We start from the raw sequence: 56,647 nt of genomic DNA, 5'->3' as shown, positions 1-56,647 counted from the left end.
AGCTGCACGCGCTGGACTCGCCGGACGAGGCCGTCTTCTACACCTCCGGGCGCACGAGCAACGAGGCCGCCTTCCTCTTCCAGCTCTTCGCCCGCGAATTCGGCACCAACAACCTCCCGGACTGCTCCAACATGTGCCACGAGTCGTCCGGCTCGGCCCTGACCGAGACGCTCGGCGTCGGCAAGGGCAGCGTGCTGCTCGACGACCTGCACCGCGCCGGGCTGATCATCGTCGCGGGCCAGAACCCGGGCACGAACCACCCGCGGATGCTGTCGGCCCTGGAGAAGGCCAAGCGCGGCGGCGCGAAGATCGTCACCGTCAACCCGCTGCCCGAAGCCGGCATGGAGCGCTTCCGCAACCCGCAGACCGCCGGCGGCCTCGCCGGGCCCGGCACCAGGCTCACCGACCTCTTCCTGCCCGTGCGGCTGGGCGGCGACCAGGCGCTCTTCCGGGCCCTGGGACGGCTGCTGATCGAGGCGGACGCGCTGGACCGCGCCTTCATCGCCGAGCACACCCACGGCTTCGCCGACTACGAGGCGGCGGCCCTCGCCGCGGACTGGGCGGAGGTCGAGCGCGCCACCGGGCTCGGGCGGGACGAGATCGAGAAGCTGCACGCGATGGTGCTCGACGCGTCGAGTGTCGTGGTGTGCTGGGCGATGGGCCTGACCCAGCACCGGCACGCGGTGCCGACCATCCGCGAGGTGGTCAACTTCCTGCTGCTGCGCGGCAACGTGGGCCGCCCCGGCGCCGGGGTGTGCCCGGTGCGCGGGCACAGCAACGTGCAGGGCGACCGCACGATGGGCATCTTCGAGCGGCCCGCCCCGGCCTTCCTGGACGCCCTGGAGAAGGAGTTCGGCTTCGCGCCGCCGCGCGAGCACGGCCTCGACGTGGTGCGGGCGATCCGCGCGCTGCGTGACGGGCAGGCGAAGGTGTTCTTCGCCATGGGCGGCAACTTCGTCGCGGCCTCCCCCGACACCGACGTCACGGAGGCGGCGATGCGCCGTGCCCGGCTGACGGTGCACGTCTCCACGAAGCTCAACCGCTCGCACGTGGTGACCGGCGCCCGCGCCCTGATCCTGCCGACGCTGGGCCGCACGGAGAAGGACGTGCAGGCGGCCGGGCCGCAGTTCGTGAGCGTCGAGGACTCCATGGGCATGGTGCACGCCTCGCACGGCGGGCTGCCGCCGGCCTCCCCGCACCTGCTGTCGGAGCCCGCGATCGTCTCGCGGCTGGCCCGCGCGGTGTTCGGCGACCGCAGCCGCGTGCCGTGGGCGGATTTCGAGCGCGACTACGACCTGATCCGCGACCGCGTGGCCCGCGTGGTGCCGGGCTTCGACGACTTCAACGCCAGGGTGCGCCGCCCCGGCGGCTTCACGCTGCCGCACGGGCCGCGCGACTCGCGCACCTTCCCCACCGCCACCGGCAGGGCCAACTTCACGGCCGCGCCGCTGGAGTACCCCGAGGTGCCCGAGGGCCGGCTGCTGCTCCAGACGCTGCGCTCGCACGACCAGTACAACACCACCGTCTACGGCCTCGACGACCGCTACCGCGGTATCAGGGGCGGGCGCCGGGTCGTGCTGGTGCACGCCGACGACGCGGCGGCCGCGGGGCTGGCCGACGGGGAGTACGCCGACCTGGTGAGCGAGTGGAAGGACGGCTCCGAGCGGCGGGCGGAGGGCTTCCGGATCGTCCACTACCCGACGCCGCGCGGCTGCGCCGCCGCCTACTTCCCGGAGACCAACGTGCTGATCCCGCTGGACCACACGGCCGAGACCAGCAACACGCCCGCCGCCAAGTCCGTCGTCATCCGGCTGGAGAAAGCGCGGGGCGGCGCCCCGGCCGACCCGGCGCGCCCGTGACCGCGCCCGTGCGGTAGAAAACGGTGGAAGGCTGTCCGGTACACCCACCACGACAGCGAGGCAGAGGCCGATCGGAGCCGAGCGCATGGGCGAGCAGACCGTCACCCGTTTCCCCCAGGAGATCCTGGAGCAGTACGCCGGGCTCGGCATCGACCTGCAGGCGCTCTTCTCGGCCGGCCACCTCGGCGAGCGGATGAACATCCGGATCCTGGAGGCGTCGCCGGAGCAGGTGGTCGGCACGATGCCGGTGGAGGGCAACACCCAGCCGTACGGGCTGCTGCACGGCGGCGCCTCCGCGGTGCTGGCGGAGACGCTGGGATCGGTCGGCGCGATGCTGCACGGCGGCCCCAGCAAGATCGCGGTGGGCGTCGACCTCAACGCGACCCACCACCGCGGTATGCGGCAGGGCCAGGTCACGGGCACCGCGACCCCGGTCCACCGGGGGCGCTCCTCGGCCACCTACGAGATCGTGATCACCGACGACGACTCCGGCAAGCGGGTCTGCACCGCCCGGCTCACGTGCATGCTGCGCCCGGCCGCTCCGGCGGCGACGGCGTGACGGGGGCCTGACGGCCGGTACAGCAGGGGCCCGCGCGGTGCTCCGCGGCGGGCCCGACGTACCCCGGGTGGGATTCGAACCCACGCTGGATGCTGTTTGAGAGCACTGCCTCTTCCGCTGGGCTACCGGGGCGCCGTGCGAAACGCAGGGCCCTCGGCGGTCCTGCGTGGTCCTACCTTAGCGGAGCTGGGTAGGCTCTAGTAGCAGCACCCCGCCTGAACCGAGGAGCACCGTGAGCGCCCCCGACGAGCCCGCCGCGCAGTCCGGCGAGCAGACCGACCAGCCCGCCGACCAGCCTGCGGCGCAGTCGCACGTCCCGCCGCAGACCACCCGCGTGGTGATCGCGGAGGACGAGGCGCTGATCCGGCTGGACCTCAAGGAGATGCTGGAGGAGGAGGGCTACGCGGTCGTCGGGGAGGCGGGCGACGGGGAGGCGGCGGTCAAGCTCGCCGAGGAGCACCGGCCCGACCTGGTGATCCTGGACGTGAAGATGCCGGTGCTGGACGGGATCTCGGCGGCCGAGCGCATCGCGGGCGAGAAGCTCGCGCCGGTGCTGATGCTCACCGCCTTCTCGCAGCGCGAGCTGGTGGAGCGCGCGCGGGACGCGGGCGCGATGGCGTACCTGGTCAAGCCGTTCAGCAAGAGCGACCTGGTGCCGGCGATCGAGATGGCGGTCAGCCGCTTCCAGGAGCTGCGGGCGCTGGAGTCGGAGGTCGCCGACCTCGCGCAGCGGCTGGAGACGCGCAAGCTGGTGGACCGCGCCAAGAGCGTGCTGCAGACGAAGTACGGCCTGACGGAGCCGGCGGCCTTCCGCTGGATCCAGAAGACGTCGATGGACCGCCGGATGTCGATGCAGGCGGTCGCGCAGGCCGTGATCGAGGAGGTCGCGGGCGAGTAGCCGGCGGCGACGGTACGTACGCGGTGGGGCCGCACCCGGCAATCCGGGTGCGGCCCCACCGCGTACGGGCGCCGGCTCAGTCCTCGCCGAGGTAGGTCTTGCGGACACCGTCGTCGTTCAGCAGCTCCGCGCCGGTGCCGGAGAGCTTGATGGTGCCGACCTCCATGACGTGCGCCTGGTCGGCGAGCGACAGCGCGGCCTGCGCGTTCTGCTCGACGAGCAGGATGGTGGTGCCCTGCTCCCTGAGTTCCTTGATGGTCGCCATGATCTTCTGCATCATGATCGGCGACAGGCCCATCGACGGCTCGTCCAGCATCAGCAGCTTCGGCCGGCACATCAGCGCCCTGCCCATGGCGAGCATCTGCTGCTCGCCGCCGGACAGGGTGCCCGCGGCCTGCCGGCGGCGCTCGCCGAGGATCGGGAAGAGCGTGTAGGCGCGCTCGATGTCCTGGGCGATCCCCGCCTGGTCCTTGCGGAGGTAGGCGCCGAGCTGGAGGTTCTGCTCGATGGTCAGGTTGGGGAAGATGTGCCGGCCCTCGGGCGAGTGGGCCAGGCCCAGTGCCACGATCCGGTGGGCCGGTTCCCGGTGCAGCGGCCGCCCGTCGAAGACGATCCGTCCGCCGACCGGGCGGAGCAGCCCGCTCAGCGTGCGCAGGGTGGTGGTCTTGCCGGCGCCGTTGGTGCCGATGAGCGTGACGACCTGGCCGGCCTCGACGGAGAACGAGATGCCCTTGACGGCCTCGATCTTGCCGTACGCGACGCGCAGGTTGTCCACTTCGAGCAGTGCGGTCATTTGTCGTTCTCCTGCTGCTCGTCCTGCCCCGGTTCCGGTTCCGGCGCGGGCTCCGGCTGCTCCTGCTCCCCGGCCGCCTCGAAGGGCTCGCCGAGGTACGCGGCGATGACCCGCTCGTCCTGCTGGACGACCTCGGAGGTGCCCTCCACCAGCTTCTCGCCCTGGACGAGCACGGCGACGCGGTCGCACAGGTTGAAGATGAAGCGCATGTCGTGCTCGATGACGAGCACGGCGGTGCCCTGGTCGCGGACGGCGAAGACCAGTTCCTCGGTGGCCCGGGTCTCCTGCGGGTTCATGCCCGCGGTCGGCTCGTCGAGCAGCAGCAGGCCGGGCTCGCTGGCGAGCGCCCGGGCGATCTCCAGCTTGCGCTGCTCGCCGTAGGGCAGGTTGCGGGCGAGGTGGTCGGCCTTGGCGGCCAGCCCGGTGAACTCCAGCAGCTCCATCGCGCGGGCCCGCGAGGCGGCCTCCGCACGGTGGTAGCCGGGGCCGCGGACGATCGCCGAGAGCAGCCCCTCCTTGGTCCTGGTGTGCCGCCCGACGAGGACGTTCTCCAGCACCGTCATGTTGGCGAAGAGCCGGATGTTCTGGAAGGTGCGGGCGACACCGGCCTTGGTGACCAGGTGCGGCTTGGGCGGCAGCACCGTCCCGCGGTAGCTGACGGTGCCCTCGGTCGGCACGTACAGCCCGGTCAGGCAGTTGAAGAAGGTGGTCTTGCCCGCGCCGTTGGGGCCGATGAGGCCGACGATCTCCCCGGGGTTGACGGTGAGGTCGACGTTGCGGACGGCGGTCAGGCCGCCGAACCGCATGACGACGCCGCTGGCCTGGAGCAGCGGCCCGCCGGCCGGTTCGTCGCGCGGGGCGGACTGGTGCGGAATGGTGGTGGTCATGGTGTCCTCACACCCCCGCCGGGCCGACGGCCACGGTGTCGTCGCCGAGCGGGCGCTTGCCCGGCGTGGTGGTCTCGTCCTCGTGGAACTCCAGCTGCCGGCGCCGGTTGGCGATGATGCCCTCCGGCCGCAGCCGCATGATCAGGACCAGTGCGAGACCGAAGGCGAACAGCTCGTACTTGGCGAGGAAGTCCAGCTTCTCGGGGATCAGGTAGAGCAGTGCCGCGCCCAGGATCGGGCCGCTGACCGTTCCCATGCCGCCGAGGACGACGGCGGCGAGCAGGAAGGCGGAGTTCGGCGGCGTCGAGCCGGAGAAGACGTACGGCGTGGGCACGACGGAGTTGGTGACGTGCGCGCTGACGGTGCCGGCCAGGCCCGCGAGGCAGGCGCCGAGGGCGAAGGCGATGAGCTTGACCCGGAAGCCGTTGATGCCCATCGCGGTGGCCGCGGTCTCGTCCTCGCGGATGGCGATCCAGGAGCGGCCGATACGGGAGTCGGCGGCGCGGGTGAAGACCAGCACGACGATGACGGTGATGACCAGCATCAGCAGGTAGTAGTTGGCGAACCTGCCGAGCTGGACGCCGCCGACGTCGTGGGTGTTGCCCAGGTTGTAGCCGAAGATCGACAGGTCGGGGATCTGCGCGATGCCGTTCGGGCCGTTGGTGATCTTCGGACCGCTCACGCCGTCGAGGTTGTTGACGACGATGCGGAAGATCTCTCCGAAGCCGAGCGTGACGATCGCCAGGTAGTCGCCGCGCAGCCGCAGCGTCGGGGCGCCGATCAGCACGCCGAACACCAGGGCCGCGGCGGCTCCGGCGAGGGCGGCGGCCCAGAACGGGAAGGTGGTCCCGGACCAGATCGAGTACGGGGAGCCGGAGACCAGGGCGGCGGTGTAGGCGCCGACACCGAGGAAGGCGACGTATCCGAGGTCGAGCAGGCCGGTGAGGCCGACGACGATGTTCAGGCCGAGGGCGACGGTGCCGACGATCAGGATGTTCACGCCGAGGTTGGCCCAGTGCTCGTCGTTCTGGACGAACGGGTAGGCGATGGCGGCCAGGATGCAGGCGCTGGAGGAGAAGATCTTGTTCTCCCGCACGATCTGCTGGAACTGCCGCAGCAGGCCCGAGCCGGACAGGCCCCAGAAGGTGAAGCAGACGACGATCAGGAAGCCGATGAAGATGTCGCTGTAGCTGGTGGCCAGGCCGTAGGTGAGGATCTTGACGCCGGTCGCGTAGACCACGACGATCGCCAGCCGCTGGAGCCAGACGTTCAGCCGCCGCGGGTCGGGGACCTTCAGGTCGGCGTTGGTGACCCTCAGGCTGCGCAGGAGGTGGTACAGGCGGACGACGCCCGCCGAGGCGAACAGGCCGGGCTCGGCGTAGTCGTCCCCCTGGTCCAGCGGCGGGCGGTGGGCCGGCAGCCCGAGCGCGCCGATCAGGAGGACCGCGCTGCCGACGGCGGCGACCCAGCCGCCGGGGTCGAGGTTGGCCAGGCCGTGCAGCTTGGCCGCGATGTCGATGACGGTGTACCAGGTGGTGCCGAACGTTCCGGCGGCCAGCAGCAGCACCGAGTTGTACGAGCGGCTGGGGTTGAGCCACCCCATTCCGGGCACCCGGAAGGCGCCCAGCGAGACGACGGCGGTCAGGATGCCGGCGACCAGCGTCATGACCTGCAGGCCGCCGGGGTAGCCGCTGACGGTCAGGTCACCGGGGAAGTCGGTCGTGTAGGTCCACGACATGAACGTCGAGGCGATCGACACCGCGGCGCCGAGCAGCACCAGCAGCCGCGCCGCGCTGAAGGGCAGCGGCAGGTAGCTCAGGACGCGGCCGCCGCCCGGGTCGGTGACGGGCAGCACCTGTGCGGTGGTGGGGAGGTCGGTCATACGATCACGCCCTGTCCGCTACGCGTTCGCCGAGCAGGCCCTGCGGCCGGACCAGCAGCACCACGATGAGCAGGACGAAGGCCCAGACGTTGGCCCACTCGCTGCCGCCGAGCTGCTGCATGCCGGGGATGTTGGAGATGTAGGCGGAGGCGCAGGACTCGGCGATGCCGAGGACGAGGCCGCCGAGCATGGCTCCGTAGATGTTGCCGATGCCGCCGAGGACGGCGGCGGTGAACGCCTTCAGACCCGCCTGGAAGCCGATGTCGTACTTGATCTGGCCGTACTTCAGGCCGGACGCGAGGCCGGCGACGGCGGCGAAGAAGCCGCCGATGGCGAACGCGATCACGATGATGCGGTTGGTGTCGATGCCCATCAGCTTCGCGGTGTCCGGGTCCTGCGCGGTGGCCTGCATGGCCCGGCCGGTGCGCGAGGTGCGGACGAAGGCGGCCAGCGCGGTCATGCAGATCGCCGCGGCGGCGACCAGGAAGATGTCACCGGTCTGGATGTCGACGGAACCCACGTGGTACGGGCCGCCGGGCAGCGACGGGAAGTGCTTGCCCGCGGTGGCGTTCGGGTACCACAGGAAGACCGCCTGCTGCAGCGCGAGGGAGAGGCCGATGGCGGTGATCAGCGGCGCCAGCCGTGGGGCGTTCCGCAGCGGGCGGTACGCGAGGCGTTCCGCTCCGACCGCGATCAGGACGGACACGACGGCACCGCCGGCGAGCATGAGCGGCAGCGCCGCCCATATGGACATGCCGTCGGGAAGGTTCGTGTAGACCGCGAGCGCGCCGAAGGCGCCGGTCATGTAGATCTCGCCGTGGGCGAAGTTGATGAGCTGGACGATGCCGTACACCATCGTGTAGCCGATGGCGATGAGCCCGTACATCGAGCCGATGAACAGCCCGTTGGCCAGCTGTTGCGGCAGGGTGTGCACCGCATGGCCTCCATGTCGCTGGGTGGACGGGGACGGGTGACAGGTGGGACCGGGGCGGACCCGGCGGGGCCGCCGGGGACCGGATGTGCTGCGGGCCGCGCGGGGGGGGGGGCCCCCCCCCCCGCCCCGGGGGGGGGGGGGGGGGGGGGCCCGGGTTAAACCCCGGCGTTTAACCCCCCCCCAAGGCCCACTTTTACATGGAGTACCGGGGGGGGGGCGGCGGGGGGGCGGGGCGGCCCCCCCCGCCGCCGCCCGGGGGGGGGGGGGGGGGGGGGGGGGGGGGGGGGGCGGGGGGGGGGCCCCCCCCCCCCCCCCCCGGCCCTGGGGGTGTCTGGGACGGTCAGCCGGTGTACACGCCGGTCTTTACCGCCACCCACTTGCCGCTCTTGACCTGGTAGACCGTGAGCTGCTTGTTGGTGGTGTCACCGAACTCGTCGAAGGACAGGTGCCCGGAGACGCCTTCGAGGTCGGTCTTCTGGACGGCGTCGACGAGCTTGGCGCGCGCGTCGTCCGGCAGCTTGCCGCCGTTGGCGTCCATCACCGTCTTGACGGCGTTGATGACGGCCGTGGCGGCGTCGTAGGAGTAGCCGCCGTAGGTGCTGTAGTCACCGGGGTAGCCGCGGGACTTGTACGTGCTGATGAAGTTCTTGGCCTCGGGCAGGGAGTCCACGGGGACACCGACGGAGGTGACCAGGTCGCCCTCGGCCGCGGCACCGGCGGTCTTGATGTAGGTGTCGGAGTACATGCCGTCGCCGCCCATGAGCGGGATCTTCACGCCGGCCGCCTTGAGCTGCTTGGTGATCAGCTCCGACTCGTCGTACTGGCCGCCGTAGTAGACCATGTCGGCGTGCGAGTTCTTGATCTTGGTGACGAGCGTGGAGAAGTCGGTGTCACCGGTGTTGATGTGGTCGGTGCCGACGACCTTGCCGCCCAGGGCGGCGAACTTGTCCTTGAAGATGGCCGACAGGCCGGCGCCGTACGTCTGCTTGTCGTCGACCACGAAGGCGCTCTTCTTGTTCAGGGTCTTGGCCGCGTAGTCGGCGGCGAAGTTGCCCTGGTTGGCGTCCGTGGTGGCGGTGCGGAAGTAGGTCTTGAAGGGGCGCTCCTTCTTGCCGGAGGCCCAGTCCTTGCCCTGCGAGAGCGCCGGGTTGGTGTTGGACGGCGAGATCTCGACCATGTTGGCCTGGGAGAAGACCTGCTGCATCGACTGCGCCACACCGGAGTTCAGCGGGCCGATGGTGGCGATGACGTTCTTGTCGGCGACCAGGGCGGTGGCGTTCTGCTGGCCGATGCCCGGCTGGGCCTTGTCGTCCAGCGCCTTGACCTTGAAGGTGACGCCGGGGACGAGCTTCTTGGTGTTGGCGTCGTCCACCGCTATCTGCACGCCGTACTGGATGCCCAGGCCGGTCGCGGAGTTCTGGCCGGTCAGCGGGGTGTCGACGCCGATCACCACGGTGATGTTGTCGCCGGACGCGGCACTGCTGCTGCCGCTGCCGCCGTCCCCGCCCTTTTTGTCATCGTCGCTGCGTGAGCCGCACGCGGAGAGCGTGAGGGCACCGGTGGCGATCACGGAGGTGAGAATCAGCAAGGAACGCTGTCGCACGGTCAGTCCTTTCCCCTACACGGCCTTCTCTCATGAGAAGCCGAAGCCGCGCGCGGAACCCGAACTGACAAATCCGGTGGCGCGGTGACTGGCCGTGACTCTAGGCCCGGTTCGGGTCGTACGGCATAGGTGCAGCCAAGAGTGTGACTGTCTTGTTATGCCGATCCAAAACTCTTGAGCTTCTCTTGAGATTCGGCGGGACTTTTCGTACATAGCCCATTTGCCACCGAGGCGCGTAGAGAGTGAAAACCGCACTTCCCGTGCGGGGCGGCACCTCCCGGGGCGCCGCCGGTCAGCGGCGGGACCTCCGCGGCGCGGCGCCGCGGCTCCCGCGGGGCGCCCGGACGCGCCCGGGAATGTTTATTGCGCGCGCGTTACGCAGCGTTAATTGCAGTCGACGGGCAAATATCCGGCCGGGGCGGCACCGGCCGTAAAACCGCGCCCCCACCGGGTGCCGGCGGTGGGGGCGCGGAAGAAGTCAGGAGCTATTTCGAGTTCACCCATTACGCGGCGGTAGCTCATCGACACCGATGTGGTGGACCCGGACCATATTGGTGGTGCCGGGCATCCCGGGCGGCGAGCCCGCCGTGATGATCACGACGTCGCCCTTCTTGCACCGGCCGATCCGCAGCAGCTCCTCGTCGACCTGCCGCACCATCTCGTCGGTCGTCTGCACCATCGGGCCGAGGAAGGTCTCCACGCCCCACGTCAGGGTGAGCTGCGAGCGGGTGGACTGCTCCGGGGTGAAGGCCAGCACCGGGATCGGCGAGCGGTAGCGGGACAGCCGGCGCACCGTGTCGCCGGACTGCGTGAAGGCGACCAGGAAGCGGGCGTCCAGGAAGTCGCCCATCTCGGCGGCGGCCCTGGCCACCGCGCCGCCCTGGGTGCGCGGCTTGGAGGAGTCGGCGAGCGGTGCGAGCCCGGCCGTGAGCATGTCCTCCTCGGCCGCCCGGACGATCCGCGCCATCGTCTTGACGGTCGCGATCGGGTACTTGCCGACACTGGTCTCGCCGGACAGCATGACGGCGTCGGTGCCGTCCATCACCGCGTTGGCCACGTCGCTGGCCTCGGCGCGCGTCGGGCGCGAGTTGTCGATCATCGAGTCCAGCATCTGGGTGGCGACGATGACCGGCTTGGCGTTCCGGCGGGCGAGCGCGACCGCGCGCTTCTGCACCAGCGGCACCGCCTCCAGCGGCATCTCGACCCCCAGGTCGCCGCGGGCGACCATGATGCCGTCGAAGGCGTCCACGATCTCTTCGAGGTTGTCGACCGCCTGCGGCTTCTCGATCTTGGCGATCACCGGGACCCGGCGGCCCTCCTCGGCCATCACCCGCAGGACGTCGTCGACGTCCCGGCCGCTGCGCACGAAGGACAGCGCGACGACGTCCGCGCCGGTGCGCAGCGCCCACCGCAGGTCGCGGACGTCCTTGTCGGACAGGGCGGGCACGGACACCGCGACGCCCGGCAGGTTGAGGCCCTTGTTGTCGGAGACGAGACCGCCCTCGATGCACATGGTGTGCACCCGCGGCCCCTCGACGTCCGTCACCTCCAGGGTGACCCGGCCGTCGTCGACGAGGATCCGCTCGCCGCGCGCCACGTCGGCCGGCAGGCCCTTGTACGTGGTGCCGCAGATCTGCTGGTCGCCCTCGATGTCGTCGGCGGTGATGGTGAACATGTCGCCGCGTTCAAGCAGTACGGGACCCTCCGCGAAACGGCCGAGCCTGATCTTCGGGCCCTGAAGGTCCACCAGGATGCCGACGCTGCGGCCGATCTCGTCGGACGCCTTGCGCACCCGGCGGTAGCGGTCCTCGTGCTCGGCGTAGCTTCCATGGCTCAGGTTGAGACGTGCCACGTCCATTCCGGCCTCGACCAGTGCCTTGATCTGGTCGTAGGAGTCAGTGGCAGGTCCCAGGGTGCAGACAATTTTGGCTCGGCGCATGTGTCGAGCGTATGACTTACCGGTTGGTAGTCGCTGCCTCTACGGGCAACTGCCCAACGACGCCTGGATTAACGGCCGTTGACAACTCCCGAAGTGTGCACGTGTCCGCTCGGATGAGCACCCCGGCACGGTCGACGGCAGTAGTTAACCTGCAAGGCCTGTTGCTCCGGCCTGTCGCTGGTCCACAATCTACGCGCGTCGTGCCTCAGCACCCGCGTACCGTCAAGGAGAACGAGATGCCGCTCAACCGCAGGGACTTCATCAACCGCTCGGCCGCCACGGGTGCCGGTGTCGCGCTCGCGGGCGCCGTCGCCGCCGCCCCCGCGCAGGCGGCGGAGGCCGGCGAGGGCGACGGCAAGGGCCGGCAGAAGACCTTCGCCCTGCGGGTCCTCGGCACCACCGACCTGCACGGCCACGCCCTGAACTGGGACTACTTCACCGACGCCGAGTACGACGACGCCGCCCACAACGACGTCGGCCTCGCCAAGATCGCCACCCTCGTCGAGCAGGCCCGCGCCGAGAAGGGCCACGACCGCACGCTGCTGATCGACGCGGGCGACATCATCCAGGGCACCCAGCTGTCGTACTACTACGCCCGCGTCGAGCCCATCACCGGCGCGAGCACGGGCCCGCAGCACCCGATGGCGCTGGCCATGAACCACATGAAGTACGACGCCGCGGCGCTCGGCAACCACGAGTTCAACTACGGCATCCCGCTGCTGCGCGCCTTCCAGGAGCAGTGCGACTTCCCGCTGCTGGCCGCCAACGCCGTGGACGCCACGACGCTCAGGCCCGCCTTCCCGCCCTACCTGGTCAAGGAGCTGAAGGTGCCCGGCCTGCCGCCGGTCAAGGTCGGCGTCCTCGGTCTGACCAACCCCGGCATCGCGGTGTGGGACAAGGCCAACGTGCAGGGCCGGATGGCCTTCCCCGGCCTGGTGGAGCAGGCGAAGGTGTACGTCCCCAGGCTGCGCGCCCTCGGCTGCGACGTGGTGATCTGCACCGACCACTCGGGCCTGGACGGCGGCACCACGTACGGCGACGCCGTCCCCTACCCGGAGAACGCGTCCTCGCAGGTCGCCGCGCAGGTGCCGGGTATCGACGCGATCCTCGTCGGCCACACCCACGTCGAGCGCCCGCAGACCCTCGTCGTCAACGAGGAGACCGGCAGGACGGTCGTGCTGTCCGAGCCGCTGTACTGGGGCATGCGGCTGTCGGTGTTCGACATCGACCTCGCCTTCGAGCACGGCCGCTGGCACGTCACCTCGGTCACCGCCGAGGTGCGCAACGCCAACACCGTCGCCGAGGACCCGCAGGTGGCGCAGCTCGTCCGGGGCGAGCACCAGAAGGTCGTGGACTACGTCAACCAGATCATCGGCACCTGCTCGGTGGCGATGTCCGCGGCGGAGTCCACGTACAAGGACACGCCGATCATCGACTTCATCAACCTCGTGCAGGCCGACACCGTCAGGGCCGCGCTGGCCGGCACCGAGTACGCCGGCCTGCCGGTGCTCTCCGAGGCCTCGCCCTTCTCCCGCACCGCCGCCATCCCGGCCGGCCAGGTCTCGCTGCGCGACGTCGCGGGCCTGTACGTCTACGAGAACACCCTGGACGCCAAGATCCTCACCGGCGCCCAGGTCAAGGACTACCTGGAGTGGTCCGCGGCGTACTTCGTGCAGACCGCGCCGGACGCGCCCGTCGACCCGGCGAAGCTCACCAACGCCAACAACACGCCCGACTTCAGCTACGACGTGCTCAGCGGACTGTCGTACGACATCGACATCTCCCGGCCCGCGGGCTCGCGGATCGTGAACCTCACCGCGGGCGGGCAGCCGGTCGACCCGGCCGCGCAGTTCGTGCTCGCCGTCAACAACTACCGCTCCAGCGGCGGCAGCAACTACCCGCACGTCGCCGCGGCGACGTCGGTGTGGTCCGACTCCGACGAGATCCGCAACACCATCATCGCGTGGGTCCGGGCGCACGGCGGCATCGACCCGGCGTCCTTCCCCGCCGACCGGTGGCGGCTCACCCGCGCCGGAGTGCCGGTGTTCGCATAGCCGCCTCCGCCCCGGCGGCCCCCGTCCCGGCGCGAGTCGCGGGGTCGCCGAGGCCGAAGGTGGTGAAGGCGGTCCTGGCCGGCAGCGGGTAGTGCTCCGCGCCGGCCAGCAGCGCCGTCAGGTCGTTGAGGATCACCGCCGAGCGCCACGCGGCCAGACCCAGGTCGGGCGCGCCGACCCCGTGCGTGTGGCGCTCGGCGTTCTGCACGTAGATCCGGCCCGTCACCGAACGGTCCAGTTCCAGCCGGTGCCCGGCGTCCACCCGCGGCCGGCCCGCGGCGTCACGCAGCAGCCGGTCCTCCAGCGGGGCGAGCAGCTGGTCGAGCGGGCGCTCCCGGTAACCGGTGGCCAGCACCACGGCGTTGGTCACCAGCCGGCTGCGGGTGCCCTGCTCGGCGTGCTCCAGGTGCAGCTCGATCGCGGTCGTGCCGATCCGCCCCGCCGTGCGCACGCTCACCCCGGGCGTGAGCACCGCGTCCGGCCAGCCGCCGTCGAGGGTGCGGCGGTACAGCTCGTCGTGGATCGCGGTGATCGTCCCGGTGTCGATGCCCTTGTGCAGCTGCCACTGCCGCGGCAGCAGCCCGTCGCGCACCTGCTCGGGCAGGCCGTGGAAGTAGCGCGTGTAGTCCGGGGTGAAGTGCTCCAGGCCGAGCCGGCTGTACTCCATCGGTGCGAAGGCCGGCGTACGGGCCAGCCAGGTGATCGCCTCCCGGCCGGCCGGCCGCGACCGCAGCAGGTCGAGGAAGACCTCGGCGCCGGACTGCCCCGAGCCGATCACCGTGACGTGCTCGGCCGCGAGCAGCCGCTCGCGCTGCGGCAGGTACTCCGCCGAATGCACGACGGGCACGTTCGGCGCCTGCGCGAGCGGCCGCAGCGGCTCGGGGACGTACGGGGCGGTACCGACGCCGATCACCAGGTGCCGGGCGTACGTGCGGCCCAGCGCCTCGGCCTCGCCGTGCGCGTCGAGCTGCGTGTGGTCGACCTCGAAGCGCGCGTGCCCCGGATCCCAGCGGACGGTGTCGACCTGCTGGCCGAAGTGCGTGGACGGCAGCGCGTCGGCGACCCAGCGGCAGTAGGCGTCGTACTCGGCACGGTGGATGTGGAAGCGCTCGGCGAAATAGAAGGGGAAGAGCCGCTCACGGGACCTGAGGTAGTTCAGGAACGACCAGCGGCTCGCCGGGTCGACGAGCGTCACCAGGTCGGCGAGGAAGGGCACTTGCAGCGTGGCCCCGTCCACCAGCAGGCCGGGGTGCCAGTGGAAGGCCTGCCGCTGGTCGTAGAAGGCGGCGGCCAGGCCCGGGACGGCGTCGGCGAGGGCGGCGAGCGAGAGGTTGAAGGGCCCGACGCCGATCCCGAGCAGGTCGAAGGGCTCGGGCTCCTGCTCGGGGCCCGGGGCAGGGGCGGGGGCCGGGGCAGGGGCGGGGGCCGCGGCGGGGGCCGCGGCGGGGGCCGCGGCGGCGTACGGGAGCCGGTCCGGCGCGGGCGGGGCGGAGGCGGCGGGCCCGGGGGGCGCGGCGAGGTGCGGGCCGGGGGCGGACTGGGGTTCCGCGTGCTGCGGGGTCGGGGCGTTCATCGGGCTGGACCTTCCTTCCGTGGAGCCGCGCCCGGCGTTCAGGACCGCTCCTGCGTCTGCCGGGCGCGCGCGTCGGTCACCAGGCGGAGCAGGGCGTCCAGGTCCTGCGGGCGGATGTGCGGGTTGAGCAGGGTCACCTTGAGCCACAGCCGGCCGTCCGCGGCCGCGCGGCCGAGCACCGCCCGACCCCCGTACATCAGCTCCCGGCGCAGCGCCGCCACCTGCTCGTCGTCGGCGCCTTCGGGGCGGAAGAGGACGGTGCTGATCGTCGGCTGCGCGTACAGCACCAGGCCGGGATGGCGCTCCACCGCGGCGGCGAACTGCCGGGCGTGCCCGCACACCGCGTCGACCAGGGAGGCGACGCCCTCCCGCCCCAGCGCCCGCAGGGTGACGGCGATCTTCAGCACGTCCGGGCGGCGGGTGGTGCGCAGCGAACGCCCCAGCAGGTCGGGCATGCCGGCCGCGGTGTCGTCGGCGGCGTTCAGGTAATCGGCCTGGTGGCCGAGCGGGCGCAGCGCGGCCCCGTCCGGTACGGCCAGCAGGCCCGCGGCGACCGGCTGCCACCCCAGCTTGTGCAGGTCCAGGGTCACCGAGACCGCCGACTGGAGCCCGTCGAGCTTGCCCGCCTCGTGCCGGCTGAAGAGCAGCGGGCCGCCGTAGGCCGCGTCGACGTGCAGCTCCGCGCCGTGCCGCGCCGCGGTCCGGGCGAGCTGCGGGAGGGGGTCGATCGCGCCGGTGTCCGTCGTCCCCGCCGTCGCCACCAGCAGCGCGCGGCCCGGCAGCTCGTCGAGAGCCGCGTCCACCGCCGCGGGATCCAGCACGCCCGCCGGCGTGTCCACGGCGATCGGCTTCGGCATGCCCAGCAGCCAGGCCGCCCGCTGCACGCTGTGGTGCGCGTTCGCCCCGCACACCACCTGCACCCGCGGGCCCCCCGCCGCCCGCTCCCGGGCCAGCAGCAGGGCCAGCTGGTTCGACTCCGTCCCCCCGGTCGTCATGAGCGCGTCCGGCGCGGGCAGATCCGGGTACACCAGCGCGGCCAGCGCCGCCGCCGCCCTCGTCTCCATCTCCGTCGCCGCGGGCGCCTGGTCCCACGAGTCCAGCGACGGGTTCAGCGCGGCCGCCCCCAGCTCCGCCGCCGCCGCCACGGCGAGCGGCGGGCAGTGCAGATGGGCGGCGCAGAACGCGTCCGCCGGGTCCGCCGCGCCGCGGGCCAGCTCCCGGACGAGCGTGTGCAGCGCCTCGTGCTCGCCCGTGCCGTTCCCCGGCAGGGGCCGCCCCATCGCCCCCGCGACCCGCCGCGCCGTCTCCTCCGGCCCCCCGGCGGGCACCGGTCCCCCGCGCGCCGCGGCCCCCTGCTCCAACGCGGCCAGCACCGTCTCCACCAGCGGCCGCAGCTCCGCGGCCCCGTGCCGGCCGCCGGCCAGCGCGGGCATCTCCATCTCGACCCGTCCTCTCGTCCTACGAGCCCAACGAGTCACTGCGTGCGGCGGTACGGGGTTCTTGCGCCGGGGTGCGGGGGGCGGTGGCCCGCGGCTCGACGGCGGTGGGGGCTGCTCGCGCCGTTCCCCGCGCCCCTGGGGGGGTGCCACTTGCGGTGGGGGTTCGCCTTTCGCCCGGTGGTGGGTTGCTCGCGCAGTTCCTCGCGCCCCTGAGGGGGTGCCACTTGCGGTGGCGGTTCGCCGTTCTGCCGGTGGTGGGTTGCTCGCGCAGTTCCTCGCGCCCCTGGGTTGCACGGCGGGGCATGGCGCGTCCTGTGCGGGGGTGGGGTCGGGTGCCACTCCGGGGGTACCTCCTCGGAATGCGCGTCTGACGTCATGACGTAGGCATTGAGGGAGAGGGTGCGCATTCCTGCGGGGGCACCCCCGGATCGTCCCCCTCCCGGGCCGGTATGGCGGCTGCCTGCCGGTGGGGGTGAAGTCCTTGAGGGACTGCGGTTCGCCCCCGACGGCGAAGCACCCCCACGAGAAGGCCGTCAGCCGACATCCATCCCGCACGGGTGGTGGGGGTGGGAACACCCCGCGCCGCCAGGCGCGGGAAACCCCCCGCGGAGGGCAAGCCGCCCACGCACCCCAGGCGGCCACCGCCCTGAAGCGGCGCGCCGCCAGGCGCGGGAAACCCCCACGGCGGGTCAGCCGCCCACGCACGCCGGGCGGGCACCGCCCGAGCGCGGCGCCGCCAGGCGCGGGCACCCCCCCCCGCGGCGGGACACCCGCCCACGCACCCCAAGCGGGCACCGCCCGAAGCGGCACCGCCAGGCGCGGGCACCCCCGCGGCGGGACACCCGCCCACGCACCCCAAGCGGGCACCGCCCGAAGCAGCGCCGCGGCGGGGGCTAGTGCGCGGCTCCGCGGACACGGAGGGTGCGGGCCAGGTCGTCGAGCCGGTCGGACAGCGAGCGGGCCAGTGCCGGGGTGAGCCCCGCGGAGCGAAGGCACGTGCGGCCGAGCTCCAGCGTCTCCGCCGAGATCGCCGTGGAGGGGAAGGCCGTCTTCCCCGCCTCCGAGGCGATCGCCGTGCCGCGGCGCGCGGCGAGCGGCGGGGCGTCGGCGAAGTAGCGGGCCACGTAGCCCGCGGTCAGGGCGGTGTGCTCGGGCTGCCAGAAGCCCTGCGCGTGGGCCGCGAAGAGGTAGTTCGAGAGCGTGTCGTCGGTGAACATCGCCTCCCATGCGGCTGCCTTGGCCTCGGCGGAGGGGAGGGCGGCGCGGCAGCGGGCGGCGCCCTCGAGGCCTGTCGCGCTCGGGTCGGCGGCCTGTTCCGCGTCGATCTCGGCGGCGGACGCCGCCCCGAGCACGGTCAGCCGCAGCAGCGTCCGCCAGCGCAGCTCGGGGTCGAGCGGGGCGCCGCCGGGGATCTCGCCGTCCTCGTACCAGCGGCGCAGCTCCGCCACGGACTCTTTGTCGCAGGCGCAGTCGACCAGCGTGCGGGTCGCGGTCAGGCGCGTGCCGTCCAGGCCGGAGGCGAGGAGTTGCCGGGCGAGCGTGCCGAGCGTGCGCAGCGCCCCGGGGCGGGCGTCCGGGGTGAGGTACCGGTCGGCGACCAGGGTGCGGGCGAAGGTGAGGACGGCCTCGACGATCGCGGGCTCCGTCTCCCCCGGCAGGTGCGCGGCGGCCAGGGCGAGGTAGTCCGCGGGCGGCAGGCCGCCGTCGCGTACGAGTGTGCGTGCGGCGTTCCAGGCGACGGCCCGCCCGAGCGGGTCGGGCAGCCCGCCGAGGGTTTCGCGCAGTGTCTCCCACGACTGCGGGTCGAAGTGGATCTTGGTGTACGTGAGGTCGCCGTCGTTGAGCAGGATGAGGTCGGGCCGCGGCCCGGACAGGTCGTGGTGCTCGCCGGCCGGCCCGGGGGCGACGTCCACCGTGAGGCGCTCGCGCAGCACCAGCCTGCCCGGGTCGGCGACCGCCCGGTCGTACAGCCCGACGCCGATGCGGTGCGGGCGGGTGCCGCGGTGCCGGATCTCCAGCCGCCAGTGGCCCTCGGGCGCGCCGGTCGGGGTGTCGGGGGTGAGGGTGTCGACACCGGAGGTGCGCAGCCAGGCCGCGGCCCACGCCGGGACGTCGCGGTCGGTCGCGCTGCCGAGGGAGTCGATGAAGTCGGCGAGGTCGGCGTTGCCGAAGCGGTGCCGGGCGAAGTGCGTGTTGAGCCCGGCGGTGAAGGCCTTGGGGCCGAGCCAGGCGACGAGCTGCCGCAGCGCGGAGGCGCCCTTGGCGTAGGAGATGCCGTCGAAGTTGTTGAGCGCGGACGCGGTGTCGGGCACGTCCGCCGGGTCGGGCGCGACCGGGTGCGTGGAGGGCCGCTGGTCGGCGTCGTAGCCCCATGCCTTGCGGGCGACGGCGAAGTCCGTCCACGTGCCGGTGAAGGAGGTCGCCTCGGAGAGCACCTGGAAGCCCATGTACTCGGCGAAGGACTCGTTCAGCCAGATGTCGTCCCACCAGCGCAGCGTGACGAGGTCGCCGAACCACATGTGCGCCATCTCGTGCGCGATCACCACCGCGCGGAACTGCTCCTCGGCGGGGGTGACGGCCGAGCGCGGGAGATACGCCTCGCGGAAGGTGACGAGCCCGGGGTTCTCCATCGCGCCCGCGTTGAACTCCGGCACGAAGGCCTGGTCGTAGGAGTCGTAGGGGTACGGCTCGTCGAACAGCTCGTGGTAGCGGTCGAAGCAGCGCCGGGTGATCCCGAACAGCGCGGCCGCGTCCCGGTCGAGGTGCTCGGCGAGCGAGCGGCGGCAGTGCAGGCCGAACGGCAGCCCCGCGTGCTCGGTGCGCACCGAGTGCCACGGTCCGGCGGCGACCGCGACGAAGTACGTCGCGAGCGGCGGGGTCGTGGCGAGCTGCCAGCGGCCGGGCGCGGTACGGGTCGCGATGCCGTTGCCGAGCACCGTCCACTCCGGCGGGGCGGTCACGGCGACGTCGAAGACCGCCTTGAGGTCCGGCTGGTCGAAGGACGCGGCGACGCGCTGCATGTCGTTCATGAACAGCTGGCTGTGGACGTACGCCTCGCCGTCGGCGGGGTCGGTGAAGCGGTGCAGGCCCTCGCCGGTGCGCGAGTACGGCATGTCCGCCTCGACCGTCAGCTCGTGCGCGCCGGCGGCCAGGCCCGTCAGCGGCAGCCGGTTGCCGTCCAGCAGGGCCGGGTCGAGCTCCCGGCCGTCGAGCACGACGCGGCGCAGGGCGGCGGGGCGGATCTCGGCGAAGGTGTCGCAGGCGTGCCGGGCCTCGAACCGGATCACGGCCGTGGAGCCGAACACCTCGTCCCCGCGGGTGAGGTCGAGGTCGAGCGCGTAGGCGTGGACGGTCAGGTCGCGGGCACGGGTCTCGGCCTCGGCGTGGGTCAGAACAGGCATGCGGCTCATGCTGCCCTACCGGGCCGGCGCCCGGTAAGCGCCGCGGTGCTCCGGCGCGTACGCTCGTCGGCGTAGGGGGAGGTGGCCATGGCCGGGTACGCCGAGGAGACGCAGCAGGGCACGGGGGGCGGGCCGATCGCGCACGGCTTCCCGCACCTGGACACCGTACGGACCGCGCTGACCGCGCTCCACCGGCGGCTCTCCGGGGACGGCGTACGGCGCTTCGCCGCCAGCGTGCACCCCGAACTCGCCGCGTTCCCCGCGGAGGAGGACCTCTACCTCGGCGTGCAGCGCGTCGCGAAGGTGATGGTGCAGCACTTCCGGCTGCCGGACGCGCGGATGGTCGTGAGCTTCCGCGACATGGTCCACGCCGGGAACGTCGAGCTGGCCGCCGGGCCCGAGTACTTCATCGAGCTGCACGCCCGCTTCAAGGCCGACCGGCGGGACGTGGCCGCGGCCCTCGCACACGAGGTCATGCACGTCTACCTGCACCGGCTCGGGCTCTCGCTGCCCGGCACCCGCGACAACGAGATCCTCACGGACACCGCTGCCACGTACCTCGGGGCGGGGTGGCTGCTGCTCGACGCGTACCGCGAGGACGCGGCGGTCGTCGGCGACCGGGTCACGCGGGCCGCGTACAAGCTGGGCTATCTCACGCCGGAGGAGTTCGGCTACGTCCTCGCCAAGCGGGGCGCGGCCTTCGCGGAGGACCCCGAGCCGTGGTTCCGCTCCCCGCAGGCCGTCGACGCCTACCGCGCGGGCCGCGACCGCCACATCGCGGACCTTCGCGCGGCCCCCGCCGCCGCCGCGGGCTGGACCGCCCGCCGCCGCTACACCCGCGACCGCCGCGCCCTGGCCTCCGGCCCGGGGTACGCCTTCTCCTCCGACTCCTCCGGCGTCAGGGTCTCCTTCCCCTGCCCCCACTGCTTCCAGCGCCTGCGCCTGCCCTGCCGGGGGCGGGTGCGGGCGAGGTGCACGCTCTGCGGGGCGGAGCTGGCGCTCGACACGTGAGCTCGCGCGTCACGGCTCGGCGCGCCGGTGGACAGGGCCCACCCGTGTGCGCCGGGCCGAGACAGCACACAGCGCCCACCTCCGTGGTCGGGGAGGGGTGGGCGCTGTGGTGTTACTGCACCGCACGTCGTTGTGCGGGACAGGCGGGGACCGTCAGACGGTCAGGGGCCGGTCCGTGGGACGGATCGGGGCGGGGAGGGCCGAGGGGAGGCCGGTCAGGTAGGCGTCGACCGCCTTCGCGGCGGAGCGGCCCTCGGCGATGGCCCAGACGATGAGCGACTGGCCGCGGCCGGCGTCCCCGGCGACGAAGACGCCGTCGACGTTGGTCGCGTAGTCCTTGTCGCGGGCGATGTTGCCGCGCGCGTCCAGGGCCAGGCCGAGCTGCTCGACCAGGCCGTTGGCCTGGTCGGTGCCGGTGAAGCCCATCGCGAGGGTGACGAGATCGGCCGGGATGACCTTCTCGGTGCCCTCCTGGGGGACGAACCTGCCGTCCTGGAAGACGACCTCGACGAGGTGCAGCTCGCGGACGTGGCCCTGCTCGTCGCCGGTGAACCGCACCGTGTTGACCGAGTAGACGCGCTCGCCGCCCTCCTCGTGCGCGGAGGTGACCTTGTAGACGGCCGGCATCGTCGGCCAGGGCTGGCCGGCGGGGCGGTCGTCGGAGGGACGCGGCATGATCTCCAGCTGGGTGACCGACAGCGCGCCCTGGCGGTGGGCGGTGCCCACGCAGTCCGCGCCGGTGTCGCCGCCGCCGATGACCACGACGTGCTTGCCCTCGGCGGTGATGGGGGACGTCACGAAGTCGCCCTCCTGCACCTTGTTGGCCAGCGGCAGGTACTCCATCGCGAAGTGCACGCCGTCCAGCTCGCGGCCCTCGACGGGCAGGTCGCGGGAGACGGTGGCGCCGGCCGCGATGACGACGGCGTCGTAGCGCTTGGCGAGCTTCGCGGCGTCCAGGTCGGTGCCGATCTGCACACCGGTGCGGAACTTGGTGCCCTCCGCGCGCATCTGCTCGATGCGGCGGTTGATGTGCCGCTTCTCCATCTTGAACTCGGGGATGCCGTAGCGCAGCAGCCCGCCGATGCGGTCGGCCCGCTCGTACACCGCGACGGTGTGCCCGGCGCGGGTGAGCTGCTGGGCGGCGGCCAGGCCCGCCGGGCCCGAGCCGATGACGGCGACGGTCTTGCCGGACAGCCGCTCGGGCGGCTGCGGGCGCACGTCACCGGCGTCCCAGGCCTTGTCGATGATGGTGACTTCGACGTTCTTGATGGTGACGGCCGGCTGGTTGATGCCGAGCACGCACGCCGACTCGCAGGGCGCCGGGCACAGCCGCCCGGTGAACTCCGGGAAGTTGTTGGTGGCGTGCAGCCGCTCGGAGGCGGCCTGCCAGTCCTCGCGGTAGGCGTAGTCGTTCCACTCGGGGATGAGGTTCCCGAGCGGGCAGCCGTTGTGGCAGAACGGGATGCCGCAGTCCATGCAGCGGCCGGCCTGCTTGGTGATGATCGGCAGCAGCCCGCCGGGGACGTAGACCTCGTTCCAGTCCTGCTTGCGCTCCTCGACCGGACGGGTGGGCGCGCCCTCGCGGCCGGTGGTGAGGAAGCCCTTGGGGTCAGCCATTTGCCGCCTCCATCATCTTCGCGGTGGTCTCGGACTCGGAGAGTCCGGCCTGCTCGGCGGCGTTCTTGGCGGCGAGCACTGCCTTGTAGTCCCTCGGCATGACCTTGCCGAAGCGGGTGAGGGCGCCGCCCCAGTCGGCGAGCAGCCGCTCGGCGACCGTGGAGCCGGTCTCCTCTGCGTGGCGGCGCACCACGTCGTGCAGCCACGTGATGTCGTCGGCGTCCAGCGACTCGACCTCGACCATGCCGCGGTTGACGGCAGCCGGGTCCAGGTCCAGGACGTAGGCGATACCGCCGGACATGCCGGCCGCGAAGTTCCGCCCGGTCGGGCCGAGGACGACGGCCCGGCCGCCGGTCATGTACTCGCAGCCGTGGTCGCCCACGCCCTCGGAGACGACGGTGGCGCCGGAGTTGCGGACGCAGAAGCGCTCACCGGTGCGGCCGCGCAGGAACAGCTCGCCGGCGGTGGCGCCGTAGGCGATGGTGTTGCCCGCGATGGTGCTGTACTCGGCGAGGTGGTCGGCGCCGCGGTCGGGCCGGACCACGACCCGGCCGCCGGACAGGCCCTTGCCGACGTAGTCGTTGGCGTCGCCCTCCAGCCGCAGGGTGATGCCCTTGGGCAGGAACGCGCCGAAGGACTGGCCCGCGGAGCCGGTGAAGGTGATGTCGATGGTGCCCTCGGGCAGGCCCGCGCCGCCGTACCGCTTCGTCACCTCGTGGCCGAGCATGGTGCCGACCGTGCGGTTGACGTTGCGGATGGCGACCTGGGCGCGGACCGGGGCGCCGCTGTCCAGGGCGTCGGCGGCGAGCCGGATCAGCTCGTTGTCGAGCGCCTTGGCCAGGCCGTGGTCCTGCTCGGTGATGCGGTGCCGGACGGCGCCCGCGGGCAGGTCCGGGACGTGCAGCAGCGGGGCGAGGTCCAGGCCCTGGGCCTTCCAGTGGTCCACGGCACGGCCGGCGTCGATGACCTCGGCGTGGCCGACGGCCTCCTCGATGCTGCGGAAGCCCAGCTCGGCGAGCAGCTCGCGGACCTCCTCGGCGATGAACTCGAAGAAGTTGACCACGAATTCCGGCTTGCCGGAGAAGCGGTCGCGCAGCACCGGGTTCTGCGTGGCGACACCCACCGGGCAGGTGTCCAGGTGGCACACCCGCATCATGACGCAGCCGGACACGACCAGCGGCGCGGTGGCGAAGCCGAACTCCTCGGCACCGAGCAGCGCGGCGATGACGACGTCGCGGCCGGTCTTGAGCTGGCCGTCCGTCTGCACGACGATGCGGTCGCGCAGCCCGTTGAGCAGCAGCGTCTGCTGCGTCTCGGCCAGTCCCAGCTCCCAGGGGCCGCCCGCGTGCTTGAGCGAGGTGAGCGGCGAGGCGCCGGTGCCGCCGTCGTGGCCGGAGATCAGCACCACGTCGGCGTGCGCCTTGCTGACGCCCGCGGCGACGGTGCCGACACCGACCTCGGAGACCAGCTTGACGTGGATGCGCGCCTTCGGGTTGGCGTTCTTCAGGTCGTGGATGAGCTGGGCGAGGTCCTCGATGGAGTAGATGTCGTGGTGCGGCGGCGGGGAGATCAGGCCGACACCGGGGGTGGAGTGCCGGGTGCTGGCGACCCACGGGTAGACCTTGTGGCCGGGCAGCTGGCCGCCCTCGCCGGGCTTGGCGCCCTGGGCCATCTTGATCTGGATGTCGTCCGCGTTGACCAGGTACTCCGAGGTGACGCCGAAGCGGCCGGAGGCGACCTGCTTGATGGCGCTGCGCCGGGCCGGGTCGTACAGCCGGTCCGGGTCCTCGCCGCCCTCGCCGGTGTTGGACTTGCCGCCGAGCTGGTTCATCGCGATGGCGAGCGTCTCGTGCGCCTCGCGGGAGATCGAGCCGTACGACATGGCGCCGGTGGAGAAGCGCTTGACGATCTCGGAGACCGGCTCGACCTCGTCCAGCGGCACGGGCTGCCGGTCGGAGGACAGGCCGAACAGGCCGCGCAGCGTCATGAGGCGCTCGGACTGCTCGTTCACCCGCTCGGTGTACTGCTTGAAGATGTCGTAGCGCCGGGTGCGGGTGGCGTGCTGGAGCCGGAAGACCGTCTCGGGGTCGAACAGGTGCGGCTCGCCCTCGCGGCGCCACTGGTACTCGCCGCCGATCTCCAGCCGGCGGTGCGCGGCCCGCACGCCGGAGACCGGGTAGGCCTTCGCGTGCCGGGCGGCGACCTCGGCGGCGACGACGTCGATGCCCGCGCCGCCGATCTTGGTGTCGGTGAGGTGGAAGTAGGTGTCCACGAAGTCGCTGTCCAGGCCCACGGCCTCGAAGACCTGGGCACCGCGGTACGAGGCCACGGTGGAGATGCCCATCTTGGACATGACCTTCAGCACGCCCTTGCCGAGCGCCTTGATGAGGTTCCTGATCGCGGCCTCGGCCTCGATGCCGTTCAGGAAGGTGCCCGCGGCGACCAGGTCCTCGACGGACTCCATCGCCAGGTACGGGTTGACGGCGGCGGCGCCGTAGCCGATCAGCAGCGCCACGTGGTGGACCTCGCGGACGTCGCCGGCCTCGACCAGCACGCCGACCTGGGTGCGCTGCTTGGTGCGGATCAGGTGGTGGTGCACCGCGGAGGTGAGCAGCAGCGAGGGGATCGGGGCGTGCTCGGCGTCGGAGTGCCGGTCGGACAGCACGATGAGCCTGGCGCCGTCCTCGATCGCCGCGTCGGCCTCGGCGCAGATCTCGGCGAGCCGGGCGGCCAGCGCCTCGCCGCCGCCCGCGACCCGGTAGAGACCGGAGAGCGTGGCCGCCTTCATGCCGGGCATGTCGCCGTCGGCGTTGACGTGGATGAGCTTGGCCAGCTCGTCGTTGTCGATGACCGGGAAGGGCAGCGTGATGTTGCGGCAGGAGGCCGGGCTGGGCTCCAGCAGGTTGCCGGACGGGCCGATCGTGGAGATCAGCGAGGTGACCAGCTCTTCCCGGATCGCGTCCAGCGGCGGGTTGGTGACCTGCGCGAAGAGCTGGGTGAAGTAGTCGAAGAGCAGCCGCGGGCGGTCGGACAGCGCCGCGATCGGCGTGTCGGTGCCCATCGAGCCGATCGGCTCGGCGCCGGTGCGCGCCATGGGCGCGAGCAGGACGCGCAGCTCCTCCTCGGTGTAGCCGAAGGTCTGCTGGCGGCGGGTGACCGAGGCGTGGGTGTGCACGATGTGCTCGCGCTCGGGCAGGTCGGCCAGGTTGATCAGGCCGGCGTCCAGCCAGTCGGCGTACGGGTTCTGCGCGGCCATCTCGGCCTTGATCTCGTCGTCCTCGACGATACGGTGCGTGACCGTGTCGACCAGGAACATCCGGCCCGGCTGGAGCCGGCCCTTGCGCACGATGCGGGAGGGCTCGATGTCCAGCACACCGGACTCGGAGGCGAGCACGACCAGGCCGTCGTCGGTGACCCAGTAGCGGCCGGGGCGCAGACCGTTGCGGTCCAGGACCGCGCCGACGACCGAGCCGTCGGAGAAGGCGACGCACGCCGGGCCGTCCCAGGGCTCCATCAGCGTGGAGTGGTACTGGTAGAACGCCCGCCGCGCGGGGTCCATCGACTCGTGGTTCTCCCACGCCTCGGGGATCATCATGAGCACGCTGTGCGGCAGCGAGCGGCCGCCGAGGTGCAGCAGCTCCAGGACCTCGTCGAAGGACGCGGTGTCGGAGGCGCCGGGCGTACAGACCGGGAAGATCCGCTCCAGGTCCCCGGTGAACAGCTCGCTGGCGAGCTGCGACTCGCGGGCGCGCATCCAGTTGCGGTTGCCCTTGACGGTGTTGATCTCGCCGTTGTGCGCCACGAAGCGGTACGGGTGGGCGAGCGGCCAGCTCGGGAAGGTGTTCGTGGAGAAGCGCGAGTGCACCAGCGCGATGGCGGTGGCGGTGCGCCGGTCCGACAGGTCCGGGAAGAACGGCTCCAGCTGCCCGGTGGTGAGCATGCCCTTGTAGACGAGGGTGCGCGCGGACAGCGACGGGAAGTAGACCTCGGCCTCGCGCTCGGCGCGCTTGCGCAGCACGAAGGCGGGCCGGTCCAGCTCGATGCCGGACTTCGCGGCGCCGTCGGCGTCGGCCACGAAGAGCTGGGAGAAGAACGGCATGGTGGCGCGGGCGCTGGCGCCCAGCATGTCCGGGGCGACCGGGACCTCGCGCCAGCCGAGGACGGTCAGGCCCTCCTCGGCGGCGATGCGCTCGATGGCGTCGACGGCCTTGGTGCGGTCGTCCGGCTCGACGGGCAGGAAGGCCAGGCCGACCGCGTAGTGCCCGGCGGCGGGCAGGTCGAAGCCGGCGGCGTCGCGCAGGAACGCGTCAGGGACCTGGAGCAGGATGCCCGCGCCGTCGCCCGTGTCGGGCTCGGCACCGGTGGCACCGCGGTGCTCCAGGTTGCGCAGGACGGTGAGGGCCTGCTCCACGAGGGCATGGCTGGCCTCGCCGGTGAGGGTCGCCACGAAGCCGACACCGCAGGCGTCGTGCTCGTTGCGGGGGTCGTACATCCCCTGCGGGGCGGGGTGCCCGTCCATGAACGCGGAACGCGAACGCATGGCTCTCCCGTCGTCGTCATTGGCTTGAAAGCATCGCCTGTCTCCAGGCATGCGCAACAGGGACGACGTTGGCCCTCTGCGATTTCGTGCAGGTTACATGATGGCCGAGTGTTCGAGAACCGGATACTCGGTTTCACCATGTGGACGTACTGAGGGGCTGGAGCGGCCGTATCGGGCCGTCCTCGTACCGCGGGGATCACCGACGATGCCGAGGGGTGCCCTGGCTGCCCTGCCGGTTGGGTTACCCAGTGATGCCCCGTGCGGCGGTGACTGAAACGGCCACGAAACACAAGGCTTGTACGGATGTGCCCGCGGACGGTATTCGGTCAGCCGACGGCGGTGCCGATCAGGCTCCCCAGTACGAAGGTAACTCCACCGGCCGCCGCACCCAAGACGAGCTGCCGCAGACCGCTGTACCACCACGACCGCGCCGTGACGCGCGCCACGGCCGCGCCGCATCCGAACAGCCCGGCGAGCGCCAGCAGCACCGAGGGCCACAGGGCGGTCGCGCCCAGCAGGTAGGGCAGCACGGGCAGCAGCGCGCCCAGCGCGAAGGACACGAACGACGAGGACGCGGCCACCAGCGGCGACGGCAGGTCGCCCGGGTCCACGCCCAGCTCCTCGCGGGCGTGGATCTCCAGGGCCTGCTCGGGGTCCTTCGACAGCTGGCGGGCCACCTCGTGGGCCAGCTCCGGCTCCACCCCGCGCGCCACGTACAGCGCGGCCAGCTCGCGCAGCTCGTCCTCGGGGTGACGGTCCAGCTCGATGCGCTCGACGGCCAGCTCGGCCTCGACCAGCTCGCGCTGCGAGGCCACCGAGGTGTACTCGCCGGCGGCCATGGAGAAGGCGCCGGCCGCGAGCCCTGCCAGGCCCGTCACGACGATGGTGCGCGAACTCACGTCGCCGCCGGCCACACCGGTCATCAGCGCGAGGTTCGACACCAGGCCGTCCATCGCCCCGAAGACCGCGGGCCGCAGCCAGCCGCCGGACACGTCACGGTGCGTGTGGTGGGGTACGTGGTAGGGCGCGGACGGGGTGGCGGCGTCCTCGACGGCTGCGCTGGTCATACGGTCCACCCCTCCCCTGCACGGCCGCACGGCCGCAGAAACCGGAAACAGGTTCGACCGTACCTGGGGCAGCCTTCCCCCGCCAGCAAGGAAAGGCTGCCCTGACCTGCGAAAACTAGCCGGCGACGGGCTTACCCGCAGGCTCCGCCGCGTCCTCTTCCGCCTGCTCGGGGGCACCGTCCGCGGCTTCCGCGCCGGCGTCGGCGGGGCCGGCCCCGGGGGCGTCCCCGGCAGCCTCCGGCTCGCCCTCGGCCCCGTCCGCCGGGTCCGCGGCGGCCGGGGTCCCGTCACCCGCGACGCTGGCGGCGTCCGGCTCCACGGCCTCCTCGCGCCCGGGGCGCAGCCTGCTCGACACGACGAAATAGGCCACGGCGGCGACGAAGACGACGATCGCCGTCCAGTCGTTGAGACGCATGCCCAGAATGCGGTGCGCGTAGTCGACGCGCATGTGCTCGATCCAGAACCGCCCCACCGTGTACGCGGCCACGTACAGCGCGAACGCCCGGCCGTGCCCGAGCTTGAAGCGGCGGTCGGCCCAGATCACCAGCAGCGCGACACCGACGCACCACAGCGACTCGTACAGGAAGGTCGGGTGGTACGTGGCCAGGTCCGGCGTGGCGTCCGGCCGGTGCGCCGCGTCGATCTTCAGCCCCCACGGGAGCGTGGTGGGCCTGCCGTACAGCTCCTGGTTGAACCAGTTCCCCCAGCGGCCCGCCGCCTGCGCGAGGGCGATGCCCGGCGCGATCGCGTCGGCGTAGGCCGGCAGCGCGATACCGCGGCGGCGGCAGCCGATCCAGGCGCCCAGCGCGCCCATCGCGATGGCGCCCCAGATGCCCAGGCCGCCCTGCCACACCTTGAAGGCGTCGACCCAGTCCTTGCCGTCGGTGAAGTACAGCTCGTAATCGGTGATCACGTGGTAGAGCCGGCCGCCGACGAGGCCGAAGGGCACCGCCCACACGGCGATGTCGGCGACCGTGCCGACCTTGCCGCCGCGGGCGATCCAGCGCTTGTTGCCGTACCAGACGGCGATGAAGACGCCGATGATGATGCAGAAGGCGTAGCCGCGCAGCGGGACCGGTCCGAGGTGGACGACACCGTGCGAGGGGCTGGGGATGAATGCGAGTTCCATGGCAATGTCCGACGCTACCGTGCCGGACGCGTACACGGCAGCCCACCCGGCTACGTCTGGATAACGGCCGGGCGCGCAGCGTCGTGGCCCGGCGGCTCCGCGTGACCGCCGGTACGGACCGGCGGAGCCCCGGGGCGGCTCAGGGCGACGGGCTCACGCTCGCCGTCGGGCTCGCCGGTGCGGCCGTCGCCGTGCCGGCCGGCTTGCCCTTGTTGGCGTCCGCGACCATCTGCCGGAGGCTGTCCGGGGTGAGGGCCTGGCCGCCGCCGTAGATGCTCTTCCCGTTCAGCAGCACCGTCGGGGTGGCGTTGAACCCGGATTTCCCGAAGGCCTCGTTGGACTTGCGCACCCAGTTGTCGTGCGTGCCGTCGTTCACACAGTCCGTGAACGCGGCCGTCCTCAGGCCGGGCACCTTGCCGGCCAGGGTGAGCAGGGTGTTCTTGTCGCCGAAGGCGTCGTCCTGCTCGTCGGGCTGGTTGGCGTACAGGACGTCGTGGTAGGCGCGGAACTTCCCGGCGTCCTGGGCGCAGGCGGCGGCGTTGGCGGCGTTCAGCGAGCCGTCGCCGCCGAGATTGCCGTCGATGAGCGTCACCAGGTGGTACTCGGTGCGCAGCTGCCCGGCGTCCTCCAGCGCGTGGACGGTGGGCGTGAACTGCTTCTCGAAGACGTCGCAGGCCGGGCAGCGGAAGTCCTCGTAGATGGTCAGCACCGAGGGCGCGTCCGCCGCGCCGACCGGGATGACCAGGCTGCCGTCACCGGTGGCGCCGCTGGGCGCGGCGGCCGGGGTGCCGGGGATGGCGCCGCTGCCGGAACCGTGGTTGGTGGCCACCACGCCGACCACCGCCCCGACGCCCAGTACGGCCGCCACCACGGCCACGGCGATCAGGGTCCGCTTGCGCCGCTGCCGGGCCTGCTCCCGGGCACGCTGCTCGCGCAGGGCCTCGCGGGCGCTGCGCTTTCCGTCTCGATTGCGTTCACTCACGCCCAGCGCAACGGTGGGGGGAGGCGCCCAGCGCCTCCCCCCACCGTTTTTCGCCCGCGGGAGTGACGAAAACCGCTCCCCCGGGTGATCGTCAGCCCCGCTTGCGTACGCCCTCGGCCAGTTCGGCGGCCAGCGCGCGGACCCCGGCGAGCCCGGCGGCCAGGTCGTCGCCGGCGTCCAGCATCCGCTTGACGAAGGCCGAGCCGACGATGACGCCGTCGGCGAAGCCCGCGACCTCGGCGGCCTGCGCGGCGTTCGACACCCCGAGGCCGACGCACACCGGCAGACCGGTCGTGGCGCGGGTGCGCCGCACCAGGTCGGCCGCCTGCTCGCCGACGCTCGCCCGGGTGCCGGTCACGCCCATGAGCGAGGCCGCGTAGACGAAGCCGGAGCCCGCCGCGGTGATCCGCGCGAGCCGTTCGTCGCGGCTGGAGGGCGCGACGACGAAGACCGTCCCGAGACCGTGCTCGGCGGCCGCCTTCCGCCACGTCCCGGACTCCTCGACCGGCAGGTCGGGCAGGATGCACCCGGCGCCGCCCGCCTCGGCCAGCTCCGCCGCGAAGCGCTCGGCGCCGTAGCGGTCGACGGGGTTCCAGTACGTCATGACCAGCACCGGCTTGCCGGTGGCCGCGTGCGCCTCGCGCACGGTGCGCAGCACGTCGGCGATGCGCACGCCGCCGCGCAGCGCGATGTCGTCGGCGGTCTGGATGACCGGGCCGTCCAGCACCGGGTCGCTGTGCGGCAGCCCGACCTCGACGATGTCGGCGCCGCCGTCGAAGGCCGCCTTGACCGCCTCGATGCCGCCGTCGACGGTCGGGAAGCCCGCCGGGAGGTACGCGATCAGCGCGGCGCGGTTCTCGGCCCTGGCGTCCGCGAGCGTTCTGTCCAGCAGTTCGATCGTGCCGCTCACTTGGCCGCCCCCTCAGCACCGTCGGTGTCGTACAGCCCGAAGTAGCGGGCCGCGGTGTCCATGTCCTTGTCGCCGCGTCCGGAGAGGTTGACCAGCAGCAGGGCCTCCGGGCCCAGTTCGCGGCCCAGCTCCAGCGCGCCCGCCAGCGCGTGCGCGCTCTCGATGGCCGGGATGATGCCCTCGGTGCGCGACAGCAGGCGCAGCGCCTGCATGGCCGCGTCGTCGGTCACCGCGCGGTACTCGGCCCGGCCGCTGTCCTTGAGGAAGGCGTGCTCGGGGCCGACGCCCGGGTAGTCGAGCCCGGCCGAGATCGAGTACGGCTCGGTGATCTGGCCCTCGTCGTCCTGGAGCACGTACGAACGCGAGCCGTGCAGGATGCCGGGCTCGCCCGCGGTCAGTGTCGCCGCGTGCTCGCCGGTCGCCACACCGTGGCCGGCCGGCTCGCAGCCGACCAGCCGGACGTCCGCGTCCGGCAGGAAGGCGTGGAAGAGGCCCATCGCGTTGGAGCCGCCGCCGACGCACGCGACCGCCGCGTCGGGCAGCCGCCCGGTGCGCTCCAGCAGCTGGCGGCGGGCCTCGACGCCGATGACCCGGTGGAAGTCGCGCACCAGCGCCGGGAAGGGGTGCGGGCCGGCGACCGTACCGAAGAGGTAGTGGGTGCGGTCGACGTTGGCGACCCAGTCCCGGAAGGCCTCGTTGATGGCGTCCTTGAGCGTGCGGCTGCCCGAGGTGACCGAGACCACCTCGGCGCCGAGCATGCGCATCCGCGCCACGTTCAGGGCCTGCCGCCGGGTGTCGACCTCGCCCATGTAGATCGTGCACTCCAGGCCGAAGAGCGCGCACGCGGTGGCCGTGGCCACACCGTGCTGCCCCGCTCCGGTCTCGGCGATGACGCGGGTCTTGCCCATCCGCCGGGTGAGCAGGGCCTGGCCCAGCACGTTGTTGATCTTGTGGGAGCCGGTGTGGTTCAGGTCCTCGCGCTTGAGGAAGACCCGGGCGCCGCCCGCCTCGGCGCCGAACCGCGGCACCTCGGTGAGCGCGCTCGGGCGGCCGGTGTAGTTGGCCTGGAGCTCGTTCAGCTCGGCGGCGAAGGCGGGGTCCGCCTTCGCCTTCTCGTACTCGGCGGCGACCTCGTCCACGGCGGCGACGAGCGCCTCCGGGATGAACTTGCCGCCGAACGCGCCGAAGTAGCCCTCGGCGCTGGGGGTGCTGCCCTCCGGGTCGGGGAGGAAGAAGTCGTGCTCTGCTGGCATGGGTGTCCCCTGGTCAGGTGTACGTACGCGCCGCGCGCGGGCTTCCTGCCCGCGGGGCGCGGTGAACGGGCCGTACGCGTACGGCGTGGCTGCTCACGCGGCTGAGCCGCGGCGCCATCGCCTGCCGTTCACCTGACCGGGTTCGCACCCGATGACGTACCGCACGCGCCGCCCCAGCACCCGGCGCGCCGGCGCCCGGCACCCCCGGGGCCGGCATCCGCGCGCCAGCCGTACGTCCAATGACATGAGAGGCACTTTACCGTGCCGGGCGCGCCCTATGGAGCGCTGCCCGCCTCCTGCCGGCGAGCGGGCTCCCGGGGGCGGGGTCAGTCGCGGCCCGGCCGGAGGGCCGGGTGGGCGCCGGCGGCGACGAGGTCGGCGACCGCGGTGCGGGGGTCGCGGCCGGTGACGAGGGACTCGCCCACGAGCACCGCGTCGGCCCCGTCGTTGGCGTAGGCGATGAGGTCGTGGGGCCCGCGGACCCCGGATTCCGCGATCTTCACGATGTGGTCGGGGATCTCGGGCGCGATGCGCCCGAAGTTCCCGCGGTCGACCTGGAGGGTCTTGAGGTCGCGCGCGTTGACGCCGATGACGCGCGCGCCGGCGTCGACCGCCCGCGCGACCTCCTCCTCGTCGTGCACCTCGACGATCGGGGTGAGGCCGATCGACTCCGCGCGCTCGATGAGCGAGACCAGCGCCGGCTGGTCGAGGGCCGCCACGATGAGCAGCGCGAGGTCCGCCCCGTAGGCGCGGGCCTCCCACAGCTGGTAGGCGGTGACGATGAAGTCCTTGCGCAGGACGGGGATGTCGACCTTGGAGCGGACCGCCTCCAGGTCGGCGAGGGAGCCGCCGAAGCGGCGCTGCTCGGTGAGGACGCTGATGACGGCCGCGCCGCCCGCCTCGTAGTCGGCGGCGAGGCCCGCGGGATCGGCGATCGCGGCGAGCGCGCCCTTGGACGGGCTGGAGCGCTTGACCTCGCAGATGACCTTCACGGCGTCGCCGCGGAGCGCCGCGACACCGTCCTTGGCGTCACGGGCCTTGGCGGCGCGCTCCTTGAGCTCGTCGAGGGACACGCGAGCCTGCCGCTCGGCGAGGTCGGCACGGACTCCGTCGATGATCTCGTCGAGCACACTCACGCGACAGCTCCCTTTCGGCCGGCCGTACAGCGAAACGATCAGGCCAGTGGCGGTGACCCCCGGCTCAGTCGATGGTATCGGGCAGGTGCCCGGCAGCCCGCATCCGGTGATCCGCGGTCCCACCACCTGGACAATCTTGCCCCGGCAGGCTCCCGCTCAGGGCGCGAGCGCCGCCCCGAAGGGCAGGTTCCGCACGACGGTGAAGGCCAGCAGCAGCCCGCACAGGGCGTAGAGCGCGGCGGGCGGCAGGGCGGGGTCGAAGCGGCGCCCCCGCAGCGTGCGCGTGAACCACAGCGTCCAGACGACGGCGAGGACGGCGTATCCCGCGACGGCGGCGGCGTTGCAGCCCAGGGCGGTGCCGAGGTGCCCGCGGGCGAGCGCGTGGGCGCCGCGCAGGCCGCCGCAGCCGGGGCAGTACAGGCCCGTGTAGTGCAGCAGCGGGCACACGGGGTAGTGGCCCGGCTGGTTCGGGTCGACGGCGGCGACGTAGCCGAAGGCGGCGACGACGGCGCCGAGCACACCGAGCGGCACGGCGATCCCGCCCCGCGCGGGGGCGGGAGCGGGGGCGGCGGCTGCGGCACGGCTCACCCTCCCGATCCTGCCCTCCGCCCCGCCGGCCGGCACCGCGAGAGCCCCGCACGGGTGACGCGGCACCCGCGCCCCCGGGGGCCGCCCCGCGGCGCGCCGGCGCCCGGACAACACGGCGGCGCAGCACGCGCGCCCCGCGAGGGGGCGGACGGCTGCGCCGGACGAGGGGTGGGGCGGGGCCCCGGCGGGTCAGGCGCCGGCGGCGGCCTTCTCGCGCTCGGTCACTGCCGCCGGGACGGTGACCTGGGACGTGCGGCCCATGCCCATGGACTTCATGATGCCGCCGACCAGGGGGCCGAGGAGGACCACGCCCATGCTGATCCAGAACGGGACCGGGTCCGCGGCCACGATGAACACGCCGGCCGCGCAGAAGCCGACGAAGGAGATGATCACGCCGGTCCAGGCGGCCGGGGTGTGTCCGTGGTCGTAGTGGGCCGCCATGAAGAACTCCCTGATGCTCGCACTCGGGGGCGACCTTCGCCTCCTGCTCCGCCCCCCATTGTTGCGCGTACCGGGGGCGGAACGTGCAGCGGGGTGGGCGCGCCGGGGTGTGGCTCCGGTCTCAGCCGGCGGACTCCGTCGGGTCCTCGCCCCGGTCCAGGGCTTTCCACAGGTCCTCGGCGCGGTCGGGGTCGACGGGCGCGGGCCGGGCGGCCGCGGCGGCGCGGGCGCGCACCGGGCGGGCGGCTCCGGGACGGTCGTAGCGGGTGGACATCGCGGGCCAGGACGGTCCGTGGCGCAGCGCGAGCAGCCCGGCGGCGAGCAGCAGCAGCCCGCCGGCGACGGAGACGAAGGGCCAGCCGGTGGCGGTGACGTGCCGGGCGGTGTCGTGCGCGAGACCCGCGGTGGTGGCGGCGGCCTCGTTCACGGCCGCGTGGCTGCCGCGCCGGGCGAGGGCGGACACCACCGTGCCGAGGCCGCTGAGGGCGAGCAGCGCCGAGACGACGTAGCGTCCGGTACGGCGGACGGCGAAGACGGCGACCAGCGAGGCCAGGCCGACGAGCGCGAGGGCGCCGGGCAGCGCGGTGGTGTCGGTGCCGCTGGCGTGCACGGGGAGGTTGGTCTCACCGAAGGCGGCGTAGCCGCGCGACCAGGTCTTGCCGGCGGCGACCAGGACCAGGCCCGCCCCGAGCGCCCCCATGAGCAGCGCGGCCGCGAGGCTGCGCGTCCCGGCGCGCCGCGCGGCCCCGGCGGCGGGCGCGGATGCGGGGGCGGCGGTGGGAGGGGCGGCGGTCTCTTCGGCGGCGGACTGGCGCGGGACGGAGGTCACCCCACCACTATCCCCTGCCGCGGACCGGCTCCGGCGACCGGGGCCCGCCGCGGCGCCGGCCGGACGCACCGGGACGCCACGGCGGCGGGGCCGGGGCGGGAGCCGCGGCCGGCCCCGGCGGCCTCACCGTCCGGGCTGCGGGGAGGGCGTGATGTGGTTGGCGATCGCGACCGCGCGCAGTACCGCCGCCGCCTTGTTGCGGCACTCGGTGTCCTCCGCCTCCGGGTCGGAGTCGGCCACCACGCCCGCACCCGCCTGCACGTAGGCGACGCCGTCGCGCAGCACCGCGGTGCGGATGGCGATCGCGGTGTCGGAGTCCCCGGCGAAGTCCAGGTAGCCGACGCAGCCGCCGTAGACGCCGCGGCGGACGGGCTCCAGCTCCTCGATGATCTGCATGGCGCGCGGCTTCGGCGCACCCGACAGGGTGCCGGCCGGGAAGCACGCGGTGAGCACGTCGAAGGCGGTGCGGTTCTCGGCCACCCGGCCGGTGACGGTCGAGACGATGTGCATGACGTGCGAGTAGCGCTCGATCGCCATGAAGTCGACGACCTCGACGCTGCCCGGCTCGCACACCCGCCCCAGGTCGTTGCGCCCCAGGTCGACGAGCATGAGGTGCTCGGCGCGCTCCTTGGGGTCGGCGAGCAGTTCCTCGGCGAGCGCCGCGTCGGCCTGCGGGGTGGTGCCGCGCGGCCGGGTGCCGGCGATGGGGTGCACCATGGCCTGCCCGTCCGCGACCTTGACGAGCGCCTCGGGGCTGGAGCCGACCACGTCGAAGCCTTCCAGCCGCAGCAGGTACATGTACGGCGAGGGGTTGGTGGTGCGCAGCACCCGGTAGACGTCGAGGGCGCTCGCCCGGCACTCGGTCGTCATCCGCTGCGAGACGACGACCTGGAAGGCCTCGCCCGCGTGGATGCGCTCCTTGATGTCCTCGACCGCGCCCTGGTAGTCCGCGCCGCCGAAGTCCCAGCTGACGGGGAAGTCGACGGAGGCGGGCAGTTCGGCGGGCGGCTGCGGCAGGGCCCGTCCCAGGTCGGCCTGCATCGCGTCGAGGCGGGCGACGGCGTCGGCGTAGGCCTCGTCGACACCGGTGTCCTCGTCGTTGTGGTTGATCGCGTTGGCGATCAGCAGCACGGTGCCGTCCCAGTGGTCGAGCACCGCCAGGTCGGAGGTGAGCAGCATGGTCAGCTCGGGCAGGCCGAGCGGGTCGTGGGTGCTGTCGCCGATGCGCTCCAGGCGGCGCACGATGTCGTAGCCGAGGTAGCCGACCATGCCGCCGGTGAAGGGCGGCATGCCGGCCGTGAGGTCGCGCGGGGTGTGCAGCGCGTCGACGGTGGCGCGCAGCGCCTGGAGCGGGTCGCCGTCGACGGGCACGCCGACCGGCGGGGAGCCGAGCCAGTGGGTCCGCCCGTCGCGTACGGTCAGCGTCGCCGCGGAGCGCACCCCGACGAAGCTGTAGCGGGACCAGGAGCCGCCGCCGGAACCGCCGTTGGAGCTGGTGTCGGCGGATTCCAGCAGGAAGGTGCCGACACGCTCGGCGGCGAGCTTGCGGTAGAGCCCGACCGGGGTGTCGCCGTCCGCGAGGAGGCGGCGGCTGACCGGGATGACGCGGCGGTCGACCGCGAGCTTGCGGAACGTGTCCAGGTCCATGGCCGCAGACCTTACTGGCCCGGTGCGGGCAGCAGGACGTCCGCGTCGAAGCACGTGCGGTCCCCGGTGTGGCAGGCGGCGCCGACCTGGTCGACCCGCACCAGCACGGTGTCGCCGTCGCAGTCCAGCGCGACGGACTTCACGTGCTGCACGTGCCCCGAGGTGTCGCCCTTGGTCCAGTACTCGCCGCGGCTGCGGCTCCAGTACGTGCAGCGGCCGGTGGTCAGGGTGCGGTGCAGCGCCTCGTCGTCCATCCAGCCGAGCATCAGCACCTCACCGGTGTCGTACTGCTGGGCGATGGCGGGCACCAGGCCGTCTGCGGTGCGCTTGAGGCGGGCGGCGACGGCGGGGTCGAGCTGCGACATGCGTCCCATGATGCCGCCGCCCGGGGTGTGGGCGGAAATGGCGTGTCCGGATGCCGGACCGGGTGCGGACGCGGGACGCGGGAGTGGCCGGATCCGTACCCCCGCGCGGAGGTGGAAAACGCGCACCGGCGTCAATAACCGGCAAAGGGGATAAGGAGATTGACTGTAGCCAAGCTGTCGCGGGGTTGTTACTCGCGACCGTCACCCGTATGGGGCATCCTTCCTGCATGGGTTTTCCACCGCCTCCGCACAACGGCCCGCAGCCGCCCCCCGACCAGGGCGGCGGCTTCGGCCCGCCCCAGGGCTTCGGCCCGCCGCCTCCCCCTCCCCCGAACGACGGCTACGGCTACCCGCAGCAGGGCGGCGGCTTCGGCCCGCCCGGGCCCGCCGGACCCCCGGCCCCTCCCGGCGGGGGCTACGGCTACCCCGGTGACGGCGGCTACGGTGGCCCGCCGCAGGGCGGCGGCTTCGGGCAGGGCGGTTACGGGCCGGGCGGCTTCCCGCCGCCTCCGCCGCCCCCGAACAACACCAAGCGCAACGTCTGGATAGCCGTCGGCGCGGTCGCGGTCGTCGCCGCGGTCATCGGTGTCGCGGTCGCCGCGAGCGGCGGCGACGACGGCAAGAAGCCGAGCGCGAAGAACACGACGACGATATCGGTGCCGTCCGTGTCGGACATGCCCTCGGACCTGCCGACCGACATCCCGTCACCGACGTTCAGCCTGCCCACGGACTTCCCGAGCCTCGACCTGCCGACGGACTTCCCCAGCGACGACTCCGACGGGCCGGACCCGTCCGCCTCGGACTCCCAGGACATCGCCTACATCGTGGTCGACCCGGGCAAGTGCTTCAACGCCCCGTCGATGACGCACACCATCGACGAGGTCCAGGTCGTGTCCTGCACGACGCCGCACGACGCGCAGTCGGTCGCCACCAAGACGCTGTCGGGGACCTTCGCCTCCGAGCAGCAGATCCAGGACAAGGCCTTCGACCTGTGCAAGGCCGACGCCAAGGCGCACGCCCCGGCGGACGGCAAGGAGTACTACGAGTACGTGCTCTACCCGCAGTTGGTGACGTACGAGATCCAGGGCCGCAAGACGGTCACCTGCGCGCTCAGCATCAACGACGGCACCAACGGCAAGAAGCTCACCAGGAAGCTGCGGTAGCGCGGCGCACGGCGCAACGCGCCCGGGCGCGGGGAGCGGGCGGGAGCGGCGCCGGGGTTCTAACCTGGCGTCATGACGACCCATGCGCAGCGTGAACGTCTGCTCCTCGCCGACCTGCTGGAGGCGTCCGGCCCCGACGCGCCGACGCTCTGCGGGAACTGGACGACCCGGGACCTGGCCGCCCACGTCGTCGTGCGCGAACGCCGCGGCGACGCGGCGGCCGGCCTGGTCGTGCCGCGGCTCGCGGACCGGCTCGAAAGGGTCCGCCGCGAGTACGCGGAGCGCCCGTACGCCGAGCTGATCCGGCTGATCCGGACGGGGCCGCCGCGGCTGTCGCCCTTCGCCCTCAAGCAGCTGGACGAGGCGTCCAACACCGTGGAGTTCTACGTCCACACCGAGGACGTGCGGCGCGCGCAGCCGCAGTGGACCCCCCGGGAGATCGACCCGGTCTTCGCGGACGCGCTCTGGAAGCGGCTGGAGCGCGCCGCGCGCCTCTTCGGCCGCCGCTCCCCCGTCGGCCTGGTACTGCGCCGCCCGGACGGCCAGACGGTCGTGGCGCACCGCGGCTCGCCCGTCGTGACCGTCACCGGCGAGCCGGCCGAGCTGACGATGTACGCCTTCGGGCGGCAGGCCGTCGCGGACGTCCGCGCCGAGGGCGAGGCGGAGGCGGTGGGCAGGGCGGCGGTCGCCGAGCTCGGCGTCTGAGCGCCCCCGCCGTCACGGGAGTTCGGCGGAGCGCACGGCCGGCAGGAAGGCCGTGAAGGCCCCGCCGAGAGCCGCGAGCAGCGCGCTGGCCAGGAAGACCGGCGAGGGGCCCAGCGCGCCCGCGGCGGCCGCGAAGAGCGGATAGGCCAGGGGGGCGAGGCCGAAGCCGGTCAGGCTCATGACCGAGGTGACCCGGCCGAGGTAGCCGGGTTCGACGGCGGTCTGGACGAGCGCGGTCGCGAGCCCCCCGCAGATTCCGCAGACCAGCCCGGCCACGAAGGCCGTCGCGGCCGCGGCGGTGAGCGCGGGCACGATCCCGATGAGGCCGGTCGCCGCGGCCCCCACCAGCAGCGCGGCGATCTGCACGGCCCCCGCCCGCGGTATCCGCCCGCGGGCCGCCAGCAGCGCCGAGCTCAGGGCGGCGCCGGCGCCGAACGCGGCGATCACCCAGCCGTAGCCGCTCGCGCCCCAGCCGCGCCGCTCGGCGAGCAGCACCATGCCGACGTTCAGCGGCCCGGCCAGGCCCAGTTCGCACAGGGCACCGGACAGCACGAGCGGGCCGACCAGCGGGTGCCGCCGGACGTAGCCGAGGCCGTCGCGCAGCTCCCGCGCCGCGGGCGCCCGTGCGGCCGCCGGCCGCGGGCCGGGGTCGATACGGGTGCCGAGCAGCAGCGGCACGGACACCGCGAACAGCAGCCCGGCCACCAGGAAGGCCGTGCCGGCACCGCCCAGGCCCATGGCGAGCCCGCCCGCGGGCGGCCCGGCGACCTGCCCGAGCCGCACCACGAGCGCGCGCAGGCCCTGGAGCCGGACGAGCTGGTCGGCGGTGGTGATACGCGGCGGCAGGGCGCCCACGGCGGGCATGAACAGGGCGTCCACCACGCCGAAGGCGAGCGCCAGCGCGACCAGCAGCCACATCCCGGGCGACGCCGCCGCGACACCGGCCGCGGCGGCGAGGATCAGCACGCAGCGCACGGCGTCGCTGCCGACGACGACCCGGCGCGGGCCGAAGCGGTCGGCGGCCACTCCCCCGCCGAGCATGAGCAGCGCCCGCGGCACCGCGCCGGCCGCCATGACCAGGCCGACCTGCGCGTCGGGCACGGCCCGGGCCGCGGCGAAGCCGAGGGCGACGAAGTAGACGGAGTCGCCGAGCATCGAGGCGGTGTAGGCGGTGAGCCACCGCAGCACGTTGCCGTCGCGGTGGACGGGCCGGCCGCCGGTCGCGGCGGCCGTCGCGGTCTGTGCCATGGCCGGACTCCTGACGTCGGGAGCGGGGGCTCAGGGGCGGAAGGGGAAGCCGTACATCTGCACCGCGACGTGTTCGCGGCCCGCGGTGTCGCCGGCGTCCTCGGCGGCCCGGCCCCGGTCGGCCCAGCGCTGCATCAGCGCGGTGATCTCGTCGGCCATCTCCTGGAGTTCGGCGGCCGTGAGGAGCGGCATGAACTCGGAGGAGAAGGAGGCGTCGGTCCACTCCCGCCCCCACGCCTGCTGCTGGTCGAGGAAGTGCTCGTAGCGCTCCGCGCGGGTGGCGAGCAGCTGGCGGGTCACCGTGGCGAGGACGGCGGCGCCTTCCGGGCGGTCGGCGAAGTCGGCGCTGCGGAAGGACCAGCCGCGGTCGGTGGAGACCTTCCACCAGCGCTCCCGGCCGTCCGTGCCGTGGCCCGGGTCCTCGGTGATGAAGCCGTGCGCGGCCATCTTCCGCAGGTGGTAGCTGACCAGCGAGACGGCCTCGTCGACCTGGTCGGCCAGATGCGAGGCGGTGGCGCTGCGGGCGGTGAAGAGGGCCCGGTAGAGGCGGATCCGCAGGGGGTGGGTGAAGACCTTGAGCGCGTCGAGGTCGGTGATCCGGTACGTGTCGGCGGGGGTGCTGTCCTGGTCGCTCACCCTTCCGAGGCTAGATACGAAAAAAATATTGCGCAACTGTATTTGTGCAACTTTTCTTTCTCGTCCGACCGCGCCCCTCCGCCCCCGGCGGCAGGGCAGGATGCCGCCATGTCCCTCGACGGCACCCGCGCACACCTCAGCGGCCCCGGCGACCTGCCGCCCCTCGTGGAGCGCGCGGCCCGGACCGCGACCCGGCTGGACTTCCCCTATTCCTGCCGCCCCGAGCAGGGCCGGCTGCTGCAAGCGCTCGCCGCGGGCGCGCGGCGCATCGGCGAGACCGGAACCGGCTGCGGGGTGGGCCTGGCCTGGCTCGTCTCCGGCATGCGGGGCGGCGCCACCGCCGTGAGCGTCGAGCAGGACGCGGGCCGCGCGCAGGCGGCGGCGGAGCTCTTCGCGCCGCTCTCGCCCGCGGTCACCGTGCGGCGGGGCGACTGGACGGCGATCGCCGCGGACGGCCCCTTCGACCTGCTCGTCCTCGACGGCGGCGGCCAGGCCAAGGGCGGAGCCGCCGCCGACCCGCTGTCCCTGCTCACCCCGGGCGGTGTCCTGGTCATCGACGACTTCACGCCCTCGCGCGGCGCCCCGCCCGTCCACGACGGCGTCCCGGACACGGCCCGCCTGCACTGGCTGGAGCACCCGGCGCTGCGCACGGTGGAGATCCCGCTGGCCCCCGACCTGGCAACGCTGGTCTGCACCCGGACCGGCGGCTGAGCGCTACCGGACGGGGTGGCCCGCCTCCCGCAGCGCCGACTTGACCTCGGGAATGCGCAGGTCGCCGAAGTGGAAGACGGACGCCGCGAGCACCGCGTCCGCGCCCGCCGCGACGGCCGGCGCGAAGTCGCCGAGGCGGCCCGCGCCGCCGGAAGCGATCACCGGCACCGACACCCGGGCGCGGACCGCAGCGATCATCTCCGTGTCGTAGCCGTCCTTCGTGCCGTCGGCGTCCATCGAATTGAGCAGGATCTCGCCCGCGCCCAGTTCGGCGGCCCGCTCGGCCCACTCGATCGCGTCGATGCCCGTGCCCTTCCGGCCGCCGTGCGTGGTGACCTCGAAGCCCTCGCCGGAGGCGGTCCGCCGGGCGTCCACCGACAGCACGAGCACCTGGCGCCCGAAGCGCTCGGCGATCTCCCGCAGCAGCTCGGGCCGCGCGATGGCCGCGGTGTTGACGCCGACCTTGTCGGCGCCGGCCCGCAGCAGCTTGTCGACGTCGTCGGCGCTGCGCACCCCGCCGCCCACGGTGAGCGGGATGAAGACCTGCTCGGCGGTGCGGCGCACCACGTCGTAGGTGGTCTCGCGGTCGCCGGAGGAGGCGGTGATGTCGAGGAAGGTCAGCTCGTCGGCGCCCTGGGCGTCGTAGAGGCGGGCCATTTCGACGGGGTCGCCGGCGTCACGCAGGTTCTGGAAGTTGACGCCCTTGACGACCCGTCCACCGTCCACGTCCAGACAGGGGATGACGCGTACGGCGAGTGTCATGCGGGATCTCCTGGGTCTTCCGGTTCTTCTCGTTCCGCGCGGCCTGCGCGGTCCTCCCGCGGTGCGCGGAACGCTTCGATTTCCACTTCCACCAGCACCCGGGAGTCCGTGAAGCCGGCCACCACCAGCATCGTGGCCGCCGGGCGGACCGCGCCGAGCACCTCGGCGTGGGCGCGGCCCACGTCGTCGGCGTCCCGGGCATGGCTCAGGTACAGCCGCGTGCGGACGACGCTCTCCGCCCCCAGGCCGAAGGGTTCGAGCGCGGCGAGCGCGTTGCGCAGCGCCAGCAGCGCCTGCTCGTACGGGCTGCCCTCGCCGCGCACCTCGCCGTCGACGACCGGCAGGGTGCCGGACACCAGGACCCTGTCCCCCGCGGCGACGGCGTGCGCGAAACCGTACGCCTCCTCCAGAGGATCGCCGGACTGCTCACGCCGTACTGCGGGTTCGGGGGTCATCGCGACACAGCCTCCAGGGCCTCTTCGAGCGTGAACGCCTTCGCGTAGAGTGCCTTTCCCACGATCGCGCCTTCCACGCCCTGCGGGACGAGCGAGGCCAGAGCGCGCAGGTCGTCCAGGCTGCTCACACCGCCGGACGCGACGACCGGGCGGTCGGTGGCCGCGCACACGCCGGACAGCAGCTCCAGGTTGGGGCCCTGGAGCGTGCCGTCCTTGTTGATGTCGGTCACGACGTAGCGGGCGCAGCCCTCGGAGTCCAGGCGGGCCAGCGTCTCGTAGAGGTCGCCGCCGTCGCGCGTCCAGCCGCGGCCGCGCAGGGTGGTGCCGCGTACGTCGAGGCCCACCGCGATCTTGTCGCCGTGCTGCGCGATGACCTTGGCGACCCACTCCGGGGACTCCAGCGCCGCGGTGCCCAGGTTGACGCGCGTGCAGCCGGTGGCGAGGGCCGCGGCGAGCGTGTCGTCGTCGCGGATGCCGCCGGACAGCTCGACCTTGATGTCCATGCTGCGGGCGACCTCGGCGATCTGCGCCCGGTTGTCCCCGGTGCCGAAGGCCGCGTCGAGGTCCACCAGGTGCAGCCACTCCGCGCCCGCGCTCTGCCAGGCGAGCGCGGCGGTCAGCGGATCGCCGTACGACGTCTCGGAGCCGGACTCGCCGTGCACGAGGCGTACGGCCTGGCCGTCGCGGACGTCGACGGCGGGGAGCAGTTCGAGCGTGGGCAGCGTGGGCGGCGTGGTCATCGGGCAGCGTCCTCGGGTGATGGGTGAGCGGTGGCTCCGGGCGGCGGCGCCGGGCCTAGAAGGTTCCGAGCCAGTTGCGCAGCAGCTGCGCACCGGCGTCGCCGGACTTCTCCGGATGGAACTGCGTGGCCCACAGCGGCCCGTTCTCCACCGCGGCGACGAACGGCTCGCCGTGCGTGGACCAGGTCACCTGCGGGCTGCGGATGCGGTCGTTGCGCTCGTCCATCTCCCAGCGGCGCACCGCGTAGGAGTGCACGAAGTAGAAGCGGGTGTCGGCGTCCGTGCCGGCGAACAGCCGGGAGTCCCCGGGGGCCTTCACGGTGTTCCAGCCCATGTGCGGGACGACGGGTGCCCGCAGCGGCTCGACCGTACCGGGCCACTCGTCGAGGCCCTCGGTCTCCACACCGTGCTCGATACCGCGGGCGAAGAGGATCTGCATGCCGACGCAGATGCCCATCACGGGCCGCCCGCCGGCCAGCCGCCGGTCCACGATCCAGTCGCCGCGCACCGCCTTCAGCCCGGCCATGCACGCCGCGAAGGCGCCCACGCCCGGCACCAGCAGCCCGTCGGCGGCCATCGCCCTGTCGAAGTCCGCGGTGATCTCGACGTCGGCCCCGGCGTGCGCGAGGGCGCGCTCGGCGGAGCGGATGTTGCCGAAGCCGTAGTCCAGGACGACCACGCTCTTGCTTGCCACGCTCACCCCTCAGATCTGGAGCAGACCGGCGACCAGCGACATCGCCGAGCCGATGGCCATCAGCACGATCAGGCTCCTCGACTGCTTCTGCTGCCAGAACGAGTAGACGCCTCCCGCAAGGAAGAGCCCCAGCAGCAGGAAGAGATACGACCCCTTGTTCACAGCGCGCCCTTCGTCGACGGCAGGATTCCCGCCGCCCGCGGGTCACGCTCGCTGGCGTACCGCAGGGCGCGGGCGAGGGCCTTGAACTGGCACTCGACGATGTGGTGCGCGTTGCGCCCGTAGGGCACGTGGACGTGCAGCGCGATCTGCGCCTGGGCGACGAAGGACTCCAGGATGTGCCGGGTCATCGTGGTGTCGTACGAGCCGATCATCGGCGCCATGTTCTCCGGCTCGGTGTGCACCAGGTACGGGCGGCCGGAGAGGTCGACCGTGACCTGCGCGAGCGACTCGTCGAGCGGGACGGTGCAGTTGCCGAAGCGGTAGATGCCCACCTTGTCGCCGAGCGCCTGCCTGAAGGCGGCACCGAGCGCGAGGGCGGTGTCCTCGATGGTGTGGTGGGTGTCGATGTGCAGGTCGCCCTCGGTCTTGACCGACAGGTCGAACAGTCCGTGCCGGCCGAGCTGGTCGAGCATGTGGTCGTAGAAACCGACGCCGGTGGACACGGACACCTGCCCGGTGCCGTCCAGGTCGAGCTCGACGACCACCGAGGTCTCCTTGGTGGTGCGCTCGATGCGGCCCACGCGGCTCATGCGCGTCTCCTCCGTCATGCTGTGTGCTCCTTGAAGACCGCGCGCGCCGCGTCGAGGAACGCGTCGTTCTCGGCCGGGGTGCCGACCGAGACCCGCAGCCGGCCGGGCACCGAGAGGTCCCGGACCAGCACGCCGTGCGCGAGGATCGCCTCCCAGGCGGCGCGGTTGTCGGCGAAGATCCCGAACTGCACGAAATTCGCGTCCGACGCGGTGACGTCGTAGCCGGTCGCGACCAGCTCGCGCACGAGCCGGTCCCGCTCGGCCTTGAGCTGCTCGACGTAGCCGAGCAGCGTGTCGGTGTGCTCCAGCGCGGCGAGCGCGGTGGCCTGGGTCACGGCCGACAGGTGGTAGGGCAGCCGGACGAGCTGCACCGCGTCCACCACCGCCGGGTCGGCGGCGAGGTAGCCGAGCCGCAGTCCGGCGGCGCCGAAGGCCTTGGACATCGTACGGGTCAGCACCAGCTGGGGACGGCCCTCGATGAGCGGCAGCAGCGACGGCTGGTGCGAGAACTCGCCGTACGCCTCGTCGACCACGACCAGCGACGGGCCCGCGGCCTGCGCCGCGTCGTACAGCGCCACGACGGTCTCGGCGGAGACCGCCGTGCCGGTCGGGTTGTTGGGCGAGCACACGAACACCACCTCGGGGCGGCGCTCGGCGATCTCCGCGACGGCTGCGGCGACGTCGATCGTGAAGTCGTCACCGCGCGGTCCGGAGATCCAGCCGGTGCCGGTGCCGCGGGAGATCAGCGCGTGCATCGAGTACGACGGCTCGAAGCCGACCGCCCGGCGGCCGGGGCCGCCGAAGGTCTGCAGCAGCTGCTGGATGATCTCGTTGGAGCCGTTGGCCGCCCACACCTGCTCCGCGGTCACCGCGTGGCCCGCGGTCCGGGTGAGGTACGCCGCGAGCGCGGTGCGCAGCTCGACCGCGTCCCGGTCCGGGTAGCGGTTGAGGCCGCGGGCGGCCTCGGCGACGCGCTCGGCGATCCGGGCGACGAGGGCGTCGGGCAGCGGGTACGGGTTCTCGTTCGTGTTGAGCCGCACCGGCACGTCGAGCTGCGGCGCGCCGTACGGGGACTTGCCGCGCAGCTCGTCGCGGATGGGCAGATCGTCGATACGGGTGCTGCGGGTCATGCCTGCGCACCCCCGAACCTGATCTGCACCGCGGCGCCGTGCGCCGGCAGGTCCTCGGCGTTCGCGAGCGTCACGACGTGGTCGGCGACACCGGCCAGGGCGTCGCGGGAGTAGTCGACGACGTGGATGCCGCGCAGGAAGGACTGCACGGACAGGCCCGACGAGTGGCAGGCGCAGCCGCCGGTGGGCAGCACGTGGTTGGACCCGGCGCAGTAGTCGCCGAGCGAGACGGGGGCGTGCGGGCCGACGAAGACCGCGCCCGCGTTGCGCACCCGGGCGGCCACGGCAGCCGCGTCCCGGGTCTGGATCTCCAGGTGCTCGGCGGCGTAGGCGTCGACCACCTCCAGCCCCTGGGCGAGCGTGTCGACCAGCACGGTCGCGGACTGCCGGCCGGACAGCGCGGCCGTGATCCGCTCGCGGTGCCGCGCGGCGGCGACCTGCGCGTCCAGCTCCTTGTCGACCGCGTCGGCCAGCTCCGCGGAGGTGCTGACCAGCACCGCGGCGGCCAGCGGGTCGTGCTCGGCCTGGCTGATCAGGTCGGCGGCGACGAAGGCGGGGTCCGCGGAGTCGTCGGCGAGGATCGCGATCTCGGTGGGCCCGGCCTCGGCGTCGATGCCGATCCGGCCCTTGAGCAGCCGCTTGGCGGCGGCCACGTAGATGTTGCCGGGGCCGGTGACCAGGTCGACCGGGCGGCAGTCCTCGGTGCCGTACGCGAACATCGCCACGGCCTGGGCGCCGCCCGCCGCGTACACCTCGGTGACGCCGAGCAGCGCGCACGCCGCCAGGATCGTCGGGTGCGGCAGGCCGCCGAACTCCTTCTGCGCGGGCGAGGACACCGCGATGCCCTCGACGCCCGCCTCCTGGGCCGGCACCACGTTCATCACCACGGAGGACGGGTAGACGGCGATGCCGCCGGGCACGTACAGCCCGACCCGCCGCACCGGCACCCACCGCTCGGTGACCGAGCCGCCGGGCACGACCTGCGTCGTGACGTCGGTGCGCCGCTGCTCGTGGTGCACCAGGCGGGCCCGCCGGATCGACTCCTCCAGCGCCGCCCGCACCGCCGGGTCCAGCTCCGCCAGCGCGTCCGCGAGCGCCTGCGCCGGCACCCGCAGCGCGTCGGGGCGCACCCCGTCGAAGCGCTCCCCGAAGTCGAGCACCGCCGCCGAGCCGCGATGCCGTACGTCGTCGCAGATGGGCCGCACAGCCTCGAGGGCGGCCTCCACGTCGAAGTCGGCACGGGGCAGCAGGTCGCGGTCGATCCCGCCCTCGGGGAAGGCGGCGCCGCGCAGATCGATTCGGGAGATCACGCTGCCAAGTGTAGAGACCCGGACACGTGCCCTGGTCGCGCCATCCACTCCGTGATACGGCCGGTCCCGCCCCCGGCCGGTCGGCGCTAGCGTGAGCGCGTCGGGCTACGGGGAGGGGACGCCGGTGAGTGACGCCGCGCGCGGGGCGGGGGCGCCGCCGGAGTGGACGGCCGTCGAACAGCGCATGTGGGAGGCCTTCCGGCAGGGCCGCACCCTGGACCTGCGCACCGGGGACCCCGCACAGGACGACCCCCTCGACGGCCCCGCGTGGGGCGCCGACCGTACGGTACGGGGGCAGGCCGTCGCCGAGCTGCTGCTCGACGGGCCCCCGGCCGCGCCCGGCCGGGTCGCCGCGCTCAAGCTCGCCGGGGTGCGGGTGAGCGGGCGGCTGATGCTCTCGGGTGCCACCGTCACGCCCTACGTCCAGCTCGACGACTGCCGCTTCGACGAGCAGCTGATGCTCCAGGAGTGCCGGGCCGGCAGCATGCGGCTGGTGCGCTGCCGCATCCCGCGGCTGGAGGCGGCCCGGCTCCAGATCAGCGGCGACCTGCACCTGCCACAGTGCCGGATCACCGGCGGCGTGCGGCTGACCGACGCGCACATCGGCACCGACCTGCTGCTCAACGGGGCCGCCGTCCGCCCCGGCCGCTCCCCGCGCGCCGTCGCCGCCGACGGGCTCACCGTCGGGCAGGACCTGGAAGCCGAGCTCGTCGACGTCACCGGCGAGCTGAGCCTGCGCAGCGCCCGGATCGGCGGCCGCCTCAGCCTGCGCGGGGCGAGGCTGCGCAACCCCGGCGGGCGGCAGGCCCTCAACGCCGCCCGCATCACCGTCGAGCACACCCTCTACCTCTCCGGCGGGCGGCTGCCCGGCGCCGGGCCCTCCGAACCGGAGATCCGCGACTTCACCTGCCACGGCGGCCTGCGCCTCGACGACGGGCGTTTCGGCAACGCCCTCGTCATCTCCCGGGCCCGCTTCCTGTCCTCCACCGCCGAGCAGCAGGTCTCGCTCCGGCGCATCCAGACCCCCGAGCTGTGCTGGCGGCTGCGCCGGGCCCCGGACTGCACCGTCGCCGTCTCCGGCACGGTCGGCAAGCTCAACGACTCCCCCGGCGCGTGGCCCGGCCCCGGCCGGGTGCGCATCACCAGCTTCACGTACGACACCCTCACCCCGCTCGCCGAGTTCCCGCTGCGCGCCCGCCTGGAATGGCTCCAGGCGGCCACCCCCGAATTCCGCCCCGAACCCTACGAGCGCCTCGCCGCCGCCCTGCGCACCGCGGGCGAGGACGCCGAGGCCCGCGAGGTGCTGCTCGCCCGCCAGCGCCGCCGCCGCGAGACGCTCCCGCTCGCCGGGCGCGTCTGGGGCTGGATCCAGGACGTGACGGTCGGCTACGGCTACCGGCCCGGCCGCGCCGCCGTCTGGATGGCCCTGCTGTGGGCCCTGGGCGCGCTCTACTTCGGCCTCCACAGGGCCCCGCAGCCCGCCGACGCCGGCGGCTACCGCCCCCACTGGAGCCCGCCCCTCTACGCCCTCGACCTCCTGCTGCCCGTGATCGACCTCGGCCAGGACAACGCCTGGCGCGAAGCGGGCTCCGCCCAGTGGGTCGCGTCGGCCCTCACCCTCCTCGGCTGGATGCTCGCCACGACCGCCGCCGCGGGGGCGAGCCGCCTGCTGCGCCGCGGCACCTGACCGCGGCGGGCGGCCGGCGGGTCGTACGCGCGGTTCCCGGCGCCCCTGACGGCCGCCCCGCGGCGCGGGCGCGGCGGGAGGGTCAGGAGGAGGCCGGGCTCTCCCGGGTGGTGAAGGTCAGGCGGTCGTCGGCGGCGTCGACGGTGACACCGCCGCCCTCGCCGACCCGGCCGTCGAGGAGCAGGCGGGACAGCCGGTTGTCCACCTCGCGCTGGATGGTCCGCCGCAGCGGCCTCGCCCCGTACTCCGGCTGGTAGCCGCGCCGCGCGAGCCAGTCCACCGCGGCGGGGGTGAAGTCCACCCCGACGCCCTGGGCGCGCATGAGCCGCCGGGTCTGCTCCAGCAGCAGGTCCGTGATCTGCCGCAGCTGCTCCGCGTCGAGCTGGCGGAAGACGACGATCTCGTCGATCCGGTTGAGGAACTCCGGCCGGAAGTGCTCCCGCAGCGGCCGCAGGATCTGCTCGCGCCGGGCCTCCTCGTCGGCGTCCGCGCCGCCGCCGAAGCCGATCGCGGCCCCGCGCCGGGCGATCGCCTCGGAGCCGAGGTTGCTGGTCATGACGACGACGGTGTTGGTGAAGTCCACGGTGCGGCCCTGGGAGTCGGTGAGCCGGCCGTCGTCGAGCACCTGGAGCAGGATGTTGAAGACGTCCGGGTGCGCCTTCTCGACCTCGTCGAGCAGCAGCAGCGAGTAGGGGTGCCGCCGTACGGTCTCGGTGAGCTGCCCGGCCTCCTCGTGGCCGACGTATCCGGGCGGGGCGCCGACCAGCCGGCTGACGGTGTGCCGCTCCTGGTACTCGCTCATGTCCAGCCGGACCATCCGGTCCTCCTCGCCGAACAGCGCCTCGGCGAGCGCGCGGGCCAGCTCGGTCTTGCCGACGCCGGTCGGGCCCAGGAAGAGGAAGCTGCCGATCGGGCGGTCCGGGCTGCCGAGGCCCGCGCGCGAGCGCAGCACCGCGTCGGCGACCACCGACACCGCCTCGTCCTGGCCGACCACCCGCCGGTGCAGGTGCTCGGCCAGGCCGAGCAGCCGGTCCTTCTCCTCCTGCGTGATGCTGCTGACCGGGATGCCGGTCTGCCGCGAGACGACCTCGGCGACGGCCTCCGGGGTCACCTCCAGGTCCTGGCCCTCGTCGGCCCGCCCGTCGTCCCCGGCCTCGGCGATCCGCCGCTTCAGCTCGGCGAGGCGGTCGCGCAGCTGCGTGGCCCGCTCGTACTGCTCGTCGGCGACGGCCTGGTCCTTGTCCCGCGCCAGCTGCTCGGCCTCGCGCTCCATGGCCCGTACGCCGGTGCCCTTGGTGCGCGACCGCAGCCGTACCCGGGCGCCCGCCTGGTCGATGAGGTCGATGGCCTTGTCCGGCAGCCGCCGGTCGGTCAGGTAGCGGTCGGACAGCTCGACGGCGGCGTCGAGCGCCTCGTCGGTGTAGCGGACCTGGTGGTGCGCCTCGTAGCGGTCGCGCAGCCCGCGCAGGATCTCCAGGGTGTCGGCGACGGACGGCTCGGGGACCAGGATCGGCTGGAAGCGGCGGGCGAGCGCCGCGTCCTTCTCGATCCGGCGGTACTCCTCCAGCGTGGTGGCGCCCACGATGTGCAGCTCGCCGCGGGCGAGGGCCGGCTTGAGGATGTTCCCGGCGTCCATGGAGCCGCCCTCTGCGCCCCCGCCGCCCGCGCCGACGACGGTGTGCAGCTCGTCGATGAAGATGACCAGTTCGTCGGAATGGGCGCGGATCTCGCCCACGATGGCGTTCATCCGCTCCTCGAAGTCGCCGCGGTAACGGGTGCCCGCGACGACCGCGGTCAGGTCCAGTGCGACGACCCGGCGGCCGGCGAGCGTGTCCGGCACGTCCCCGTCCGCGATGTGCTGCGCGAGGCCCTCGACGACGGCGGTCTTGCCGACGCCCGCGTCGCCGATCAGCACCGGGTTGTTCTTGCCGCGCCGCGACAGCACCTCGATGGTCTGCTCGATCTCCTGGTCGCGCCCGATCACCGGGTCGATACGCCCCTGCCGCGCCTGCTCGGTGAGGTCCCGCCCGTACTGGTCGAGGGTCGGCGTACCGGAGGGGCCGCCGCCGGGCTGCCCCTGCGTCCGCGTCCCGCCCGCGGGCGCCGCGCCGGCGCCCTGCTCGGAGGGCAGGCCGGCGGCGGCGAGCCGGGCGGCGTTGAGCATGTGCCCGGCGGCCGATTCCGGGTTGGCGGCGAGCGCGCCCAGCAGGTGCTCGGGCCCGATGTAGCCGGCGCCCGAGGCCCGCGCCAGCTCGTGGGCGTCCAGCAGCGCGCGCTTGGCGGCGGGCGTCAGCGACAGCGCGGCGGGCGCGGAGTCGTCCGGCTCGTGCGGGGGCCCGGAGCGCTCGTCGATCTGCGAGGCCAGCGCGTCCGGATCGGCGCCCGCCCGGCTGAGCATGTCCCGGGTCGGCTCGGCCGCGAGCGCCGCGCGCAGCAGGTGCTCGGTGTCCAGGTCCCGCCGGCCGTGGTCGGCCGCGTACTGCGCGGCGCCCTCCACCAGCTCCCGGGCGGGCCGGCTGAGCAGCCTGCTGATGTCGACCTGCCGGGGAGCGGGCGGGCGGCCGCCGAAGAAGCGGGCGAAGAAGTCGCCGAAGGGATCGTCCTCGGGGCCCATGAATCCGTTGGTCATCGTGGTTTCCCTCGCTGGCCCGTACGGGCCCTCGCCGCCGTGGCCGCCCGGCGCGGCAGCGCGTGCCGGCACCGGGCTGACACCTGACTCCCCGCCGCGTACCCGGGCGGGGCGTCCTCATGCCACGATGACATTCCGTGGCTGTCCCGGCATATCGGGCCGGCGGGGACGTCCGTGCGGGACGCGCCCTCCGCGTCAGCGCCGCCCGCGGGGGGCCGGGGTCCGCCCGGCCGGCACGGCGTGCGCGGTCCCGCGCCCGGCGCGGCCCGGCGGCGCGACAGGAGCCCCAGCCGTCCCGCCCGCCCCCCGGGAAGCCGTCCCGCGGAACAGGGGAGCGCGGGGGCGGCCCGCCCCCGTACGCTGGCTCATTGTGACCGACAGGATTCCGCTCTTCCCCCTGGGCACCACCCTCTTCCCGGGCCTCGTCCTCCCGCTGAACGTCTTCGAGGACCGCTACCGCGCCCTTGTCGCCGATCTGCTGGCCCTGCCGGAAGGCACCCCGCGGAGGTTCGGCGTCGTCGCGATCAGGAACGGCCAGGAGGTCGCGCCCACCGGCCAGGAGGGCCGCGCGACCGGTGCGGCCGCCGGACTGGGCGCCGAACCCCTCGCCGCGCTGTACGGCGTCGGCTGCATCGCCGACGCGACCGGCGTCGCCGAGCGGGACGGCGGCGGCTACGAGCTCGTCGCCACCGGCCTCATCCGCTTCAAGCTCCTCTCCCTCGACCTGAGCGGGCCGTACCTCACCGCGGAGATCGAGGAGATCCCGGAGACCACGGGCCGGGGCGCGGGCCCCCTCGCCTCGGAGGTCACCCGGGTCTTCGGCACCTACCAGAAGCGCCTGGCGGGCGCCCGCGAGCGCACCCTCTCGCCGGGCCAGGAATTCCCCGACGACCCCACCGTCCTCTCCTACCTGGTCGCCGCCGCGCTCATCGCCGAGACGCCCGTCAAACAGGCGCTGCTGGAGGAGCCGGACTCCGCCGCCCGGCTCTCCGCCGAGCTGCGGCTGCTGCGCCGCGAGACCGCGGTGATCGAGAAGCTCCCGTCGCTGCCCGCGGTCGACCTGACCAGCCAGCCGATCAGCGCGAACTGAGGGGACGATGGCGAAGAAACGCAAGGGCGCGCCCGGCGGCGGGACCCCCGCGACGGTCGCGCTGGAGAAGGCCGGCGCGGATTTCACCCTCCACGCGTACGAGCACGACCCCGCCTCGGGCCTGTCCTACGGCGAGGAGGCCGCACAGGCGCTCGGCACCGGCCCGGAGCGCGTGTTCAAGACCCTCGTCGCCGAGGTCGACGGGGCGCTGACCGTCGCCGTGGTGCCCGTCGCGGGGGCGCTCGACCTCAAGGCGCTCGCCTCGGCGGCCGGCGGCAAACGCGCGGCGATGGCGGACCCCGCCGCGGCCGAGCGCACGACCGGCTACGTCCGGGGCGGCATCTCCCCGCTGGGCCAGCGCCGCCCCCTCCCCACCGTCCTGGACGCCTCCGCCCTCGGCTTCCCCACGATCTTCGTCTCGGCGGGCAAGCGCGGCCTCGAGGTCGAGCTCGCGCCCGCCGTCCTCCTCGCCCTGACCTCGGGGGTCCCGTCCCCCATCGCCCGCGGCTGAGCGATCGCCGCGCGGGGCCGGCCGGTGACCGGCCACCGGCGCCCCGGCGGACGCCCGCCGCAGCGGCCCTACTCCTGCTCCGGCCCCGGCGGAGGGGGCGGAGTGGCGGGGCCCGACGCCGCCGGGGGGCCCGCGGGAGGCGCCCAGTACGGGGTGAAGGGCTTCTCGGACGGAAGAGGCTCCGGGGTGTCCCGGGGACCGAAGGCCGAGGTCAGGAGCAGGTGGACGACCATCGCCGCCGCCGGCCAGGCGACGAGCGCGGACTTCGCCCGCAGTTCGAGGGGCGCGTCGAAGACCACCTTCGGCCCCACCCGCATCGCGTGCGCGGCGATGTTCGTGTCGGGCCCGAGCCACACGCCGATGCGCCAGCCGATGACGGACGCCAGCACCCCGCCCGCCGCGAGGCCGAGGACGACGCCGATCCCGCCCTGCCGCCGGCGCCAGAAGACCACGGCGCCGGTGAGCAGGCCCAGGCCCGCGGCGATGAGCGCGAAGGTGCCGTCGCCGCCGATCGCCTCCTCGCCCTCGGTGTCCTTGAGGTAGACCGCCTTGCCGTCGGAGACGAGCGGCACCCGCGGCGACAGCCACAGCCACAGCAGGCCGAGCGCGACACCGCAGACGGCCACGAGCACCGCGGTGAGCACGCCCCGGCCCGTCTCCGCGAGCGCCTCCTTCCGGAGGTCACCGCTCTTGCCGGGGCCGCCGTCCGCACCGGGGTGGCGCGGCAGGGGCGACGAGTGGTCGTGGGGAGTCAGCGGAGCGGTCACCTGCCCATCGTGCCAGGTCCGTACGGACGACGCCTCACCGGCAGGCGGCCCTGCGGTAGGCCCAGGTGGCGACGGCCAGCGAGACGACGCCGACCCCGGCGCACACCGAGAGGTCACCGGCGACCGCCGCCCAGTCCGTACCGCCGGCGCCGCCGAGGGTACGGGCGAAGGCCTGCACGCCGTACGTGGAGGGCAGCAGGTCGCGCAGCCAGCGGATGACCTCGGGCAGGTGCGAGGCGGGCAGCACACCGAGCAGCAGCGCGGCGGACATGCCGAGCTGGCCGAACAGCGTCGCGATCTCCTGCCGCGGCGCGAGCAGCCCGAGCGCGGCGCCCAGCCCGGACAGGGCGGCGCCCGCGAGCGGGATCACGACGGCGAGCACCCACACGGTCGTCAGGGTCAGGTGGAAGAGCACGCACCCGGCGACCGCGGTGAGCACCGTGCCGGGCACGGTGAAGGACGCGTACGCCCCGGCCGCCCCGAGCACCACCGAGGCGGGCGGCACGGGCAGGGTCGCGTAGTGGTCCAGCCCGCCCGACGCCCGCAGCTGCCCGAAGTACTGGGCGAGCAGGTTGAGCGCGACGAACGCCACGACCAGGACGCTGGACCCGGCGACGACCGCACGGGCCGCCTCCCCGTCACCCGCGTCCACGACCCCCCGCATCATGACCATGATGCCGACGGACTGGAAGGTCGCGACGAACAGCAGCGGGATACGGGCGACACGCGCCCGCGACAGCTGCGCCCGGTAGACGGCCCCGAGAGCGGGCCACAACCGCGCCCGCGGCGCGAGCGGCGCCGGCGCGGCCGCACCCGGCTCCTCCTCGGCCCCGCCCTGGGCGACGACGCCCACTCCGCCCCGCGGCGGCACGGGCAGCTCCTCGCCGCTCATGACTTCACCAGGCCCTTCGCACGGCCGCCCAGGGCCAGGTAGACGTCTTCGAGGCTGGGTGCCGCCAGGGTGATGTCGTCGAGGGCCGCGTAGGCGGGCCCGGCCGTCAGGTCGGCCATCGCCGCACGGGCCCGGCCGTGCGGCAGGCGCAGCGTCCAGCGGCGGCCGGAGACGTCGGCGAGCGGCTGGAGCGCGGCGACCGAGGGCAGGTCGAGCGGCGGCTCGGTGCGCCACACCAGATCGAGCCGCGCCTCGTCCGCGACCAGCGCCCGCAGCCCCGCCGGGGTGTCGCAGGCGATGACCCGGCCGCGGTCGAGGACCGCGACCCGGTCGAGGACGGTCTCCGCCTCGATGACGTTGTGCGTCACCAGCAGCACGGTGGTGCCGCGCTCGGTCCTGCGGCGGCCGACCGCCGCCCACACCGCGCGGCGCGCCACCGGGTCCATACCGGTGGTCGGCTCGTCGAGGATCAGCACCGGCCGCTCCCCCACGAGCGTCGCGGCGAAGCACGCCAGGCGGCGCTGGCCGCCGGACAGCCGCTTCACGGGGCGGTCGGCGATCGGCCCGAGCTCCAGCTCGTCCAGCACGGCGTCCCTGGCCGCCCGCGCGGCCGGGGCGTCCAGCCCGCGCAGCCGCCCCGTCGTCTCGGCGGCGAGCGAGACGGTCAGCTCGTCCAGCGCGGTCGACTCCTGGCCGAGGTAGCCGATGAGCCGGGCGGCGCGGTCCGGGTGCCGCACGAGGTCGTGCCCGAGCACGTCGATACTGCCCGCGTCCGGGCGCAACAGCCCCGTGAGCTGCCGCACCAGCGTGGTCTTGCCGGCCCCGTTCGGCCCGAGGATCCCGAACAGCTCCCCCCGGCGCACGTCGAGATCGACCCCGTCGCTCGCCCGCACCGACCCGCCCGCCGCGGCCGGCCTCCGCCGCCACCCGGTACGACGCGCCCCGGCCCCCCCGGGGTAGGTCCTCACCAGACCGCGCACGCTGCACACCACGCCGCGAGCCGCGGCTGCCGCGGGGGGCGCCTCGTCCTCCGTGCCCGTCTTCACGAACACCGAGATTACGCGGCACGGCCCGCATCCGCCGCAACGGGGTTGCCCCCGCCCTCCCCGCCCCCCACCCCGGGGCCCCGCGCCGCGTCGCGCGCTGCCCGCCCCGGAACGCGTGAGCGGCTTCCCCGCCACGCTCGGGCGGTCCCCACCTGCCACGGGACGTCCGGCCACCCCACCGCGGGTGCCCGCGCCTGGCGGCGCCGCGCTCGGGCGGTGCCAATTGCCGGTACATGGGCGGCTGCCCCGCCGCCGGGGGGACGCTTCGGGCGGTGCCCGCCCGGGGGCCGTGGGCGGCTTGCCCGCCGCGGGGGTGCCCGCGCCTGGCGGCGCGGGGTGTTCCCACCCCCACCACCCGTGCAGATACGACGTCGGCTGACGGC

48 protein-coding genes and 1 tRNA gene (1 of these 49 cut by a window edge) are annotated in these 56,647 nt (G+C 73.6%); 11 read left to right on the top strand and 38 right to left on the bottom strand.

Annotation, left to right across the window (positions count from 1 at the left end):
* Positions 1–1,859 carry the 3' portion of an FdhF/YdeP family oxidoreductase gene (locus tag ACH4SE_RS25745; protein WP_398545836.1) on the top strand. The gene continues 445 nt to the left of window position 1, outside the view, so 1,859 of the gene's 2,304 nt are visible here — the last part of the coding sequence; its start codon lies beyond the left edge, outside the window; it ends in the stop codon at positions 1,857–1,859.
* An 85-nt stretch (positions 1,860–1,944) separates the two neighbouring features.
* A complete protein-coding gene (locus ACH4SE_RS25740; protein WP_398545835.1) occupies positions 1,945–2,418 on the top strand; it encodes a PaaI family thioesterase in 474 nt (157 codons plus the stop codon).
* Between the two features lie 59 nt (positions 2,419–2,477).
* Here the strand turns inward: ACH4SE_RS25740 and ACH4SE_RS25735 are convergent.
* Positions 2,478–2,550 (bottom strand) — tRNA-Leu (locus ACH4SE_RS25735).
* Between the two features lie 100 nt (positions 2,551–2,650).
* On the opposite strand from ACH4SE_RS25735, the gene ACH4SE_RS25730 reads away from it, so the two are divergent.
* Positions 2,651–3,316, top strand: coding sequence for an ANTAR domain-containing response regulator (locus ACH4SE_RS25730; protein ID WP_398545834.1), 666 nt, complete (start codon positions 2,651–2,653; stop codon positions 3,314–3,316).
* Positions 3,317–3,392: 76 nt separating this feature from the next.
* Here the strand turns inward: ACH4SE_RS25730 and ACH4SE_RS25725 are convergent, their stop codons facing one another.
* From ACH4SE_RS25725 to pyk, 6 genes are all read right to left on the bottom strand, one after another.
* Entirely contained in the window at positions 3,393–4,109 is a 717-nt protein-coding gene (locus ACH4SE_RS25725; RefSeq protein ID WP_398545833.1) for an ABC transporter ATP-binding protein, read from the bottom strand.
* Positions 4,106–4,996: an ABC transporter ATP-binding protein gene (locus ACH4SE_RS25720; protein WP_398545832.1), complete on the bottom strand. Its 891-nt coding sequence runs from the start codon at positions 4,994–4,996 to the stop codon at positions 4,106–4,108. The genes ACH4SE_RS25725 and ACH4SE_RS25720 overlap by 4 nt, the downstream gene beginning before the upstream one ends.
* A gap of 7 nt (positions 4,997–5,003) precedes the next feature.
* Positions 5,004–6,878: a branched-chain amino acid ABC transporter permease gene (locus ACH4SE_RS25715; RefSeq protein WP_398545831.1), complete on the bottom strand. Its 1,875-nt coding sequence runs from the start codon at positions 6,876–6,878 to the stop codon at positions 5,004–5,006.
* A gap of 4 nt (positions 6,879–6,882) precedes the next feature.
* Entirely contained in the window at positions 6,883–7,812 is a 930-nt protein-coding gene (locus ACH4SE_RS25710) for a branched-chain amino acid ABC transporter permease (RefSeq protein ID WP_398545830.1), read from the bottom strand.
* Positions 7,813–8,152: 340 nt separating this feature from the next.
* Entirely contained in the window at positions 8,153–9,415 is a 1,263-nt protein-coding gene (locus ACH4SE_RS25705; RefSeq protein ID WP_398545829.1) for a branched-chain amino acid ABC transporter substrate-binding protein, read from the bottom strand.
* 496 nt (positions 9,416–9,911) lie between these two features.
* Positions 9,912–11,354, bottom strand: coding sequence for a pyruvate kinase (gene pyk, locus ACH4SE_RS25700; RefSeq protein ID WP_398545828.1), 1,443 nt, complete (start codon positions 11,352–11,354; stop codon positions 9,912–9,914).
* Positions 11,355–11,590: 236 nt separating this feature from the next.
* On the opposite strand from pyk, the gene ACH4SE_RS25695 reads away from it, so the two are divergent.
* Positions 11,591–13,408, top strand: a complete 1,818-nt coding sequence (locus ACH4SE_RS25695) for a bifunctional metallophosphatase/5'-nucleotidase (RefSeq protein ID WP_398545992.1) — start codon at positions 11,591–11,593, stop codon at positions 13,406–13,408.
* Here ACH4SE_RS25695 and ACH4SE_RS25690 read toward each other — a convergent pair.
* From ACH4SE_RS25690 to pepN, 3 genes are all read right to left on the bottom strand, one after another.
* Positions 13,377–14,981 (bottom strand): lysine N(6)-hydroxylase/L-ornithine N(5)-oxygenase family protein, encoded by a 1,605-nt coding sequence (locus ACH4SE_RS25690; protein WP_398545827.1) that lies wholly within the window; start codon positions 14,979–14,981, stop codon positions 13,377–13,379. The genes ACH4SE_RS25695 and ACH4SE_RS25690 overlap by 32 nt on opposite strands.
* A 38-nt stretch (positions 14,982–15,019) precedes the next feature.
* Positions 15,020–16,420, bottom strand: coding sequence for a pyridoxal phosphate-dependent decarboxylase family protein (locus ACH4SE_RS25685; protein ID WP_398545826.1), 1,401 nt, complete (start codon positions 16,418–16,420; stop codon positions 15,020–15,022).
* 893 nt (positions 16,421–17,313) lie between these two features.
* Positions 17,314–19,821 carry an aminopeptidase N gene (gene pepN, locus ACH4SE_RS25680; RefSeq protein WP_398545825.1) on the bottom strand — a complete coding sequence of 836 codons (2,508 nt, stop codon included), beginning with the start codon at positions 19,819–19,821 and terminating at the stop codon, positions 17,314–17,316.
* Between the two features lie 87 nt (positions 19,822–19,908).
* Here pepN and ACH4SE_RS25675 point away from each other — a divergent pair, with 87 nt between their 5' ends.
* Entirely contained in the window at positions 19,909–20,832 is a 924-nt protein-coding gene (locus ACH4SE_RS25675; protein WP_398545824.1) for a hypothetical protein, read from the top strand.
* A 153-nt stretch (positions 20,833–20,985) separates the two neighbouring features.
* Here the strand turns inward: ACH4SE_RS25675 and ACH4SE_RS25670 are convergent, their stop codons facing one another.
* The 14 genes from ACH4SE_RS25670 to hisI all read right to left on the bottom strand — a co-directional run bounded on the left by ACH4SE_RS25670 (position 20,986) and on the right by hisI (position 37,345).
* The gene (locus ACH4SE_RS25670; RefSeq protein ID WP_398545823.1) at positions 20,986–22,449 is read right to left on the bottom strand and encodes a glutamate synthase subunit beta; all 1,464 of its coding nucleotides are present in this window, start codon (positions 22,447–22,449) and stop codon (positions 20,986–20,988) included.
* Positions 22,442–26,989, bottom strand: coding sequence for a glutamate synthase large subunit (gltB, locus tag ACH4SE_RS25665; RefSeq protein ID WP_398545822.1), 4,548 nt, complete (start codon positions 26,987–26,989; stop codon positions 22,442–22,444). The genes ACH4SE_RS25670 and gltB overlap by 8 nt, the downstream gene beginning before the upstream one ends.
* A gap of 326 nt (positions 26,990–27,315) precedes the next feature.
* Entirely contained in the window at positions 27,316–28,056 is a 741-nt protein-coding gene (locus ACH4SE_RS25660) for a VIT1/CCC1 transporter family protein (RefSeq protein ID WP_398545821.1), read from the bottom strand.
* A gap of 115 nt (positions 28,057–28,171) precedes the next feature.
* Entirely contained in the window at positions 28,172–29,185 is a 1,014-nt protein-coding gene (gene lgt / locus ACH4SE_RS25655) for a prolipoprotein diacylglyceryl transferase (RefSeq protein WP_398545820.1), read from the bottom strand.
* A 139-nt stretch (positions 29,186–29,324) separates the two neighbouring features.
* On the bottom strand, positions 29,325–30,167 hold the full coding sequence (locus ACH4SE_RS25650) for a DsbA family protein (protein WP_398545819.1): 843 nt from the start codon (positions 30,165–30,167) through the stop codon (positions 29,325–29,327).
* Positions 30,168–30,258: 91 nt separating this feature from the next.
* Positions 30,259–31,077, bottom strand: coding sequence for a tryptophan synthase subunit alpha (gene trpA / locus ACH4SE_RS25645; RefSeq protein WP_398545818.1), 819 nt, complete (start codon positions 31,075–31,077; stop codon positions 30,259–30,261).
* Positions 31,074–32,330 carry a tryptophan synthase subunit beta gene (gene trpB / locus ACH4SE_RS25640; RefSeq protein ID WP_398545817.1) on the bottom strand — a complete coding sequence of 419 codons (1,257 nt, stop codon included), beginning with the start codon at positions 32,328–32,330 and terminating at the stop codon, positions 31,074–31,076. The genes trpA and trpB overlap by 4 nt, the downstream gene beginning before the upstream one ends.
* Before the next feature lie 93 nt (positions 32,331–32,423).
* Positions 32,424–32,609: a tryptophan biosynthesis modulator TrpM gene (gene trpM / locus ACH4SE_RS25635; protein WP_398545991.1), complete on the bottom strand. Its 186-nt coding sequence runs from the start codon at positions 32,607–32,609 to the stop codon at positions 32,424–32,426.
* Between the two features lie 47 nt (positions 32,610–32,656).
* Positions 32,657–33,466, bottom strand: coding sequence for an indole-3-glycerol phosphate synthase TrpC (gene trpC / locus ACH4SE_RS25630; protein WP_398545816.1), 810 nt, complete (start codon positions 33,464–33,466; stop codon positions 32,657–32,659).
* Between the two features lie 156 nt (positions 33,467–33,622).
* Positions 33,623–34,054 carry a DUF2752 domain-containing protein gene (locus ACH4SE_RS25625; protein WP_398545815.1) on the bottom strand — a complete coding sequence of 144 codons (432 nt, stop codon included), beginning with the start codon at positions 34,052–34,054 and terminating at the stop codon, positions 33,623–33,625.
* Positions 34,055–34,243: 189 nt separating this feature from the next.
* The gene (locus ACH4SE_RS25620; RefSeq protein WP_398545814.1) at positions 34,244–34,495 is read right to left on the bottom strand and encodes an HGxxPAAW family protein; all 252 of its coding nucleotides are present in this window, start codon (positions 34,493–34,495) and stop codon (positions 34,244–34,246) included.
* A gap of 121 nt (positions 34,496–34,616) precedes the next feature.
* On the bottom strand, positions 34,617–35,324 hold the full coding sequence (locus tag ACH4SE_RS25615) for a TIGR02234 family membrane protein (RefSeq protein ID WP_398545813.1): 708 nt from the start codon (positions 35,322–35,324) through the stop codon (positions 34,617–34,619).
* 123 nt (positions 35,325–35,447) lie between these two features.
* Complete coding sequence (locus ACH4SE_RS25610) at positions 35,448–36,971, bottom strand: anthranilate synthase component I (RefSeq protein WP_398545812.1); 1,524 nt, start codon at positions 36,969–36,971, stop codon at positions 35,448–35,450.
* A gap of 11 nt (positions 36,972–36,982) precedes the next feature.
* Positions 36,983–37,345, bottom strand: coding sequence for a phosphoribosyl-AMP cyclohydrolase (hisI, locus tag ACH4SE_RS25605; RefSeq protein WP_398545811.1), 363 nt, complete (start codon positions 37,343–37,345; stop codon positions 36,983–36,985).
* A gap of 218 nt (positions 37,346–37,563) precedes the next feature.
* On the opposite strand from hisI, the gene ACH4SE_RS25600 reads away from it, so the two are divergent.
* Both ACH4SE_RS25600 and ACH4SE_RS25595 read left to right on the top strand, forming a co-directional pair.
* Positions 37,564–38,499, top strand: a complete 936-nt coding sequence (locus ACH4SE_RS25600) for a hypothetical protein (RefSeq protein ID WP_398545810.1) — start codon at positions 37,564–37,566, stop codon at positions 38,497–38,499.
* Positions 38,500–38,571: 72 nt separating this feature from the next.
* The gene (locus ACH4SE_RS25595; RefSeq protein WP_398545809.1) at positions 38,572–39,204 is read left to right on the top strand and encodes a TIGR03085 family metal-binding protein; all 633 of its coding nucleotides are present in this window, start codon (positions 38,572–38,574) and stop codon (positions 39,202–39,204) included.
* A 12-nt stretch (positions 39,205–39,216) separates the two neighbouring features.
* Here ACH4SE_RS25595 and ACH4SE_RS25590 read toward each other — a convergent pair whose 3' ends face one another.
* Both ACH4SE_RS25590 and ACH4SE_RS25585 read right to left on the bottom strand, forming a co-directional pair.
* Entirely contained in the window at positions 39,217–40,452 is a 1,236-nt protein-coding gene (locus ACH4SE_RS25590) for an MFS transporter (protein ID WP_398545808.1), read from the bottom strand.
* A gap of 30 nt (positions 40,453–40,482) precedes the next feature.
* Positions 40,483–41,088: a helix-turn-helix domain-containing protein gene (locus ACH4SE_RS25585; protein WP_398545807.1), complete on the bottom strand. Its 606-nt coding sequence runs from the start codon at positions 41,086–41,088 to the stop codon at positions 40,483–40,485.
* A 108-nt stretch (positions 41,089–41,196) separates the two neighbouring features.
* Between ACH4SE_RS25585 and ACH4SE_RS25580 the strand changes: the two genes are divergently transcribed.
* Positions 41,197–41,799: an O-methyltransferase gene (locus ACH4SE_RS25580; RefSeq protein WP_398545806.1), complete on the top strand. Its 603-nt coding sequence runs from the start codon at positions 41,197–41,199 to the stop codon at positions 41,797–41,799.
* 3 nt (positions 41,800–41,802) lie between these two features.
* Here ACH4SE_RS25580 and hisF read toward each other — a convergent pair whose 3' ends face one another.
* The 8 genes from hisF to hisD form a co-directional block, all read right to left on the bottom strand.
* Positions 41,803–42,561, bottom strand: coding sequence for an imidazole glycerol phosphate synthase subunit HisF (gene hisF / locus ACH4SE_RS25575; RefSeq protein WP_398545805.1), 759 nt, complete (start codon positions 42,559–42,561; stop codon positions 41,803–41,805).
* Positions 42,558–43,016, bottom strand: coding sequence for a Rid family hydrolase (locus tag ACH4SE_RS25570; RefSeq protein ID WP_398545804.1), 459 nt, complete (start codon positions 43,014–43,016; stop codon positions 42,558–42,560). The genes hisF and ACH4SE_RS25570 overlap by 4 nt, the downstream gene beginning before the upstream one ends.
* Positions 43,013–43,738 (bottom strand): bifunctional 1-(5-phosphoribosyl)-5-((5-phosphoribosylamino)methylideneamino)imidazole-4-carboxamide isomerase/phosphoribosylanthranilate isomerase PriA, encoded by a 726-nt coding sequence (priA, locus tag ACH4SE_RS25565; protein ID WP_398545990.1) that lies wholly within the window; start codon positions 43,736–43,738, stop codon positions 43,013–43,015. Before priA ends, ACH4SE_RS25570 begins: the two co-directional genes overlap by 4 nt.
* A gap of 73 nt (positions 43,739–43,811) precedes the next feature.
* On the bottom strand, positions 43,812–44,456 hold the full coding sequence (hisH, locus tag ACH4SE_RS25560) for an imidazole glycerol phosphate synthase subunit HisH (protein WP_398545803.1): 645 nt from the start codon (positions 44,454–44,456) through the stop codon (positions 43,812–43,814).
* A 3-nt stretch (positions 44,457–44,459) separates the two neighbouring features.
* Complete coding sequence (locus ACH4SE_RS25555) at positions 44,460–44,612, bottom strand: hypothetical protein (protein ID WP_398545802.1); 153 nt, start codon at positions 44,610–44,612, stop codon at positions 44,460–44,462.
* Entirely contained in the window at positions 44,609–45,202 is a 594-nt protein-coding gene (gene hisB, locus ACH4SE_RS25550; RefSeq protein ID WP_398545989.1) for an imidazoleglycerol-phosphate dehydratase HisB, read from the bottom strand. The genes ACH4SE_RS25555 and hisB overlap by 4 nt, the downstream gene beginning before the upstream one ends.
* A 14-nt stretch (positions 45,203–45,216) precedes the next feature.
* Positions 45,217–46,332, bottom strand: a complete 1,116-nt coding sequence (locus ACH4SE_RS25545; RefSeq protein ID WP_398545801.1) for a histidinol-phosphate transaminase — start codon at positions 46,330–46,332, stop codon at positions 45,217–45,219.
* Positions 46,329–47,642, bottom strand: a complete 1,314-nt coding sequence (hisD, locus tag ACH4SE_RS25540; RefSeq protein ID WP_398545800.1) for a histidinol dehydrogenase — start codon at positions 47,640–47,642, stop codon at positions 46,329–46,331. The genes ACH4SE_RS25545 and hisD overlap by 4 nt, the downstream gene beginning before the upstream one ends.
* Positions 47,643–47,826: 184 nt before the next feature.
* On the opposite strand from hisD, the gene ACH4SE_RS25535 reads away from it, so the two are divergent.
* A complete protein-coding gene (locus tag ACH4SE_RS25535) occupies positions 47,827–49,329 on the top strand; it encodes an oxidoreductase (protein WP_398545988.1) in 1,503 nt (500 codons plus the stop codon).
* An 82-nt stretch (positions 49,330–49,411) separates the two neighbouring features.
* On the opposite strand, the gene ACH4SE_RS25530 is transcribed toward ACH4SE_RS25535, so the two are convergent.
* Complete coding sequence (locus ACH4SE_RS25530; RefSeq protein WP_398545799.1) at positions 49,412–51,958, bottom strand: ATP-dependent Clp protease ATP-binding subunit; 2,547 nt, start codon at positions 51,956–51,958, stop codon at positions 49,412–49,414.
* Positions 51,959–52,325: 367 nt separating this feature from the next.
* Between ACH4SE_RS25530 and ACH4SE_RS25525 the strand changes: the two genes are divergently transcribed.
* Together ACH4SE_RS25525 and ybaK are read left to right on the top strand one after the other, a co-directional pair.
* The gene (locus ACH4SE_RS25525) at positions 52,326–53,048 is read left to right on the top strand and encodes an LON peptidase substrate-binding domain-containing protein (RefSeq protein ID WP_398545987.1); all 723 of its coding nucleotides are present in this window, start codon (positions 52,326–52,328) and stop codon (positions 53,046–53,048) included.
* Between the two features lie 7 nt (positions 53,049–53,055).
* The gene (gene ybaK / locus ACH4SE_RS25520; RefSeq protein WP_398545798.1) at positions 53,056–53,559 is read left to right on the top strand and encodes a Cys-tRNA(Pro) deacylase; all 504 of its coding nucleotides are present in this window, start codon (positions 53,056–53,058) and stop codon (positions 53,557–53,559) included.
* 68 nt (positions 53,560–53,627) lie between these two features.
* Here ybaK and ACH4SE_RS25515 read toward each other — a convergent pair whose 3' ends face one another.
* Genes ACH4SE_RS25515 through ACH4SE_RS25505 form a run of 3 tightly spaced genes read right to left on the bottom strand, consistent with a single transcriptional unit; the run spans position 53,628 to position 56,264 of the window.
* The gene (locus ACH4SE_RS25515) at positions 53,628–54,326 is read right to left on the bottom strand and encodes an LPXTG cell wall anchor domain-containing protein (RefSeq protein WP_398545797.1); all 699 of its coding nucleotides are present in this window, start codon (positions 54,324–54,326) and stop codon (positions 53,628–53,630) included.
* Between the two features lie 34 nt (positions 54,327–54,360).
* A complete protein-coding gene (locus ACH4SE_RS25510; protein WP_398545796.1) occupies positions 54,361–55,218 on the bottom strand; it encodes an ABC transporter permease in 858 nt (285 codons plus the stop codon).
* Positions 55,215–56,264 carry an ABC transporter ATP-binding protein gene (locus ACH4SE_RS25505; protein ID WP_398545795.1) on the bottom strand — a complete coding sequence of 350 codons (1,050 nt, stop codon included), beginning with the start codon at positions 56,262–56,264 and terminating at the stop codon, positions 55,215–55,217. The genes ACH4SE_RS25510 and ACH4SE_RS25505 overlap by 4 nt, the downstream gene beginning before the upstream one ends.
* Positions 56,265–56,647 lie beyond the last annotated feature (383 nt).

It is taken from the genome of Streptomyces sp. NPDC020983 (assembly GCF_044333485.1).
GTDB lineage: Bacteria > Actinomycetota > Actinomycetes > Streptomycetales > Streptomycetaceae > Actinacidiphila.
Note: the sequence above shows the minus strand (reverse complement) of the source record. Positions and strands in the feature narration are given on the sequence as shown.

Coding starts and splice junctions, on each gene's coding strand:
- pepN (WP_398545825.1), bottom strand. CDS start 19,821: ATGCCTGTTCTGACCCACGCCGAGGCCGAGACCCGTGCCCGCGACCTG.
- ACH4SE_RS25715 (WP_398545831.1), bottom strand. CDS start 6,878: ATGACCGACCTCCCCACCACCGCACAGGTGCTGCCCGTCACCGACCCG.
- ACH4SE_RS25590 (WP_398545808.1), bottom strand. CDS start 40,452: ATGGCACAGACCGCGACGGCCGCCGCGACCGGCGGCCGGCCCGTCCAC.
- hisF (WP_398545805.1), bottom strand. CDS start 42,561: ATGACACTCGCCGTACGCGTCATCCCCTGTCTGGACGTGGACGGTGGA.
- pyk (WP_398545828.1), bottom strand. CDS start 11,354: ATGCGCCGAGCCAAAATTGTCTGCACCCTGGGACCTGCCACTGACTCC.
- ACH4SE_RS25545 (WP_398545801.1), bottom strand. CDS start 46,332: ATGACCCGCAGCACCCGTATCGACGATCTGCCCATCCGCGACGAGCTG.
- hisB (WP_398545989.1), bottom strand. CDS start 45,202: ATGAGCCGCGTGGGCCGCATCGAGCGCACCACCAAGGAGACCTCGGTG.
- ACH4SE_RS25690 (WP_398545827.1), bottom strand. CDS start 14,981: ATGAACGCCCCGACCCCGCAGCACGCGGAACCCCAGTCCGCCCCCGGC.
- ACH4SE_RS25660 (WP_398545821.1), bottom strand. CDS start 28,056: ATGACCAGCGCAGCCGTCGAGGACGCCGCCACCCCGTCCGCGCCCTAC.
- ACH4SE_RS25610 (WP_398545812.1), bottom strand. CDS start 36,971: ATGGACCTGGACACGTTCCGCAAGCTCGCGGTCGACCGCCGCGTCATC.
- ACH4SE_RS25720 (WP_398545832.1), bottom strand. CDS start 4,996: ATGACCACCACCATTCCGCACCAGTCCGCCCCGCGCGACGAACCGGCC.
- ACH4SE_RS25535 (WP_398545988.1), top strand. CDS start 47,827: ATGTGGGAGGCCTTCCGGCAGGGCCGCACCCTGGACCTGCGCACCGGG.
- ACH4SE_RS25740 (WP_398545835.1), top strand. CDS start 1,945: ATGGGCGAGCAGACCGTCACCCGTTTCCCCCAGGAGATCCTGGAGCAG.
- ACH4SE_RS25600 (WP_398545810.1), top strand. CDS start 37,564: ATGGGTTTTCCACCGCCTCCGCACAACGGCCCGCAGCCGCCCCCCGAC.
- gltB (WP_398545822.1), bottom strand. CDS start 26,989: ATGCGTTCGCGTTCCGCGTTCATGGACGGGCACCCCGCCCCGCAGGGG.
- hisI (WP_398545811.1), bottom strand. CDS start 37,345: ATGGGACGCATGTCGCAGCTCGACCCCGCCGTCGCCGCCCGCCTCAAG.
- ACH4SE_RS25620 (WP_398545814.1), bottom strand. CDS start 34,495: ATGGCGGCCCACTACGACCACGGACACACCCCGGCCGCCTGGACCGGC.
- lgt (WP_398545820.1), bottom strand. CDS start 29,185: ATGGAACTCGCATTCATCCCCAGCCCCTCGCACGGTGTCGTCCACCTC.
- ACH4SE_RS25570 (WP_398545804.1), bottom strand. CDS start 43,016: ATGACCCCCGAACCCGCAGTACGGCGTGAGCAGTCCGGCGATCCTCTG.
- ACH4SE_RS25695 (WP_398545992.1), top strand. CDS start 11,591: ATGCCGCTCAACCGCAGGGACTTCATCAACCGCTCGGCCGCCACGGGT.
- ACH4SE_RS25530 (WP_398545799.1), bottom strand. CDS start 51,958: ATGACCAACGGATTCATGGGCCCCGAGGACGATCCCTTCGGCGACTTC.
- ACH4SE_RS25580 (WP_398545806.1), top strand. CDS start 41,197: ATGTCCCTCGACGGCACCCGCGCACACCTCAGCGGCCCCGGCGACCTG.
- ACH4SE_RS25725 (WP_398545833.1), bottom strand. CDS start 4,109: ATGACCGCACTGCTCGAAGTGGACAACCTGCGCGTCGCGTACGGCAAG.
- ACH4SE_RS25685 (WP_398545826.1), bottom strand. CDS start 16,420: ATGGAGATGCCCGCGCTGGCCGGCGGCCGGCACGGGGCCGCGGAGCTG.
- ACH4SE_RS25595 (WP_398545809.1), top strand. CDS start 38,572: ATGACGACCCATGCGCAGCGTGAACGTCTGCTCCTCGCCGACCTGCTG.
- ACH4SE_RS25670 (WP_398545823.1), bottom strand. CDS start 22,449: ATGGCTGACCCCAAGGGCTTCCTCACCACCGGCCGCGAGGGCGCGCCC.
- trpB (WP_398545817.1), bottom strand. CDS start 32,330: ATGCCAGCAGAGCACGACTTCTTCCTCCCCGACCCGGAGGGCAGCACC.
- ACH4SE_RS25675 (WP_398545824.1), top strand. CDS start 19,909: ATGGCCGGGTACGCCGAGGAGACGCAGCAGGGCACGGGGGGCGGGCCG.
- ACH4SE_RS25510 (WP_398545796.1), bottom strand. CDS start 55,218: ATGAGCGGCGAGGAGCTGCCCGTGCCGCCGCGGGGCGGAGTGGGCGTC.
- ybaK (WP_398545798.1), top strand. CDS start 53,056: ATGGCGAAGAAACGCAAGGGCGCGCCCGGCGGCGGGACCCCCGCGACG.